Here is a 57,671-nt window from a genome sequence, read left to right on the forward strand (position 1 = left end):
TCGAGCCCTCTGCGTCGACGCGAATTGCGTCATCAGCACCAACGGCGAGCCCCTTACGAATCACACTGTCATTGTCGGCGGGGCCGACGTTGAGTAGTGTAACCGAGCCACTGCCGGCAGCTTCCTTCAGTTCGAGGGCCCGGACGAGGGCGTACCATTCGTCATAAGGGTTCATAATGTACTTCACGCCGGAGGTATCGACGTCGGAACCATCTCCGGTAAGTTGAATTTTGGTGGTCGTTTCGGGCGTCTTACTGACGCAAACAAGCAATTTCATAAGTTGACTTTAGCCGTTCGTTTGTGTGTGGGCGTGGTCCCGATCGGTATCGGGGTAGTGGAGTCCGTTAGGAATGGAAAATCCTAACGTAAGACCGGGCGTAAGTATAATCTACCCGGAACCATCCAGTGTTAAGGACAAATATGCCAAAACATTGTTGCATTGTGCCCCGTAGATGGCGACAAAGGTAGCAAGCTGACTTAGGACTCGGTGAGAATTAGCGAAAATTCGCTAAAGTTTGATGGCCGAGTAATCATGCGAAAGCACCCGTGCGTACACGGAATGAAACCGTCGCAATGGTGCTGAATAGCAAACTATATGGAAATTGGCGCGCCAGCACTTGGCCCTTTGGGGCGTTCTAGTTGGTATTCGTAACTCTTCAGGACCCGAGCGTGGTTTTCAACAACGGCGTTAAGCACCCGCAACTCTTCGTTGAGTTCTTCCAGGCCCGCCTCGTTGTCCTGAAAGAACCGTCGCTTGCGATTGATGTCGAGGATAGATTGCAGCGTTTGACCCAACGCCATTTTAGTTTTAAGGTAACGATATTTGATAATACGTCGTGTTGTCATTGTAGTAGGTTTGTAGGACAGCTGTGTTGTGTTTTAAAATAAAATATTCTGACGTTACAAAGTAAGAAATTATTACCGGCCCCGCAAGGCTTTTGCAAACTATTATCCGTAATCTCAAACCTCAGCCATCAGTACCTAAAAGAACCGTAGCCTAGGTCATTTAGTTGGGTGCCGTTAGTCAATAATCCGTCAGTTGGGTAAACTAAGGTTGTGGCCCCAGTTGGCTACTGAACTAACCGCCTACGCGGTCTAAAAAGTATGGGAGCCGTGCTTCGCCCATCAACTTATTCCCCTTTTCTAAAGGGTTGTCGCTCCACCCAATCCGAGCCTGCGTACACGGCGGGGGTAAACTTGGGGATTAGCCAGTTGGTGACCGGATTTTTGGCTTTCAACAGGCAAGCGTAGTTAGCACCCGTGGCACCGACGGAGCTTTTGATCTCCAGGGCGGTCCGTCCGTAGTCTATCTTTCGCTTACCACGTTCGATTGCGACGTTCAGGAGATCAAACAGGATGTTGTGATATAAGTGGTGGGAAGTCTTATAACTATCCGTCATGCCCAGAAAGTGAGCCTGTAGCACCGGGCCGCCGTCAACCGTGCTCGTAAAGGCGACAAGCTTTAGCCCGTCGAAGTAGCCGGTTACACCCGACCAACCGTTCGCTTTTTCCTGCACGTCCGCCAACCAGGGGAAATAGGTGACGGTAAGGCTAGTGGTATTGAAAGCCGCGCCCGTGCTCGTCTCTCGGTAAAGCTCGTGAATTTCCTGCCGCCGGTCACGAACCTCCAGCGCGGAAAGTGAGCGCCGGGTCAGCCCCGCGAATTTCCCCCGGGCGCGGCGGTAGCGGACGCGGTACTTACTCGTGATGTCGGCGAGATAATCGTCGATGGTTTTCCAGGCGGGAGACAAATTCAATTCCATCACCGGGTCTACTGGCAAGTCATAGTAGCCGTTCGCCCGTAAAGTTTGTGCTACCCGGGTGTCCGGAGCGGTTAGGTCTTTGAGCAGGATGGAGTCGAAATTGTCGGGTGCAGCCAGCAGGGTGTCCGCCAGTGCACTCAACAGCGTGGCCTGTTCCTCGGCCGAAAAGGAATCGAGGCCCACTAATCCATAAGGCCCGGAAGTCAAAAGCTGACCGACACAGACCGCCCGGAAAGTGACGTTCGACAGCAAGCGCCGCCGTAAGTCGTAGCGGGAGGTAGTGCCCTTAGCCGCCTCACTCACGTAACCCGCGGCGGAAAATTCGAATTGTTGGAGGGAAAACAAAACCCGCCGGCCGGAAGGCTCGTGCGTTACCAGTAAACCTTCCGTGCCGAAGCCCTGGGGTTCGTCGCCCAAGAACCGTAACGTTTCCTCCCGCAACCAAAAAGAATCAGTGAACTCCGGCCCGGCTGGCCAACACGCAGCGAATTCCGCTGCGGTGCGGCAGCGCGTCATGAACCAGTCTGCCCCCCTGACAAGTCGAACACTGTTCTGGGAAGGCATTGTGGAGGGGTTATTCTTCAGCAGGGTACAACTCACGGTGGATGGGATAAGTGGACGTGAAACCACGACTCTACGCTAATCTGACGGGGATGGGCTTCGTAACCTGACGACACTCGTCAGGCCCGCTGGCATAACGCGCTAGTCCGACTTTGGGTGTCGCCAGGGCACTTGAAAATTGAAATCAGCCGGACATTCTTCTTTATGCGGTTATCTTGCGCCACCAGTCCCCCCGAACGAATGATCAAAAAAATTTTAGTTCCGATTGATTTCAGTGTCGGTTCCGCCTCCGCCCTTCGCTACGCGGAGGCCATGGCCGCATCCATTCAGGCCGTTCACGTGAGGGCAATCCACGTCTTCACCCCCCAGACGGCCAGTGCGGACGCCATCACCGCGGCCCCCGTCGGCGAGTTGATGGACCTGGCCGACGAGGCAATGGTTAATTTCCTGGATGGGATTCCCGTCCCCGATGGCGTAAATCGGCAGCACGAACTACTGCTTGGTTTTTCCGCCGACAAGATCATTGAGGAAAGTAAGGCATACGATTTGATCGTCATGGGCTCCAGCGGGAGTAGCGATTTACTGGATGAAGTATTCGGGTCCGTTGCCTCGACCGTCGTTGACAAGGCAACCTGTCCCGTCATTCTCGTGCCGCGGGGTACGGTCTTCCAGAACTACAAGAACGTGCTTTACGCCAGTAATAACCTCTCACTCAGCCGCCGTGCGGTCTTGGAGTTTAGGGCATTCAACAAGCTATTTCACGCGCGCGTCCATTTCGTGCACGTTAAGGAGGAAGAGGATGACAAGGATCTCAACCGGCAGGCGATATTTGCCAAACTTTTTTCTACGCCCGACCCCAGTTTTTCTTTCGACATCCGTGAGATTGAAGCCGAATCCGTTCAGGAAGGTCTGCGTGAGTACCTCGAGCGTCACCCGATCGAGCTAGCCGTGATGGTGACCCGCCGCCGGGGTTTCTGGGGCCGGCTTTTCCACCACAGCGATACGCGGCAAATGATTCTTCATCCGCTGACGCCGGTTATGGTGCTGCACGTAGTGGACTAATTTGGTCGCTAAATTCTCTAGTCAGAGTACATTTAACTTAGTCCCTTGCCTTCCACCGATCGCATAACTGCCCCTTACGCAAGCAAAGCTTTTTTCACGCTGGTAACCGCGGTGCTACTGCTGTTGGTGACGGCGGTATTTTCGCTACTTGGGTTCGGCCCCAACGTAGGGCGGATCGTTATTTTGGTCGGGTTGCCCGCGGTAATTATGCTGCCGATCGGGGTCACACTGCTCGTCATCAGTTACGTAAGAAGAGAATCGTCCAATACTTATAAATTAGGCGCGACTGTGCTCTGTGGCCTGCTTTTACTTATGCTCGGGGTTGGGCTCTTCTCTGTTCTCTGAGTATTCGCCATAGTGCACACCAATATGCTGGATTAGATTACCTGCCGGCTAATGTTGTGGACTAGATGTTTAGAACGAACGGCGGGAAAGCGACTCGTAAGTATCAGGTGTTGGTGCGACTTTATTTAATTGTACATAATAATTCGCGCGGTTATGAAGATTAGAAATTGGGACCGAATGATCAAAGAAGTCGGGAAGTGGAAAGAAAACGAGTTGAAGGATGATTTGAAATATTTGCGCCGCCATGATCACGGCAGGGTTCATTTTCCACTCCAAAAATACCAGACGCACTGGCTGAATAAGTACACCAAAGTGGCCCGTGACGTCAACGTCAACAAAGTAATCGTCGAAGCTTGCCGAGAAATTATGCTTGATTGGCACGATAAGCTAGCCGGCGAGCACGACAAATTCTACCTGGCCACCTGGTTGTATCCCCTTCAGAACAGGGATTCTCAAATCGTTGTGGGTGTCCGGGAGCGGGTTGAGATTTATGAGAACTTATTCGTACCTGTGAATCATGATATAACGCCAAATCTTCGTGGTGCCTTATCGCGTATCGAACGATTGACGATCAACAGTAAGCAGTGCTCACCACAGGGTGATTTCCTCTATGAGCTAAAATTGGTGGAATAGACAACGCTCCAAAATGATCATCAGCGCAAAAGTTAACTCATAGAAGTGAACACAGAAGCCAAAAAACTAGAAAGCAAAGCACTTAAAGTTGGGCTGTTTGGTCCAAGATAAGTTTTGTGCTTTTGAGCTTTTTCTGTGGTAAAAAACAACTTCCGGTCCTTCACTCATCATCTATTGCCTCAGAACACGTCACAAATCAGGCAATTTGGCAAAGGCACAAAAAAGCTTTTTTGTACCTTTGTGTTTATGTGGCTAAACCGATCTGCCTAACATAACATCACTTAACATTTACGCTTCCGCCACCGCCAACTCTTCCACGTCCGGCACCCCGTTACCATCCAAATCCTCATCCTGCTCCTTCCGCAAGTTATCGATGATGAAGGTCTGGCGGGCGGGCGTGTTTTTGCCCATGTAGTAATTCAGTAACTGCTCGATGTCGGTCGCTTCCCCCAGCACGACGGGCTCCAGGCGAATGTTCTCCCCGATGAAGTCTTTAAACTCGTTCGGGCTAATCTCGCCGAGGCCCTTAAAACGGGTGATCTCCGCTTTGCCACGCAGTGCCTTAACGGCCTCCTGCCGCTCCTGCTCGCTGTAGCAATAGTACGTTTTTTGCTTGTCGCGCACGCGGAACAGGGGGGTATCCAGAATGTAGAGGTGGCCCGCGCCAACCATATCCGGGAAGAATTGCAGAAAAAAGGTGAGCAACAGCAGCCGGATGTGCATGCCGTCGACGTCGGCGTCGGTGGCGATCACGATACGATTATAGCGTAAGTATTCGAGCCCGTCCTCAATGTTGAGGGCGTGCTGTAGTAGGTTGAATTCTTCGTTTTCGTAAACGACTTTTTTCGTCTGCCCGAAGCAGTTCAGTGGCTTGCCCCGGAGCGAAAATACCGCCTGGCTCTGGACGTCCCGCGCCACGGTAATGGAACCACTCGCCGAATCGCCCTCCGTGATGAAAATGGTGGAAGCGAGCTTACCCTCTTCGGTGTGTTTTTTGTTGGACGAGTCGAAGTGGACACGACAGTCACGCAACTTCTTATTGTGCAGGTTGGCCTTTTTTGCCCGCTGGTTGGCCAGCTTTTTGATGCCGGCGATCTCTTTGCGCTCCCGCTCGGATTGCTTGATCCGCTTTTCCAGCGACTGGGTAACGGCCGGGTTCTTATGTAGGAAATTATCCAGGTGCTCCAGCATGAAGTTGCGGAGGAAGGTCTGGACGGTGGGGGAGCCCGGGCCCATCTCAGTGGAACCGAGCTTGGTTTTGGTCTGAGACTCAAAAATAGGTTCCTCCACCTTGATGGCCACGGCGGCGTTAATGCTCGCCAGGATGTCCTTGCGGTCGTAGCTCTTACCGAAGTGCTTCTGCACGGCCTCGACGACGGACTGCCGGAAAGCGATCAGGTGCGTACCGCCCTGGGTCGTGTGCTGGCCATTAACGAAGCTAAAGTAAGTTTCCCCGTACCCGTTACCGTGCGTCATCGCTACTTCGATGTCTTCTCCCTTCAGGTGGATGATGGGGTAGCGGCGTTGTTCCTGGCCGATCTTGCGCTCCAACAGGTCCCGCAGGCCGTTGCGACTAACCAGGGTTTTGCCGTTGAAGTTGAGTTTGAGCCCCGCGTTGAGGTAAGCGTAGTTCCAGAGCTGGTTCTCGATGTAGTCGGACCGGTACTTGTACTTCTTAAAAATACCGTGGTCGGCCCGAAAACTGATGAAAGTACCGTTGGGCTCCTTCGTCTTGCTAATCTTGTGGTCCTTGACCAACTCCCCGTAAGAAAAGTCAGCCTGTTTTTTTTGGCCCTCGCGGACGGCGTAAACCGTGAACTCTTCCGATAGTGCATTACTTGCCTTCAGACCGACACCGTTCAGCCCGACGGACTTTTTGAACGCCTTACTGTCGTACTTACCACCGGTGTTGATTTTGGACACCACGTCGATCACCTTGCCGAGCGGAATGCCCCGCCCGTAGTCCCGGACGGACACCACGCCTTCCTCCACTTTAACTTCTACTTCGCGGCCAAAGCCCATCACGTATTCGTCGATGGAGTTGTCGATCACTTCCTTGAGCAGGATGTAAATACCGTCGTCCGGGCTGGCTCCGTCGCCCAGTTTACCGATGTACATACCGGGGCGGATGCGGATGTGTTCTTTCCAATCGAGGGAACGGATGTTGTCTTCAGTATAAGTGCTTTCGGCCATGTGTTGCTGCTGTTGCTTGGTGGGGTGGTGCGGTAGGCAAACATACGAAACTTGCCGGAGGTTATCAAACAAATTGTTGGAGTATGTTTGTTTTGGGGTGTTTTGTGAGGTTGTGAGGTCTCGTTGCCCGATGGTTACGGTAAACCTTTTTTTAACCACACAGCGCACGGAGGTCACACAGCAGAGCTACCCTTTGTGACCTTTGTGCACTATGTGGTTCAATATCTTTCGCAAGATCAGGTAGCAATGTTTAAAAGATGCAAAGGGGGCACGGATGCGGGTGCAGGGTAAATATGTGCGCGCCGGTTTTTTGGGGTGAGGCCCGCGAAAGCTTAACAATTCACGAGCATCTTTCGCGTGCCGTTGGGTGTCCAGTTAGGGACTTCGTAACTTCATCGGCTTAACTACGTAATATTCACGCTTATGCGCGCGCTTCTTTTGCTCTTCTCCGTACTCACGTTGGCACTCGCCCCGATAGCTATCGGGGCGCAAAATGCGGGCGTAGCCTTCACCGAAAAACCTTTTGCGGAATTACTCGCCCAGGCGAAAGCGGAGGATAAATTGATCTTCATCGACGCGTACACGACCTGGTGCGGTCCGTGCAAGATGATGTCGGCCAAGGTCTTCCCGCAGGAGCGCGTGGGTGAGGTGTACAACGAGCGGTTCATCAACGCGAAGATCGACATGGAAAAAGGCGAAGGGCCCGGACTGGCGCAGCGCTATAACGTAGCCGCCTACCCGACCTACCTGTTCGTGGACGGCGACGGTGAGATTGCGCACAAGGGGGCGGGCTACATCCCCGCCGACGCCTTGATCGCCCTCGCCGACGATGCCACCGGCGACGAAAGCCTCGGTGCGCTCAACAAACGCTACGACGCCGGCGAACGGGACGCGGAATTTATCCAGGCCTACTTAGGTACGCTGACGAAGCTCTACGAACGAAACCGGGCCGGGGAAGTCATCGAAACCTACCTCGCCGAGACGGAAGACTGGTCGGACGCCGCGACGATGAAGTTGATCATCGCCAACCCCGGCGTCGTCGGTGGCGACCGGATGCACTACCTACTCAGTAACCCGGATGCAGCGATGCAAGCCGTTGGTTCGGGAACCTACATGATGGGCCTGCAGCAAGTCTTACTGACCCAGTACATGCGGATGGAGGGGAAACGAATGTTGCCGCCGACGGCCATGATTGTTCCGTTCTACAGCAAGTACGCCGCCCCGCTCAAAAACCGGCTCGTCGCGCACTACGAAATGTTCCAGGCCGAGCAGATGCGGGACATGAGTGTGTACCTGCCCGCCGCCAAGTCTTACTTCGCGGCGTATCCGAGCAATGATTTTGGCGAGTTGAACACGGTTGCTTGGAACTTTTACGAGCACGCGGAAACGGAAGCCGACCTGGAAAAAGCACTGGGGTGGGCGAAACAGTCCGTCGAACTCCGCGCTACCTACCCCAATCTCGATACCCTCGCCTGGTTGTACAAAAAGACCGGTGACGTGGATATGTCCAGAGAAACGGCTAAGCTCGCCATCGAAATGGCCATCGAGACGGATCAGGATTATACCGAAACGGCGGAGTTGCTGAACGACTGACTTGGTCGCAGCCAAAAATTTCACGGACGGACGGTCTTCACGGGAGGCCGTCCGTTCGTTTTTGCTGACCTTTAGCGCAAAGTATTCACCCATGCGCTTTTCCCTGCTTCTTACCAGTCTACTCTGCACCTGCGCCCTCGCCGCACAAACCGAAGAAAACGACGCGCTCGCGGCTTTCGCCACCGCCTGGCACCGCGCCGCCGCTACGGCCGACTCCGCTACCTTTTTCGACGCCATCGCCGCAGACGGTTACTACCTCGGTACGGACAAAGGTGAGCACTGGACGAAAGCTGAATTTCTCGGTTTCGCCGCACCCTACTTCGCGCGCGGTAAGGCCTGGGATTTTACCGCCGCTGAAAGACATATTTTCTACACGGAAGGTCAAACGATTGCCTGGTGGGACGAAGTGCTCGATACCTGGATGGGTCCCTGCCGGGGAACGGCCATCGTGGAACTTTCCGAGGAAGGACACTGGCGAATCAAGCACTATACCCTGAGTATGTTGGTGCCGAACGACAAGGTGCAGGACGTAATCAAGGCCATCGATTAGTAGCTCCTCAATAAGCCCAAAACTATGTATGTAGCTCTACTCCGCCAACTGATCAGCACGCCTTCCCTATCCCGGCAGGAAGACAAGACGGCCGACCTGCTGGAGTCCTTTTTGAAAGAACGAGGCCTGAAGCCGCGCCGGCACCTGAATAACGTCTGGCTAAAAGCCCGTAACTGGACGGCGGGCCGCCCCGTCATCCTCCTCAACAGCCACCACGACACCGTAAAGGTCGCCGCCGGCTACACCCGCGACCCCCACGCGGCGGACGTGGAAGACGGTAAGCTATACGGGCTCGGGAGTAACGACGCCGGTGGTGCGCTCGTCGCGCTCATCTCGGCGTTCGTGGCGCTGGAGAACGACCCCCGCTTAGCTTGTAACCTAATTTTGGCGGCTACGGCGGAGGAAGAGATCAGCGGTCCGAACGGCATTGCCGCCGTGCTTCCGTTACTCGGTCCGGTTGACGCCGCGATCGTCGGCGAACCTACTTTGCTGGACTACGCCATCGCCGAACGGGGGCTGGTCGTGATTGACGGTGAAACTTTTGGGAAGAGTGGCCACGCCGCGCGGAAGGAAGGGGTGAACGCGCTTTACCTGGCGCTTGACGCAATCCAAGCAATCCGAAGCCACGTGTTTACGCGGATCAGTACGGTGCTGGACCCCACGAACGCAACCGTAACCGTACTTAATTCCGGCACCCAGCACAACGTTGTCCCGGACCGGGCCACCTTCCAGATCGACTTACGCGTCAACGAGTTGTACACGAACGAAGAGGCGGTGGGTGAACTCCGTACGATCTGTGAGACGGCTACGCTCACGCCCCGGAGCCTGCGCTTGCAGTCGAGCCGGATCAGTGCGGACCACGCGCTCGTCCGGGCGGGTAGGGTGGCACGGCCGGAATCGGTGCTCTACGGCTCGCCTACGCTGAGTGACCAGGCGCTGATGCCATTTCCAACGTTGAAGCTCGGGCCCGGGGACAGCGCGCGGAGCCACACGGCGGATGAGTTTATTTATTTAGCGGAGATCGAGGCAGCACGGATGCTGTACGTGCGGTTGCTACTGGAGGCTTATGGTTGACTGGTGCGTCAGTTTGATAAAGCAGACCACTACTCAAAAAAGATTTCCTTCATTAGGCAGCGTCCGGCCCACCGCCACCGTTTCCCCAACAGTTTTGATGATGAAAGATTACACAGCCTCGTTTTACACTCACTAGTTTTTATTTTCGGCTGTACGAAAAAGGGGAAGTTGGACGATCGTCCAACTTCCCCTTTGTTTATTTTAGAACGCTACGTCCTGAGCTGAAATTCACTTAGTCGTCGCCCGAAAGAACGGACAGCAAACGGAGCAACTCCAGGTAAAGCCAAACGAGCGTTACGATGAGGCCCATGGAGACGAACCATTCCATGTACTTGGGTGCACTGACGGCTTCGATGCGCTCGAAGCTATCGAAATCCAGCAGGAGGTTAAGCGTCGCAACGATGATAATAACCACGCTGATGCCAATACCAATCATGCCGCCTTCGTGGAGGAAGGGAATGTTGATGCCGAACATACCGAGCACGATGTTAGCCATGTAAACGACGAAGATGGCACCGGTTGCCATGACCACGCCCGTGCGAAACTTCTCGGTCACCTTGATGATGCCCGTCTTGTAAATGAATAGCATCATGAAGAGTAGGGAGATGGTCAGTAGGATCGCCTGAAAGACCAGTCCGATGCCGAAAGAAGCGGCGTAAGTGGCCGAGATACTACCGACGAAGAGTCCTTCGACCAGCGCATAAATGGGCGCCAGCGTGGAGGACCACTTCGGCTTGTAGCACATGGCGATTACCAAGCCAAGACCACCGATCGCACCACCCCACACGAAAAGCGTGGAGGGGTTAGCAAAGGCGTAAAAAGAAGTGAGCAGCAGCAAAAAGCCCAGAATAAAAGACTTGTTTACCGCGCCGGACACCGTTGAGGTGCCGCCGTCGTAGTCGATGCTGGTAGAACCGCCGTCGGACCGGGAAGCACTCTGTAGGCGCTCCTCGCTCAGGACGGGGTTGCTCGATTTTTTGAAACGATCTGTGAAAGCCATGTAGGGGTATTTAGATTTTTTGTCTGTTGTGTAAACGCTTTTTGGGGTGCTTTGGTTGGTTTGAAAAAGCTATCCTACTGCGCACGTAATCGCTATTTGTGGGGGCTTGTTCTCAACACAAAAAACACGGAAGAAACAAAGAAAGCACAAAAAGAGGAATGTGCGTGTCGGGTAGTTTTATCGTGCGGCCCGCTTTCGGAAGGGAGGCAACTAGATGAAATATTCCACCGCTAGTTCGTAACCTTTGAGGCCAAAACCGATGATGATTCCTTCCGCTACGGAGCTGATGTAGGAGTGATGCCGAAAGGCTTCCCGCTTGTGGACGTTAGAGATGTGGACTTCCACCACCGGTGTTTTGATCGCGCTGATCGCGTCTGCTAGCGCTATCGAAGTGTGGGTGTAAGCGCCGGCGTTCAGGATAATGCCGTCGTAGTCGAAGCCGACTTCGTGGAGCTTGTCGAGCAGTTCGCCTTCGTGGTTACTCTGGTAATATTCCAGCGTCACGTCCGCGTCGATGAATTTTCCCTTCAGGTGGATCATGAAGTCGTCGAACGTATCCTCGCCGTAGATGTCCGGTTCGCGCTTACCGAGTAAGTTGAGGTTGGGGCCGTTGATGATTAGGATACTTAGGGGCATGGGAGGTCTGGGGTCTGTGGTCTGGAGTCTGAGGTCCGTAGTCTTTGGTCTGGTAAAAATAGCGTTCTTGCGGAGATTTTAGGCGGTAGGCGGGTAGGCGGTAGACTGTAGATACTGACGCGAGGGCCTACCGCCTACCAGCCTAATCTTTCTACCGCCTACCAGCCTAATCTTCCTACCCTCCTACCGCCTAATCTCCCTACCGCCTAAACATGACCAACGAATTCTTCCGCAACGCCGTCTTCCAGGTAAGCCTCAACCTCGCGGTGAAGGGCGTGTACCTCTTTGCGGTGGAGCGGGTCGTACAGAATACGCTGCCGGAGGGGGATTACGGCCTGTACTTCAGCTTACTAGGCCTGGGAATTTTGCTGCAGGTGGTGGCGGATTTTGGCTTGCAACTCTACAACAGCAAGGAGTTGAGTGGCGACCGGGAGCGGCTGGCGGTCTATTTTCCCTACTTCATTGGCCTGAAGATCATCCTCGGATCGGTCTTTTTTTTGCTGCTGTTGCTGGTGGGTAAGCTGATGGGGTACGGGCCGGAAGCCATGGCGCTGCTGGTGCTGGCCGGGGCGGTGCAGTTCTTTAACTCGGTGGTGCTTTATCTGCGGTCGAATTTGTCCGGCCTGGGGCGGTACGCGCTGGACGGCTGGTTCAGCGTGCTGGATAAGGTGTTGATGACGGTGTCAGTCGGTGGAATTCTGGTGTTTGCGCCGGAGCTGCTGACGATCGAGCGGTTCGCCGGGCTGCAGCTGGCTGCCTGGGGAATTACGGCGGTGGCGTTACTGGTGGCCGTCTGGAGTCGGTTACCGAATAAACTACCCCGGTTCGAGCGCCGGCGCTTCGCGGAACTACTGCGGGGCGGGGCGCCCTTCGTGATGGCCGTTTTTCTCACGGTCGCCTACTCCCGTATCGACGCGGTGATGATCGAGCGGCTGCTGCCGGACGGGGCCATCCAAGCAAATCACTACGCGGCGGCCTACCGCCTGCTGGACGCCATGAACATGGTGGGCTGGCTACTGGCCGGCCTGCTCATCCCGATGTACGCACGGATGCGGGCGACGGGGGAGGACATCAAACCGCTGTTGAAATTTAGCGTGCGTTTATTACTGGTGGGGTCGGTTTGCGTGGCCGTGCCGCTGTTTTTGACCGCGCAGCCGGTGGTGGAGTTGCTCTACGATTTTGCGGACCAGCGCACTGGGCTCATCCTGATGGCGCTCGCCCTGACCTTCGTGGCCCAGTGCGTAAACTACGCGTACGGCTCGCTGCTGAGCGCCACCGGCTTGATCGGTCGCATGAACTACGTTTATGCTTTTGGTCTGCTGATCAACGTCGGTGGCAACTGGCTTTTGCTGCCTGCCCACGGGGCGGTCGGGGCGGCGGTGATGACGCTCGCCACCCAGGGCCTCGTTTCCATTACGCAATTATTCCTGGCGCACCGCTGGCTCGAAATCCCCCTCGGCGCGGTCGGATTTCTACCCGCCCTGCTCTTCTCCAGCTTACTTGGCACCTGCGGCCTCGCCCTCTTTTTGCTCCAAACACCCTGGCTACTCTCCCTTTTCTTGCTTGGCGGCGGCGGTCTCCTCGTAGCGGTGTTGACGGGCCTAATCGATCTCCAAAAACTAAAAGCTCTCCCAAGCCAGCGGAAACTATAGGACCAAAGACCAAAGACCATAGACTTTAAATGGGCGTGGTCGCGGGTGCAAGGGAAGTCAGGAAAAGAGCAATGACACGGGCTTTACAACCAAGCACCCCCGGGCCGGTTTATGCACCTATGCACGTACAAGAACACTTCGGCAAAAAAGGCGTCCTGTTGGTTAATCTCGGTACCCCCGATGCCCCCACGCCCCGGGCCGTCAACCGTTACCTCGGCGAGTTTTTGACCGACCCACGCGTCATCGATAATCTCCCCGGCGCTGCCCAGCAAGTGCTCGTACGCGGCATCATCGCGCCGATCCGTTCCGGCATTGCCAACCCCTTCAAGACCGGCGGCTCCACCAAACTCTACCAGGAACTCTGGACCGAAAACGGTAGCCCACTGAAGTACTACGGTGAAATCCTCGCGAAAGAAGTCGCTAAATCGCTCGGTGACGAATACGAGGTCCGCCTCGCCATGCGCTACCAAAACCCCAGCATCGCCTCCGCCCTGAAGGAGCTACTGGACGCCGGCGTTAGTTCCGTCACCATCTTCCCCCTCTTCCCGCAGTACGCCAGCGCCACGACCGGCAGCGTCCACCAGGAAGTGATGCGTTTACTGAGTAAGGAACAGCTCATCCCCAACGTCAACCTCGTCAACAGCTACTACGAAAACCCCGCCCTGATCAAGGTCTTCGCCGACAACGCCCGCGATATGGGTGGCCTGGACGACTACGACCACATCATCTTTAGCTACCACGGTTTGCCACAACGGCAACTGAAGAAAGGTGATCCGTCCGATTGCTACTGTTACGCGGACGGCACGTCGAGCTGTTGTCACAGCATTCAAAAAGTGAACCAGTTCTGTTATTCCGCGCAGTGTTTTGCCACCACCCGCGCCATCGCCGCCGAGCTCGGTTTGGCGGAGGAGCGGTACACGACCTCTTTTCAATCCCGCCTCGGCTTTGACGACTGGGCGAAGCCTTACACAATTGACACCCTGGAAGATTTAGCCAAGGAAAAAGGCGCAAAACGCCTACTCTGTTTCAGCCCCGCCTTCGTCAGTGATTGTTTGGAGACGACGATTGAGATCGGGCTGGAGTACCAGGAAGAGTTCGAGGAGTGGGGTGGGGAGCACATTGATTTGGTGCCTTCTTTGAATGATGACCCGCGTTGGATTGCTGCTGTTGTTGAGATGATTCGGGTGGAATCTTGATTGCCTCCGGCGGTTTCCGGAGGACGAGAGAAGAAGGAAAAGGAGGGGGGAAGAAGAAGGGGTGTTATCCTGTTTTTTGAAGGTTAATCCGGTGGCGGTGGGAGTCGTAATTGTTGACTACTCGGTGAATGTTTTTCTTTAGTATGTCACAGTTGAAATTTACCAGTAGACCAACTTCTATACCAGTTAACTTTAGGTAGGATCTCAATTGAGTGAAAGCTATCGGGTGTAATTTTTCTACTGATTTGAGTTCAATAATGATTTGGTCTTCCACAATGAGGTCAGCGTAAAAAGCTATCTCTTCTCGGACGTATTGATTTGAGACAACAATCATCTTTTGGCGCTCGACGCGTAGACCTCTGTCTCGTAACCTTCCGGCCAAAGTAGCCTCATAGATTTTCTCAAATAGTCCCGGCCCGTAAGTAAAGTAAGTCTGATAAATTTCGTGTACCACGATCTGGCTGACCTCTTGGAGACTAAGCTTTTGTGTTTGTGTTATGTGCTTCATGTAATATCTGCTGTGTATTCAAAGCTAAGACAACTTCAATAAAAACACAAAATGTTTAGAACAAAAAATAAAAACATATTTCCTTAATTTACCTTTCTGTTTCCTCCTCTCTCCTCTTTTACCCTCCTCCCACCTCCTCCGGAAACCGCCGGAGGCACCCCGAAAAAGCACCAAACCCCAAACAGAAACCCAAACATCAAGGTTACACCCCCAATGCCAACACCCAACCCCGCCGAAGCAATCCTGACCCGCTACGCCGATAGCCCCCGGATCGCTGACCTAACAAAACACACCCGCGAAAACAAGGGCGCGCGCCTACAACTGAAGGGGCTAGCCGGTGCCCTCGAAAGCTTTTTAATCGCGGGAAGCTACCGCAAAGCGGGTGGCCACTACCTGATCGTAGCTACCGACAAGGAAGAAGCCGCCTACATCCAGAATACTATTTCCGCGCTGTTGCCCAAGAAGCAGATCCGGCTCATGCCCGATAGCTTCCGCCGGCCACTTTACTTCGAAGTGCTCGATCATACGAACGTGCTGCTGCGCACCGAGACGATCAACTACCTCACCCACTCCCGGTCCAAAGGGGAGATTGTCGTTACCTATCCGGAAGCCCTCTTCGAGCAAGTCGTTGCCCCGGCTGAGTTAACTAACGCGCGCATCGAGCTGACCAAAGGCGAGAACCTAGACGTAGATACCATCATCGAGATCCTCGTCGAATATGGTTTTAGCCGTCAGGAATTCGTCTACGAACCCGGCCAGTTTTCCATCCGCGGCGGTATCGTGGATATTTTCAGCTACGGCAACGAGTACCCCTACCGCATCGAGCTTTTCGATGAGGAGATCGAAAGCATCCGCACCTTCGACCCGATGGAGCAGCTCAGTCAGGATAATGTCGAATACGTCAGCATCGTCCCGAACATCAACACTAAGTTCGGGCGCGACCAGAAGACCTCCATCTTCGAAGTCCTCCCGGAAAACACGACCATCTGGATGAAGGACTTCCAACTCCTGATGGATAAGCTGAACGAAGCCTACGAAAAGGCCAATGCTTTCGCCAAAAACCTCACAATTGTCGACGACGAAGAGCTCAAGCAGCTGTTCAACGACCGCGCCTTTATCCGCCCAGGCGAAGTCCTCCAGGACGTGGAGGGCAAACCCATCGTCTTCTTTACCGACTACAAGCAGCCGATGAAGATGACCAAGACGATCGACTGCCGCGCCAAGCCCCAGCCGAGTTTTAACAAAAACATGGATTTGCTGATTCGTAAGCTGCTGGAAAATACCTCCGGCGGATTGACGAACTACCTCTTCGCCAGTAACCCCAAGCAGATCGAGCGTTTCTACTCTATCTTCAAAGACCTGGAAGCCAGCGTTCGCTTCGAACCGCTTAATTTGGCCATTCACGCCGGTTTTACCGATCCGGAAATGCAGGCGGCCTTTTACACCGATCACCAAATCTTCGAGCGGTACCACCGTTACCGTATTCGGAAGGGCTTTACCAAAGACCGTGCCCTTAACCTGCGGATGCTGCGTGACCTCAGCCCCGGCGACCTCGTCGTTCACCTCGACCACGGCGTCGGCCGTTTTTCCGGTCTTGAGAAACTGGAAGTTGCCGGTCGGACGCAGGAATCCGTCCGCCTGATCTACAAGAATAACGACGTGCTCTACGTCAGCATCAATACGCTCAACAAGCTTTCCAAATTCACCGGCAAGGAAGGTTCCCTGCCGCGCCTCGATAAGATCGGTGGCGACGCATGGAAGAACATGAAGGCGCGGACGAAGAAGAAAATGAAGGACATGGCCGGTGAGCTCATTAAGCTCTACGCCAAGCGCAAGGCCGCCCCGGGCCACGCCTTCCCGGCCGACGGTCATCTGCAAAATGAGATGGAGGCTAACTTCATGTACGAGGACACGCCCGATCAGCTAACTGCTACCAACGCCACTAAGGGGGACATGCAGAAAGATTACCCCATGGATCGGCTGATCTGTGGTGACGTAGGCTTCGGTAAAACGGAAATTGCGCTACGTGCTGCCTTTAAAGCTGCGGAGGACGGGAAGCAAGTGGCCATTCTCGTGCCCACGACAATTCTCGCCCTGCAGCACTACCGCACCTTCAAGGAGCGGCTCGAACCGTTTGGGATTGTTGTGGATTACGTCAACCGCTTCCGCTCGGCCAAAGAGAAAACGCAGATCTATAAAGATTTAAAGGAAGGTAAAATTGATTTAGTCATTGGTACCCACGCCATTCTCAGTAAACGGGTTGGCTTTAAGGACTTAGGTTTATTAGTCATTGACGAAGAACAGAAATTTGGCGTGAAGGCTAAAGAAAAACTGCGGTCGATTCAGGTTAACGTCGATACGCTTACGCTGACGGCTACGCCAATTCCCCGAACGCTTCAGTTCAGCCTCATGAACGCGCGGGATATGTCCGTTCTCCGGACTGCTCCACTGAATCGCCAACCGATTCACACCGAAGTCCGGCAATTTGATGAGGCGATTATTAAAGAAGCCATTGAAAACGAAGTATTTCGTGGCGGTCAGGCCTTTTTCGTTCATAACCGGGTGAAGTCACTGCAGGATATGGCCGTTATGCTACGGAAGCTTTGCCCTGATGTCCAGTTCGCCGTGGCGCACGGGCAGATGGACCCAAAGAACTTAGAAAAAACATTGATTGAATTTATCGATCGTAAGTTCGAAGTATTAATTTGTACGAATATCATTGAGACGGGTCTGGACATTTCTAACGCGAACACCATCATTATCAATAATTCCCATCAATTCGGCCTGTCCGATTTGCACCAATTGCGGGGTCGAGTGGGGCGGTCGAATAAAAAGGCTTATTGTTATTTAATTGCGCCACCGCTTTCCGTGCTCACCTCCGAGGCGCGTAAGCGTTTGCGGACCTTGGAGGAACACAGCGATTTGGGTTCCGGGTTCGATATCGCCATGAAGGATCTCGACATTCGGGGTGCGGGTAACCTGCTGGGTGGCGAGCAATCAGGCTTTATTTCCGATATGGGGTACGAGACGTACCAGCGTATTCTCGAGGAGGCCGTGCGCGAACTTAAACAGGGAGAATTCCGCGACGTTTTCGCCGAGCAGTTGCAGGAAGTTTCCAATTTCGTTACGGACGTGACCGTCGAGACGGATACGGAAATGCACATCCCGACGCTTTACGTGGAGAGTACGCAAGAACGGTTGCGGCTGTACCAGGAACTGGATAAATTAAGTACGGAAGAGGAACTTGCCAAGTTTGCTAGCGGACTGGCGGATCGCTTCGGTAAAATTCCCCGGGAAGTAGAGGAGCTTTTTGACGGTCTACGTCTGCGGTGGTTGTGTCGGGAGCTCGGTTTCGATCGCGTGGTGCTCAAGAATGACAAGCTCATCTGTATGTTCGTCGAGGATGCGCAGAGTCTTTACTACGAGTCACCCACCTTTGGGGCCCTGAACGATACACTGGCCAAAGATGGCGTGATGCGCGGTTTGAAGCTGAAGCAATCCACGCGTCGGCTATCCATGATTAAAAATAACGTCAAGTCGCTGGCCGCAGCGCAGGATGTGCTGGAAGGATTAGGAGCGAGAGTGCAAATGGTACTGAGTGAGGAGAAAGCTGAAGCGCTTTCTTAGGGTGGTAGGCGGTAGGAATTTAATCGATACTAAGACCTAGCTTTCTCCTGATTTCCTCGCTCTTGGTTTCCGATAGTTCGGTAAGCGTGGTTTGATTGATTTCTTTTAGCTCCGGTAACTCAATTAAGGGCCAGACGCCGGTCTGTTCGCCGATGATGCGGACGGTTTCGGGGCTGTCGCCGCCGGAGTAGATCAATCCCGCCAGTGGGATGTTTTGGCTCCGTAGGTACGCGATACTCAACATTGTGTGATTAATACTACCCAGGTAGTGACGGGATACGAGAATGACTTCGAGACCCAGGTATTTAATTAAATCCGCGACGGTTTCCCGGTCGTTGATTGGGACGAGTAAGCCACCGGCGCCTTCTACTAGTAAAGGTGCGCGGTCGTCCTGACTGAGTGCGGGGCCATCTAGCGCGTCGCCCCGATTGAGTGCGGGACTAGCTAGCGCGTCGCCCCGACTGAATGCGGGACTAGCTAGCGCGTTGCGCGTGGGGGAGGGAAGGGTGAAATCGGCCAGGTTTATTTGAACACCGTCGAGCGTAGCGGCGTAGTGGGGGCTGGCGGGGGTCCGCAGCGAATGGCGGACTGGGTGAAACCTTTCGGCGGGGCTGCCCGTCCAGGCCTTTACCCGGTCAGTATCCCCAAAATCCAGGTCGCCGGCCTGGATGGGTTTCCAGTAATCCGCGTCGAGGGCCAGTTGGAGAAAAGCGGAGGCTACCGTCTTACCGGCGTCGGTGTGAATACCGGAAATGAAGTAGGCTTTTTGCACGGGGCTTCTTTGTGTAGGGTTAAATTGTTACGCTGATCGGGGTTCAAATGACCTAATGGTAAAAAACCTTCGCGTAGTTTTGAAAGGCCCGGGCTGGTATATCTAAAAAACTTAGCACCCGCGCCCGCGCCCACTACGCAAAATTATCCCGAATGGTGTCGAGAATACGTGACAACTCGTCGTGGTCCCCCTCCGTCAGCCCACCCCAGGTTTGAATGCGGAGTTCCTTTACGAGCGGATTGAGGACCGAATGCGTTTCCTCTCCGTACGCCGTTAGCGCGATCTGGTAGCGGCGGCGGTCGTTCGGAAAGCGGGTGCGCGCAACGAACTCTTTCTTGGTGAGTTTATCGATGATGCGTGAAACGGTCGGGGCATCCTTGAAGGTTCCGTTCGCCAAATCCGTCTGGCTCGCCGGGCCGTTATTGGAAAGGTGGTCGATCAGCACCCACTGTTCCGGCGTGAGGTTGTAGCCGGCCTCACGGAACGCGCGCTGGTACATGGCTTTCATGAGCCGCGTGGTGCGGTCCAAAAGGGTGCCGACGTTTTCGTAGGCGAGGGGTTCTTGCACGGGGGGGCAGTGTTAGTTTCCCCGGCGAAGGTAATAGTCACGGAGCAATTGCTCCGGCAGCCAGTGGCTACCACTGTACGTCACCACGTTGACGGAGGGCAGCGGGCCGTAGAGCGCGGAAAGTCGGTTGAGGTCCAGCAGCGGGTCGCGGTCGCCCGTGAAGACGGTCGCGGTGATGCTTCTGTTGGTAAGCGTGTCCTCCAGTTCTTCCGGGCTCGGTGGGAAAAGTAGGACACTCCGCAAACTACCCGCCAGGCGGCGGCGGAAAGTGCCATCCTTTAGATTGTACTCAAGGTATTCCGCCGAATACTTGTTGATGACGCCCCGCTTACGCAGCCAGTTACTGAGCTTGACGACACCCCGGGGGCGTTCGGACAGCATGGCGAGCGGCTTGACGAGGGCCGAGGGCAGGGTGTCGATCCAGTTGGTGTAGCGACCGCCGGCGCCGTCCGGGGCGACGAGGGCCAGATCCATGATCTTCGTGTGGTCCAGAAAGGGAAGCACGTTACTCAGCACGCGCCCGCCGAGGCTGTGCCCCAGTAAGTACACCTCCCGGTTAGGGTATTCTTTGAGTAGCTGGTTGAACATCGTGCCGATCTGCCGGGGCCGGTACCGCTGGTCGACCCACTCCGACTTACCGTGAAAAGGTAGATCGGGGGCAAAGGTGGTGAAGTGGTCACCGAGCGCGAGAGCGAGCCGCTCCATGCGCCGCCCGTTGCGGCCGAACCCGTGAAGGGAAATCATGATCTTACCGCCCCGCCCGTACTGACGGACGAAGAGTCGGTTCTTGGTAATCGGAGCGTCCAGGGCTTCGCGGCCTTCGGTAGTAAGAAAAAAATCGATGGGGTAGTAGCTTATGTGGAAGAGTAAACGGCCGGGAACGGCCAGAGTTATCCACCGGCCGCAAAAATCATACCCACTTGCCCCGGATGGTCTCCTCTTCATTGATCATTCCTACCTGATTGAGAAATTCCGCACGGGAAATATTTTCTCCCCCCAGACTGGTCAGGTGTTTGGTGGCTTGCTGGCAGTCGATGAGGCGAAATCCGTCCGCCAGCAAGTCACGCACCAAGGTGATGAAACCAAACTTACTGGCGTTCGGCCGGTGGTGAAACATGCTTTCCCCGAAGAACATCTTGCCCATCGCCATGCCGTAGAGACCGCCAACGAGTTCTTCCCCTTCGTAAACTTCCACGCTGTGCGCGTAGCCGGCTTCGTGCAGCACGAGGAAACCCTCTACCAACTCATCCGTAATCCAGGAACCCAATTGTCCGGCGCGGTAAGTATCGCGGCAGTGCTGCATCACGTCCGCGAAGCGGGTATCGTACTTAACGGTGTACTTAGCCTGGTTAAAGTAAGGCCGCATACTCTTGCTGACCCGCAGTTTTTCCGGGTAGATAACAAAGCGTGGGTCGGGGTGCCACCAGAGGATGGGGTCGCCCTCGCTGAACCACGGGAAGTAGCCGAGTTGGTAGGCCGCCAGGAGGCGCTCCGGGCTCAGGTCGCCGCCGAAGCAAGCCGGGCCATTGCCGGAGGTGCGTAGGGGATCGGGGAAGAGTTCGGGGTGGCGGTTGTTTAGGCGGTAGAGCAAGGGGGAAGGTTGGTCTTTGGTCTGGGGTCTTTGGTCTGTAGGCTTGGTCTACAATTTATGGCTTGTTGATTTACAAACGCTCAAAGAAGACTTGGGGAATACGGTTGTATCACTGTGTAAATAATAAAACCAAAAGCAGCTCAAATACGATCTTCCCAGACCCCAGACCCCAGACCCCAGACCCCAGACCCCAGACCCCAGACCCCAGACCCCAGACCCCAGACCCCAGACCCCAGACCCCAGACCCCAGACCCCTTACCGATCCTCAATAACCGCCGAAAGCCCCCGGTCCACCAACGCCTCCTTCTTAGGGCGCAACTCAGACTTAGGTGCGGACTTAACCGTAGCCTTCCCTTTCAGGTGAATTAGCAACGCGAGCTGTTCGCTCTGGGCGTTGGTGTGGCCCAGGATCTCCTCGAATGATTTCATCACCCAATTGAACGTATTGTGGTCGTCGTTATAAACGATCAGGTCGGCGGGGGTGCCGGAGTCAACGTCGATATCCTCTTCGAGGAGAACTTCGGTATCGGTGTCAGTGGAACTAGCGTACAACATGCTGTGGATTACCTTTTTATACGGTGATTCAAACGACTAGCAAGCCGCTAAGGTTTCCCGAATCGCCCTGAAATTAGGCTGGTCGCCGGCGTTTTCCAGTACTTCGGCGTACCGCACCACGCCTTCCTTGTCGATCACGAATGCGGACCGTTTGGAGACGCCCTCCATCCCGAAGGCGAAAGTGTCGTAAAGGGAGCCGTACTGGCGGCTGACTTCCTTGTTAAAGTCGCTCAACAGGGGGAAGTTGAGTTTCTCCAGTTCCTTGAATTTTGCCAACGTGAAAGGGCTATCGACGCTGATGGCCAGCACGTCGGATTCCATTTTGTTGAAGTCCGCCAGCGCGTCGCGCATCGTGCAGAGTTCTTCGGTGCAAACACCCGTAAAGGCAAGGGGGAAGAACAGGAGCGTGACGTTGCGCCCGGCGTAATCGGACAGGGAAACTTCCTTGGTGTCGGAGGCGTGGAGGGTGAAGAGGGGGGCTTTGTCGCCGGTTTTTAAGCTCATAATGAAAGGGGTTTGGCGCAAGGTACGCTGGATTTTAATGCAACTCTCCGTACCGTTTCCCCATTTGACCCCGTGACCTGCGGAAAGGTGGGTTACTTTTGCGGTCGCCTTGCACGGATGTTTAGTCTTCACTTTAGTATTTCAGCTCAAACAACATGTTAAAAACCATCTTCACCAGCCTGGTGCTTACCGTGCTATTCGTGAACGGACATGTTTCCGCGCAGAACGCACCGACGGTACAAGTATGCTCCGGGAGGCAAGTCGTCTGCCTGAGTAAAACGGATACGTTCTACACGCTCTGCGCCCGGGTAATTATCGACCCGTTGTACACCGAGACAATTGAAAGGATCGAACTGGCCTGGGGCAACGGTGAGACGGGAATGGTGGCCAATACGACCACCACCTCCGAGCAATTTCACGAGTACGATTTTCGCGACATACTGACCACCTGCGTGGCCAGCGATCGAAGACGAATAACGATTAAGACGTTTATCGTGGGTAGTACCGTGCCGGAGGAAAATGAGATCCCGGTCACGTTTCTCAGCCCCCCGCGCGCTGAATTTCGAGATTTCCCCCCCACGGTATGTGTCGGGCAAGAAACCTTTTTCGCCGATAAAGTATGCCCCACCGGGGTGAACCGCACCTATGATTTTGGCGAGGGGTTTACCAGCGTCCCGAGCTACACGTTCACGGAACTCGGTACTTTTCCGATAACTATTCGGGCGGAAAATGAATGTGCCGCGGATTCGATTACGCGCACCGTAACCGTAATTGACGCACCAGTGGCCGTCGCGCGGCCGGATTCAGGCCTGGTGGCGGACACCGCACCCTTCAACGTCTGTCGCAACGGCGATGCCACCGTCCGGCTGACCAGTGGTGGATCCATCGGCATCGACACCTACCGTTGGACGGTGAGTGGAGTCGGCGGAGTAATTGAAAATAGCCGCCGTAGAAACACCCGGGTCACTTTCAGTCGGGACGGAATCTACACGGTAACGCTGCGCGGCGTCAACGAAAGCTGTAACGAGACGGTAGACTCTTCTTTTCAAATCGAAGTACGCTCCGGCGTCATCAATCGGTTAACCCCCCAGCCCGATGCTTGCGAAAGTCTCGCCTACACCCCCGATCCCTTCCTTCCCGCACTGGAATACACGGTGGACGGCGCGCTGGTCACCAATTTCCCCGTCAACCTCGGCCTCGGTCAGTACACCGTCACCGCCCGGTTACGCGACCCCGATCCATTCTGTGGAGATCAGGAGCCGGCGGTGGACGTTTTTCGGGTCAACCCCGCCACGACCGCCGTTATTAACGCGACCGACTCCACGCTCTGCGATCAGGACGTCGCCTACCGGCTGACCGCTAATTTACCCGGCGACTTCTGGCGCATTGACGGAACCCCCTTCGACGGAACGATCGACCCCGGAAGCCTGGCGCCGGGTACTTACCGCGTCAGTTTCGGGGACCCGCCCTGCGTGGTGGCGGATGAGATCACCGTCGTCATCGTCGGGTCCGCGATCACGGGGGCTACCGACCGGGAGCTCTGTGCGGACGATGGCGTAATTCAATTTAACGTGCAGCCACCGGGCGGTACTTATTCGGACGCGGCGGGGCTGGTGAGTGCCGGCGGTAGTTTCGACCCCGGCGCGGCGGGCATCGGCGAGTACGTCGTCACGTACCGGGTCGACGGGCTGGCTAACCTGGCGCGTTGCTCCAACGAGGCCTTCTTTACCGTCCGGGTAGCGGAGTTAGTTGCTTCCTTTGCGGTGGACGACTGCGACGGTAACGAGGTCAGTTTTAGCGTACCAGACGGCCTCACGTTCGACCGGGCGGAATGGGATTTTGCCGGGCTCGGTACCGCACGGGGGGAGAACCCAACCTTTACCTTTCCGGCGGCCGGTACTTACGACGTCACGCTCACCGTCATGCGCGGTCCGTGCGTCGCCGAGTCCGTCCAACAAATCACCATTGCACCCGCGCCCGCGCCCGCCTTTTCCCTGACTTTTGCCCCGGATAGCTGTACGGTGCTGGACGTAGCGATCAACAACCAATCCGCCGCCGGGGCTAGTCTGACGTACAACTGGCGGCTGGACGGCGTAACTTTTTCCACCGACCCCAACCCCGGTCCACTACAACTAACGGCGGTCGCTACGCCGGAAATTTACGAGATCGAATTGGTGCTGAACAACGGCTGCGCGGAGCGGACCATCAGCGAGGCCGTGACCGTTTTGCCCACGCCGGTCGCCAGTTTCACGACCAACGGCGCGCCCTACTGCTCGGGCGATACGGTAGCAATATCCAACTCCAGATTTGCCGGCGCGAGTAGTTACGAATGGACGCTGAACGGTGCCACGGTGGGTACGGAGCTGGCGGCACCGGTGATCGTGTACGACACGGACGTGGTCGATTCCATCAACGTCTGCCTCGTCGTCAGCAGCAAGTGCGCCAGCGATACCACGTGCGAGCGCCTGGAAATATCGCCCACGGAAGTCCAGGCGTTCTTCGGCCTTCCCGGCACGGTCTGCGCGGGTGATTCCTTTGACATCAGAAGTGGCGCGAGCGCGGGTGCCGGGTTTTTGTACGTGATCGATGGCGATACCATCACGGGGGCGGAAAACCAGCGTTGGGCTTTTGGCGGGCCCGGACAATACCGTATTGAGCAAAAAGTGTTTGGCAAGTGCGGAGTGGATAGTTACGTGGACTCGATCGTGGTCGTCCCGAGCCCGCAGGCAGCGTTCGCGGGGCCCGTATTTGGCTGCCCCGGCGAAGAAATTACGTTTCAAAGCCAAGGCTCCGGAAACGTCGATTACCGTTGGGACTTTGGGGACGACAGTTCTCCACAGAACAGCGCCGCCGTCGGCCACGTCTTCGACAGTTCGGGTACTTACCAAGTATGCCTGACGGTAACTTCCCTGCTACCGGACGGCTGTTCCGGCCAACAGTGTTCCACCATCACCATTAACGCCGCCCCCGTTGCCGACTTCACCGTAGCGGATAGTACCTGCCTCGGCGACCCAACCACCTTTGCTTCGGTCGCCGGTGTGGGGTTAGCCTGCACGTTCGTCTTTGACGGTGGGGAAACTCAGGACAACTGCGCGGGTACTTATACTTACCCAACCAGCGGCCCGCAAACCATCACGCAGGTCGTGACCGATAACCAAACCGGCTGCCGGGATACCCTGTCACAACCGCTCTTCATTCGTCCGCTCCCGACACCCTCCTTCGACGTAGTAACGGCGAATGCTTGTAACCCCGATAGTGTCCTGTTTGCCAACACCACGCCGGACGCAACCGGTTACCGCTGGGAATTCGGCGATGGAGAAATGTCCTCACTTACCAGCCCGGTCCATTCCTACGGTGCGCCAGGAGTGTACGAAGTGCAGCTAACCGCTTCGATCGGTGGGCTCTGCACCCAAACCGTCTCTCGCTCGCTAACCATTAACGAGACGCCGGTGGCGGACTTCACCCCGTCCGCGACGGAAGTTTGCCTGGGCGAAACGATCACCTTTACCGGCGCGAGCGGCGTGGCCATCACGGATTACGCCTGGTCTTTCGGGGACGGCAGCGTCGGTGTCGGTACCGCGATCGACTACAAATACCCCGCCGCCGGAGAGTACCGCGCGCAACTCGTGGTGGGTAACGGTGAACTGTGCTCCGACACGCTAACCGTCCCGATCACGGTCAACCCCGCCGTTACCGGGCAAATCGTTCAGACCGGAGAAATCTCTTGCTTCGACGACGCGGTCGCTTCCCTCACGGCGACGGCGGAGGGCGGAAGCCCGGACTTCGCCTATACCTGGTCGACCGGGGATAATTCCGCGACGGTCACGGACTTGCCCGCGGGCGATTATTCCCTGACGGTCGTAGACGCCAAAGGCTGCCAAACGGAACTGACGAGCGCGGTCGCACAGCCGGCGCGTCTGGAGGCAGGGGCAGTTATCGGGCGCGTCACCTGCTCCGGCGGGTCGGACGGCCGGATCGAAGTGAACGTGACCGGTGGGGTAGCCCCCTACGGGATCACGACTGATAGCGTCGCGGTAGCCGGCCCACTCGAAAACTTAACGGCCGGCGACTACGAATTTCAAATTAGCGACGGAAATGGCTGCCTGGTCGATCGGGTAGTCACCGTTCCGGAGCCCGCTCCGCTCGTGGTGGTGGATTCGCTGGAACAGATCAGTTGTTTTGGGGAGAACGACGCCGTGCTCGGTGTTTCCACGCTTGCCGGAGGGACGGCCCCGTACGTGCTTTCGCTAACTGGGCCGGACTACGCCGAATCCGGCGTAGGGAGAAGCCGGTTCAGTAATCTTCGGCCGGGTTTATACGCTTTTGAGGTCACTGATTCCGCCGGTTGTTTCGAGATCTTCGATCTGGCGGTGATCGAGCCCGATTCCGTGGGGGTGGACATCGTGGAAGACAGCGTGATGATCGACCTGGGGCAATCCGTCGTGTTGGAAACCCGCTTTACGGCAAACGCCTCGGTGTTCGAGTGGCAACCGCCGTTCGGCCTGGACTGTACGGACTGCCCGGTACCGGTCGCCTCCCCGCTGATCAGCCGGAATTACTTCGTAGAGATCACGAACGAGTTTGGCTGTACCGGCCGGGACAGCGTTTACGTTGACGTACTCATCGACCGGGAAATATTCTTACCGAGCGGTTTTACGCCGAATGGAGACGGCCGGAATGACGTCTTCCGGGTGCGCACGAAGTTTCCGGACGGTATTTTACAAATCAACCACTTTCGGGTGTTCGACCGCTGGGGTGGGCTGATTTTTGAGCGGCGGGAGCTGCCGCCCAATGAGGAAACCTTTGGTTGGGACGGGACGAAGGGCGGCGTGGCGGCCGGCCTGGGGGCTTATACCTACCAGTTGGAGGTTATTTACGTCGACGGGGAACGGAAGACGATCACGGGTACCGTTAATTTGATTCGCTGATGAAGTACCTTAATAATAATCCACCCGCAGCATCCTTTCTTTTACCACAAAGGACACAAAGGACACAAAGATCACAGAGGAGAAACGCCCTTTGTGTTCTCCGTGCCCTTTGTGGTCGAAAACCCGACGAGAGGTTCGATCATAAATGCTGGGTGTTTCTTGTGGCAGTGATGTTCTCGTTATCTGTTTCAGGGCAGGAGGAGCACTTTTCCGACTACACGAACGCGCCGCTGGTGCTGAATTCCGCCTACACCGGTTTCATCCCCGGAGAGCACAATTTGCGGGTCAGCACCATCCTCCGCGATCAGTGGAGCAGCTCGCTGGAGGGCAATGCATTTCGGACGGTTGCCGCCGCCGTGGATGGCCGAATCTGTGGAACGGAGCCGGGGGATTATTTCGGTCTGGGCGCTCGAATACTGGCCGACTGGCAGGGTGAACCGACCATCAAAACCACGGCCGCTTACCTGAGCGGGGCCTACACCAAATCGCTGGGTGGCCGGGGCAACAAGCCGACGATGCTGCTGGGGCTGGGGGCGGAGATCGGGGTGATCGGGTACAGCCTGGAACTGGCCGACCTTACGTTCGACGACCAGTTTGACGACCCCAATATCCCCGACGAGGTATTCAGCCGGAGTGCCCCGCTGGTGCTCGACTACGGCGTTGGCGGTCACTTTTACTACGACGACAAGAACAGTTCGCTGCGGCAGTGGCGGGTAGCGGTGGCGGTTAAGCACCTGAGTGAGCCGGAACGGGGCTTTTTGCAGAACGAGCTAACTAGTTTGACGTCAAGCGATTCTTCTTCCGTGCTGAAGCAGCGGTACAACGTGCAGGGCGGAACCACGCTGATGCTGCGGGGCCGGAAGTCGCTGACGTTTCAGGGGGTTTACAGTTGGCAGCGGCCGCACAACGAGTTGCGCGTCCAGGTGGAGTTTAACTTCATCAAGCGCGGGCAGCTTGACCCCGATAATAAATTCTTTACGGTCGGGGCGGGCTACCGACTCAACGACGGGGTTAACGGACTGAGTTCCGAGTCGGTCGTGCTGCTCACGCGGTTTTACCACGAGAACTTCGTGGCCTCCCTCACGGCGGACGTTAACGTTAGCAAATACAGCTCGATTACCCGCGGTCTGGGTGGGCTGGAACTCGGGGTGAGTTATTTCTTCGGTACCGGTGGCGGCGGATGTTTCTATTGTCCAAGAATATAGAGTCGCGCCCAACCTCCCGTGCCTTTATAAAACAACTCTGCACCTGCGTCCGCGCCAGCTGGTCCCGCACCCGCGACCGCGCCTAACCAAAAAACGTTCTGAGGCGTTGGGGAGGGAAAGCAAACTAATGCCCCGCATTCTGGCCATTGATTACGGCTCCAAAAAGTGTGGCCTCGCCGCTACCGACCCGTTGCGCATCGTCGCCAACGGCCTGGAAACCGTCCCGACCTGGCGGCTACTCGACTGGCTGGAGAAATACCTGGCTACGGAAGAAGTCACGGACTTAGTAATTGGCGAAAGCCTGCACAAAGACGGCACCCCCAACAAGATCAACGATGAAGTCATCGGTTTCGAACGCAAATTTGCCAAGCTATACCCGGCAATTACGCTGCACCGTCAGGACGAATACCGCAGCTCCAAACGCGCCGTGGAGGCGATGATCGCCATGGGCGTGCCCAAAATGAAGCGCCGGCAAAAAGAGCGCGTCGATAAGTTGGCCGCAACTATCATCCTGCAAGATTTTATGGAAAGCTTGCGCTAATTATCTTTGCGGCGAATACTGAACTCTCTCTACATGATTCTTCCCGTTTACGCCTACGGGCAACCCGTTTTGAAAAAAGTTGCCAAACCCATTACCCCCGAGTACGCCGGCTTCGAGACCCTCCTCGCCAACATGTGGGAAACCATGGAAGCCGCCCACGGCGTCGGCCTGGCTGCCCCCCAAATTGGTAAAAGCATCCGCATGTTCCTCATCGACGCCGGGCCGATGTACGACGAAGCCGAAGCGCACCTCGGTAAGAAGGGCGTATTTATCAACGCCGAAATCCTCGAAGAAGCCGGTGACGACTGCTCCTACACCGAAGGCTGCCTCAGCATCCCCGACATCACCGGCGACGTCGCCCGCGCCGAAGAAATTACCATCCGCTATCAGGACGAGAACTTCGTCGAGCACACTGAAACCTTTGACGGCATGAACGCCCGCGTCATCCAGCACGAATACGACCACATCGAGGGCATCCTGTTCACCGAGCACCTCAAACCCCTCAAGCGGCGGATGATTAACCGGAAGCTAGAGCGGATTCGCAAGGGGGAGACGGATGCGGCTTACCGGATGAAGTTTGTTCGATAGTATGACAGTAGGTGCTTTGGACTAGTTTGATAGTATGGTAGTAGCTACCGCGAGCGGGACTACCATACTGCGCGTAGCGCTACTACCATACTATTTTCGGCCAAAATCCGCCGGAATCTCCCCCCAACCCCGCGTATTCCACTTATAAATAGGGTTCGTCACCGGGTTCGCCTTCAGCCATTCTTCCGCCTTGACGATGTATTCGTAGAGGTTTTCCGTCTTTTTTCCCCGCTTCAGCGTCGTTTTGCACTTCTTTTTCTTGACCCAGCCGATCGCGATTTGCGAGTCGCTGTAGATGGGGAGCTCAGGTTGTTCCTGCGCCTTCAGGAAGGCGAGGGCGTGGACGAGGGCGAGAAATTCGCCGATGTTGTTCGTTCCCAGGGGGAAGGCGCGGTGGAAAAGTTGCTTTTTACCGGTGGTCGTGACGCCCTGGTACTCCATTTTGCCCGGGTTGCCGGAGCAGGCGGCGTCGACGGAAATACTGTGGCTCAGGATCGTGGGCGTCGTGGGCGCGTTGCTCTTGCGGGTAGAGGGTTTGCGCGGCCGTCCCGACTGAGTGCGGGACTCGCTATGGCTTCGCGGGTGCAGGGTAGACTCGCTATCGCTGCGCGGGTGCGGGGTGGAGTTGCTAGCAACGGCTGCGTTCATGTACCGCTGGAAACCACCATCGTACGCGGCTTCGGCTTGCGCCCGGCCGGGGAATGATTTATACTTTGCACCTTTGTATCCGTCCACTTGCTGTTTTGCTTGTGGCCAGGTCGTGTAGACGCCCGGCACGTGCCCGAGCCAGACTACGTAGAACTTTTTTTGTTTCGCCATGCGGCAAAGGTAAAACGGCGGCGGGCTTTCGTCCGCCAATACACTCTGCTTCCGCATCTCCCCCAGACCAAATGTTGATCGATACCCACACCCACCTCTACAGTAGCAAATTCGCGCCCGACCGCGCCGCGATGATGGCCCGCATCCCCGCCGCCGGCGTCGCGCTTTCCATCATGCCCGCCATCGACTCCACCAGCCACCGGGCGATGCTAGACTTGGAAGCGGACTATCCGGAAAGTACGCTGTCCATGATGGGCCTCCACCCGGTAAGCGTGAAGGATAACTACGAGGAAGAGCTAGCCATCGTGCGCGGCTATCTGGATTCCGGCCGTACTTGGGTCGCCATTGGTGAGATCGGGATGGACCTTTACTGGGACAAAACCTACCAAAAACAGCAGGAAGCCGCCTTTTTGACCCAGTGCGCCTGGGCGATCGAGTTCGACTTGCCCATCTGTATTCACGCCCGGGATTCGATTGACGAGCTGTTGGTATTGATCGAAAGGGTAGGGGACGAAAAGCTCCGTGGCGTCTTCCACTGCTGGACGGGCAGTACCGAACAGGCGAACCGCGCCGTCAGCCTTGGCTTTTATTTGGGCATTGGCGGCGTGGCCACTTTTAAAAACGGTGGGATCGGGCCGAGTATCGAACAAGTCGCACACGATCGGCTTTTGCTTGAGACGGACGCGCCCTATCTTGCCCCCACCCCTTACCGGGGAAAACGCAACGAGACGGCCTACCTGCCAAAAGTAGCCGATAAGGTTGCGGAACTCTGGAAAACTTCCGTTGCGGAAGTCGCCCGGCAAACGACCACCAATGCGTGGCAACTGTTTGACTTAGACCGTTTTGCGCACCCGGATTTACCCTGGGTGAAGTAAAACGACCGAAGAGAATAACTATTTATATCGCTCATTACCGATATAAATTTTGTTTTGTTGATGCTTTTTGCAATTTTTGCGACTACTGCGCAGCTACGACCGACAAACGTAGCTTGTACATCGACCAGGCACGAATGCGTGTCGGTCACGTAATAACATAACGGCTGGTTTGCCCACATTCAGCCAGGATTTAGAGAACGGCAAGCCAGGCTTAGTTAAAAGGATACGGAACGTAATTTTTCCGTACCACATCAGGAGGGGTGCTCGAGTGGCTGAAGAGGTGCGCTTGGAAAGCGTATAGGCGGGCAACCGTCTCGAGGGTTCGAATCCCTCTCTCTCCGCACTGATGAACGGGGGCTGACTTTGGTTGGCCTCCGTTTAATTACTAATTTGTTGGCCCACGGCTTTGATCGGCCAGCAATGTTTCTTTACTTCACACACAAATTTTTACCGTCAACCCAAATTATGGCTATGCGAAACCTTAACAAGATACTGGCTGCTTTCGCGCTGGTGCTCATTTCCGCCGGCAACCTGCTGGCTCAAGACGAAGTCGCCGAAGCTAGCGGCTACCAGATCCTCAAGAAGTACTTCATCGACGGTGACTGGCGCTTCATGGCGATCGTGCTCGTCTGTTTGATCCTCGGCCTGGCCTTCTGTATCGAGCGCATCATTACGCTCAACCTCGCATCCACGAACACGGATAAGTTGCTTTCCCGCATCGGTGAGCGCCTCGAAGCAGGTGACGTCGCTGGTGCCCAGGAAGTAGCTAAGTCCACCGCCGGCCCCACCGCCAGCGTCCTTTACGAAGGACTTCGCCACGCCGACGAAGGCCCCGACGCAGTCGAAAAAGCCATCGTTTCCTACGGTTCCGTTCAGATGGGCTTACTCGAACGCGGCCTCGTTTGGATCTCGCTCTTCATCGCCATCGCACCGATGCTCGGTTTCATGGGTACGGTAATTGGTATGATCCAGGCCTTTAACAAGATCGAGACGGTTGGTGACCTTTCCCCCGCGGTTGTTGCCGGTGGTATTAAGGTAGCCCTCCTGACCACGGTATTCGGTCTCGTTGTCGCCATTATCCTCCAGATTCTTTACAACTACATCGTCAACAAGATCGACGGCATCGTAAACCGGATGGAAGATGCTTCCATCGCCCTGGTGGACACCATGGCTACGACCAACGTTTTCCGCCCGACTACCGTAGTCGCCGGTACGACGCGCCCCGGCACGACCGGCCCGACGACCGTCATCAAATAACCAAATCCTTTATCTATTCCCACGGTGTCGAATAATTAAATAGTTCTTCACGCACCAAAATGGGCTTAGTTTCAATCTTACGTTTGTGGGGTTATCAGTCTTCACGGCCGGTTACCGCTCAGGCGTAAGATTGGCTGAGGTCCATCGCTTCGGTGCTTACTATTTCACCCCCGACCCCCTGGGATAATTTCCAATGCTAATTCTATGTACGATTTTCTAAATAAGTACGGTCAGGCGCTGGCTTTTGGACTTGGGCTTTTGGTAGTTGTCATCTTTATGGTCAGCATCTTCGGTGCACCCGCCGCAGAGATCGACGTACTGACAAACGATCAGGTTAAGGGCGCGGAGAAATACGCGACCAGCGCATTTGACTTCGGTATCTACGCCTCCATCGGTCTCATCATCGTTGCCTTCATCGCCGCGATCGTTTTCGGACTCGCGCAGGTAGCTTCTGATCCATCGGGTTCTCTTAAAGGAATCATCGGTGCGGTACTGCTGCTCGTCATCTGTTTTATTTGCTACTCCGTAGCTAATAACGACGTCACTCAGGAATCCGCAGCGATTCAGAACTCCATCAATAAGTTCAATACGGACCAGCAAGCTGATTTTGACGGAGGCACGCTGAAGTTTGTCAGCGGATCCATTATTTCCGCCGTTGTTCTCGTCGGGCTGTCCATTCTTGCCCTGATCGGCTTCGGCATCCGGGGTATTTTCAAATAATCAACTTAAACGTCCCCCACTACCATGGCCAAGACCAAGACTAGAGACCGGATGAATAATGAGATCAACGCAGGCTCAATGGCGGATATCGCCTTCTTGCTGTTGATCTTCTTCCTGGTCACCACCACCATTGCGGAGGATAAAGGCATCCTCGTAAAATTGCCGCCGTGGTCTGACGAGGAGCCGGATATCACGAAGCTCAAAGAGCGGAACGTATTCTCCGTTCTCGTGAATGCGCAGAACGATTTGTTGGTACGCGATGAGCCGATGAAGATCGGTCGTCTTCGTGAAGCTGCCAAAGAATTCATCCGTAACCCACAAAGGCTGGAGAATATGTCCGAGGCACCCAATAAGGCTATCATCTCCCTAAAGAATGACCGTGGCACGGAGTACGATACGTACCTCGCCGTCTACAATGAACTCAAAGGAGCTTATGATGAACTTTGGGAAACGGAGGCACAGAAACGGTATGGTACTCCTTACTCGGAAGACATGCCATTTGCGCAACGCAAGGCCATCAAGACGGAAATTCCGATGGTACTTTCCGAAGCCGAGCCCACTAACTTCGGCGAGGAAGATAATTAAGTGAAGTAAAAAGTTTACGGGGGAAGCCGTACCGAACACGGCTGCGTGCTTCCCTTTTTTTGCTTTTCTCTATTTCCACCAAAACGGATGCTCCGTGCATCTAAGAATTGTATTCAAAGACAGTTCACCAAAACATAAGCAACACCATGGCTAAGTTCTCTAAAAAACGCGGCAAGGCGAGCCCAAAAGTCTCTACGGCATCTCTGCCGGACATCATTTTCATGTTGCTGTTCTTCTTCATGATGGTAACTGTCCTGCGAGATTCTACGCTTAAGGTAGCCGTCAACACGCCAGAAGCTACCCAGCTGACGAAGCTTGAAGAAAAGTCCCTCGTCAACTACATTTATATTGGTCGGCCAACAATTCAGTATCGAGATTTATACGGTACTGCTCCTCGTATCCAGTTGGGCGACAAAATTTCTATTGTAGATGATATTCCACTGTTTTTGGAGCAGCACAAGGTAAAGCTACCGGAAGCCAAACGTACTCAAATCACCTCTTCCCTCCGCGTTGACGGCGAAGTAACGATGGGTATTGTTCAGGACGTAAAGACCAAACTGCGTAAGTCCAATCAATTGAAAATCAACTACTCCGCCGGTTCCCGGTCGGGTAAATTGGAGAACTAAGTTCGTTTTCCATCAAGCATGAAAGGAAAGGCCACGCTCAGTATTGAGCGTGGCCTTTTTAGCTTTATGGCCTGCTTTCTTGTACTTTAATAACGGCCGCGAGAATAACCCCGTAACTATCAACTGCGTACTCTCCCGGTCGCTGTACCGTCGCGGCGCGAAATATGGTAATGATCCACGATAAATTCTCGCACCGGAACGGCGCGGAAACCGGACATGCCGTACGGAGTACGGCCGCTACCCTAGCCGTAGTTTTAAGTGAAATAAAGAATCGATTCTTCCCCAAAACGATTCCCGACTTCCCGGTACATCCATTTTTTCAACGCCCCGAGTTGGTTTTTTTCGTAGACGAATTTGTGACCGCCGAATTTATTGAACTTCTTTCGCCGTCCTTCTTCTTCGAGATCGAGCTTTGTATTAGGGTACCAGTCCAGCAACACCTGTTTGGAGCCCGGGGTAAAGCGGTGGGTGATCAGTTCGAACGTGATGTCAGCGTCTGTACCGACGGCGGTTGCTACCCGGTCCAGCACGTCCGCGTAGCTCTCTTCCCAGCCGGGGAAGGGCATGATCGGGGCGAGCACCACGCCGACGGGGTAACCCGCTTCACGAAGTTTGCGGAGCGCTTCGATGCGTGCGGTTAGGTCGGCCGTGCCGCCTTCGAGCTTTTTCGTCACCCAATCTGCATTAAGACTAATGCGGCAGCGGGTGCGTCCCTGGTGGTCGAGGTTTAGCAGTGGGGTAACGTCGTCGTACTTCGTCACCCAGCGGAGACTCGCACCGGGGGAGTTCGTGCTCGGGTCGGGGCCTAGCTGACCAAATTTTTCGATCGTGTGGCTGATGCTTCCGGTCAGGTGCTCCAAACCCAGGGGGTCGGTGTAACAGCTGGCTTCGAAACTAGTAGCGCGTTCCTCGCCCGGTTGGATGTAGTTATCGACGTTACCGAGAATGGTATTTAGGTTAGCGTAAACCCGGGTAATTGGCGCGCCGGACAAACTGCCCGCCAGGTAACAGTACTGACAGTGGGCCGGGCAGCCCTTGGCGAGGTGGAACTGCCAGTCGGCTGACGGAGGAATGGGCGTAAGTTTCATTTGCCCCGGCGGAGCGTTGACCACGGCAAGGGTGTTTTTTGCTTTTTTATAGGTTTCCCGGGTGGTACTACCACCAAGTCGGGGGAGGCGGTTGCCTTTCAGTCTTTCGTAAACTACGCCTAGTTCGTCCAGTCTTGCGGCGATACGCCGGCCGTGCTCTTCCTCCCAGGCAGCGGCGGTGAAATAGACGTGCTTGGGCTTCCACAGCTTAGCGGAACGGCCCTTACCGGTCTTTTTTCTCCGAAAGGTATCCACCGGAGGGGCGACGGACTGGCTGATGGGTTCTTCGGCGTGATCGGCTGGTAGGCGGCCGCTGATGTGGGGGGCTTCTCTGAGAGGTTTCAAGGGATGTAATTTTATTCAATACGGAAGCTCCACCACCAGTGTTGCGGCAGCACCCTGTTGAATAGCCCGTCCGTACCTTCGCCGCCATGACGACGCTTAGTTTTGGTACGATCCTCTTTTATCTCGAAGACAGAAACCACGGTTACGTTCGGCTTCAAGACACTAGGGAAGAATTTCACTTCCGAGTCAAAAATCTGCGCTACCCAGACCCCAAAGCGGGCGACTTGGTGAAGTTTCGTATCAAACGGACGGGGCAAGGTTACGTCGCGGATCGAATCGAAAAAGCTGGCTTAGCGTAATGCGCTGGCGCGGGTACCGGGTATTTCGGTAAAGGGCAGGGTACCCTGGCACGTATCTACCCCGCTATTCCCCAATTTCCTTCGCACCCGCTACCGAGCCACCATGAACTGCTTTCTACCGATGATTTGGCCATTACTTTCAACCACCAAAACGTAAGGACCAGTGGGTAACGCACTGACATTAATCGGCTGATTGCGACCAGGATAGGCGTACGTCCCCACCGTGCGGCCAAACACGTCGACGGTGCGCAAACTAACGTTGGCATTCACTTTCAACTCAGGCAGCTCAACCCGAAGTTCAGCGCCTACGGGGTTGGGGAACAGCTCGATTTTTATCGCAGCATCGCGCAAGTCATCAGTCAGCGAACTGAACAGGGAAGGCAAGGGCTCGATACGCGTACGCGCGTATTCCGTGATCACGGGATCGTTGAAATCAAAATAAATACCCGCCCGGTTCCGGAATTGGTCACCTCGCTCCAGGGTCGTGACGTGGTTGATCTTGTATTTTACGACGCCCATACTACCGGTGACGTTCGTGAAGCTATCTACCAGTAAAATATTGTCAAAAGTGAAAATCAGCACCCGCCCGCTGTCGATTCTCACCCTGTAATCATGACTCGAAGTACCAAAATCGATGGTCGCGATGTCCAGCTCAACGGGTAAGGTGTCGCGAATAACGACGGTGAAGGCAGTGTCGGTGCCGGTGTTCTGATAGTGAAGCTCATAAGTTAACCGCGTGCCCGGCGGAACGTCGCCCATTTCACCGAGCCCGACGGGGAATACGAGCTTTTCGTTGGGGTCGAAGCTGCCGGTGTTCGTCCGGCAGTAAATGCTACGCCCCGCGAATCCATTGTCGGAGCTAATCTGAACGCCCGATCCGGTCATTACTCCACCACAACCCTCCACGATTGCGGAAGGATAAGCCGAGCCAACACCCGCCGCGGTGGCTTGTCTGGCCACGACCTGTACCGTCGAGCCCGTGGCCGGGAAACTCAGCGTCAGCGTCTCACCTGCTTCCAGGCCAGCTACTCTTTTAGATCTGCTTTCGTCCAGTTCCGTATTCACGTAAACGAAGTATTCCAGGGCGTTGGCCATCGCTTCCGTACCGATATTGGTAATGTTGAAGCGGGTGCTATCTCCGTCGCACGGGTCGGCCGTTACGTCGACCAGCGCGCGCTCGTCGCCCGGGTTGCAGGCGTTATCGCTCGAAATCTCGGCTTTGATGCAGTGCAGTTGCCCGCGGATGGCATCACAATTCACTTTAAAGTCGATGCGCAGTTGACCCCGCCCGAGTGCGGGCAAATCGGCTAGATCAAACGTCAGTACGTCGCCGGAACGGGTGAATGTTTCCGTAGCCGTCACTTCATCGAATAGTGAATCTACGGTCACTTCCAGTACGGTATTCTCCGCTACCTCACCGCCCCGGTTAGCGTAGCTTACGTAAGCCCGGTTGTCGAAGCAAACTCGGAAACGCGGGCTGGTGACGTCGACGTTGAGGCTAGCGCAATCCGCCACTTCGGCCATTGCCAGGTTTATTTTAGTTTCGAAGTCAGGGTTGACGGTGTAGGATGGCAGCGGAGACGGGCAGGGGAGGAGTGATCCATCCTGGGGCTTCGCTGCGCTGGCGCGGTAAGTATCCGGCGGGATGCGTCCTTCCCAGTAACCCGTATCGTCCGTTTGGAAGAGGTAGGCGCGGGTGCCGTCGTCGTTGGTAAGATTCACGTTGACGCGGGGTATGCTCGGGCCCGCGTCGTCCAACGAGCCATTGCACGAGCCATCCTCGTTCAGACTGACTACGCCACTTACGTTCGGGATTAATTTACAGGTGTCGGCGGTCGCTACGATGGTGGACAGGGTGGTATCGCCACATTCGGAGGTGACATCGACGGAGTAGGTGCCCGGTTGCGCACCGTAGAGATCGGCGAACCAACTTGTTGATCGGTCCGGTACGATCGAATCGGCCGGGCCACGAAAGCTAAATTCGTGACTGTCGAAAAAATCGGGTGTGGTCGGGTGGTCAACGAACAGGTAGTTGGCGTCGAGCAAACAGGGGTCGATCCTTTCTTCGCGTAGGGACAGACCGGCGAGTCGACCGTCCACGACCTGCAGGCCACCAGAAACCGCGCACGAGCTACCGGGGGCAGGACGTACCGCGTAATTAGCGTGACGATCGACGATGAATTCGTTGGCGGAAGCGCCCCAGTCGGAACCGGGCTCGCGTAGTTGGAACTCAACTAATTTGTAAAAGCTTTCCGGTAGCGTAATGGTGTCGAGGCCGGTCGCGCAGTCCAGTCTAAAAATGCTTGGTTGCGGGAAGACGTATTTGGTGGGCTTAGCTACGTATTTACCGAAGGCGTCGCAACCGTTGTCCAGGGATACGGTCACGTCGTAGCGCTGCCCGACAACCGGTTGGCGCAGGATGGAATCGGTCGAGCCGTCACTCCACTGGTAGCTCACGGCGCTAGCGAAATCAATGGCTTCAATGGCTAGGTGCACCTGCGTAGAGTCCGTGCAGTGCGAGCCGGTTTGCGTCAGCTTGAGTGGGGGCGTGGCCGGGGGGACCACGAAACTAAAGCTGGCCGAGTTGCCCGCGAAGGATACCGTGAATTCGTTATTGCCCGAAACCAGTTCGTCCAGGATCAGGGTGTCGCCCGGCGTGGGGACGGATTCGCCGTTGATGGTGAGCTCCGCGCTGCTCAGGCTGGTACTGACCACTTCGTAATCCCCGCTCGGGTTAGCGCAACTGGGCTCCCGGAGCGTACGTACGAAAACGTCTAGTAACAACCAGCCAATGTCCGCGTCCGAAGTGACGTCCTGGTTTGCTGCCAAATCAATCTCCACCTCAAAGCTTCCGGCGTTGACGTCACTATCACGCGTCGGGTCGTCGCCCTGCTTACGGGATGTTGCGAACACGATTGGCGTCGGGGGGAGAAACTCAATAATGTAGGTGCCGGCGGCTAAGTCGTTGAAAGCATAAGTGCCGTCTTCTTCGATGTCGATTTCGAGTGGCTGTGCCGTCCTGTCCTGAAATAACGCCACCCGGCCGGGGACCGGTAATTCTTTCTCCTGACGGATGCCGTCGCGGTTCATGTCGAACCAACTACGTCCGCTAATGGACCCACAATTTTCGGTACAATTTTGTGCAAAGAGAGGTGTACTGGCTAGGGCCAGGAGCAAAAACAAAAAACGCATGTGAAGTAGGTTTATAAACTGAGAGGCCCCAAAGATATACAAATTTGCAAATCGATAATACGTGGGGCCGACAAATGGCACGTTTGAGCGCGGCTCCATCAGTTATCTGGATGGGCGCGCGGAGATCCGTAGAATGGAGCGCAAAACGGCCAACACTCACTCAAGGAATACAAATCACCATAAAACCGAAACTCGCACCCTAAATTCGACGAAACCGGACGTTCGTGAGCATCTAGCGCACGTGCGCCCACGTCGGTGCGCTGCTATTTTTAATAAACCCAGCACCCGCTACCGAGCAACTACGAATTGCTTTCTACCGATGACGTGGCCCCCGCTTTGTGCCACCAGAACGTAAGTGCCAACGGGTAGCGCACTAACGTCAATCGGATCACCCTGCTTGAAATAAGGGTACGTTCCTGCCGTCTGACCAAATACGTTTATGACTCGTAAACTAACGTCAACGGGCCCGTTCAAATCCGGCAATTCAACCTGGAGTTCATTGCCGACGGGGTTAGGAAACAACTCGATGCGGACGGGGAAATTTCTAAATTCCGGAACCAAAGAATTAATTAACGAGGGTAATGGCACAATGCGCGTACGCACGAATTCCGTAATGACGGGCTCGTTGAAATCAAAATAAATACCCGCACGATTTTGGAATTCATCACCTCTCTCCAGTGTCTCAACGTGGTCGATCGAGAAACTCACCACCCCCATACTGCCGGCTACGTTAGTAAAGCTGTCCACCAGCAAGATATCGTTGAAAGTAAAAGTGAGCACCCGTCCGTCATCAATCATCACGTCGTAATCGTGACTGGAGGCGCCGAATTCAATCGTCGCTACGTCCAGCTCAGCGGGAAGAACATCGCGGATGACGACCGTAAAGGCAGTATCGGTGCCGGTGTTTTGAAAGTGGAGTTCGTAGGTCAGGCGCGTCCCCGGCGGAACGTCCCCCAGATCGCCGAGGCCGGTCGGGAACACGCGTTTCTCATTCGGATCGAAACTGCCGGTGTTAATCCGGCAGTAAATACTGCGCCCCGCAAATCCGTTATCGGAGCTGATCTGAACGCCCGCCCCGATCATGATCCCACCGCAGCCTTCCACGATCGCGGACGGATAAGCTGAGCCTATCCCGCCCATAGTGGCCTGCCTGGCCACGACCTGCACCGTTGCACCCGTAGCGGGGAAGGTTAAGCCCAGGTTTTGCCCCGCCGCTAGTCCGGCTACTCTTTTGGATTCGTTTTCGTCCAGTTCCGCATCCACGTAAACGAAGTATTCCAAGTCGCTACTCATGGCTACCGTACCGACGTTGGTAATGTTGAAGCGGAGACTATCTCCGTCGCAGGGGGCAGCCGTTACGTCAAGCAGTGCCCGGCCGGTACCGGGGTTGCAATCATTATCGCTCGAAATCTCGGCCTTCAGGCAGTGTAACTGTCCGCGGATAGACTCGCAACTTACTTTAAAGCCGAGCTGAAGCTGGCCCCGCCCGAGCGCCGGGAGATCGGACAAATCAAAAGTCAGTACGTCGCCGGAGCGGGTAAAATTTTGCGTAGCGGTCACTTCCTCGAAAAGCGGATCTACGGTTACCCTGAGCAGGGCGTTCTCTGCCATCTGACCACCCCGGTTAGCGTAGCTGACGTAAGCCTTATTTTCGAAGCAAACCCGGAAACGCGGGCTGACCACGTCGACCGACAGGCTTGCGCAGTCCGTCACTTCGATCATCGCCAAAGGGATGAATGCTACGAGGCCGGGGGGAAAGGTGTAGAATGACCGTGAAGACGGACAGGCTACGAGCGAGCTATCCCGCGGCGTGAGGACGGTGATGCGGTAGGTATCCGGTACGATGCGTCCTTCCCAGTAACCATCATCGTCCGTTTGGAACAGGTAGTTTCTGGTGCCACCGTCGTTGGTCAGGCTAACGTTGGCGCGGGGTATGGCCGTGCTTGCCGAGTTCGAGGAGTCGTCGCACAATCCGTCATTATTCAGGTAGACTAAGCCGCTCACGTTCGATATGAACTCACAGGTGTCGGCGGCTACTACGAGCGTGGAAAGGGTGGTATCGCCGCATTCGGAGGTGACGTCGACGAAATAAAGCCCCGGCAGCGCGCCGTAGAGATCCGCGAACCAAGTTTTTTGTGGATCGGGAACAATCGAGTCCGCCGGACCGCGGAAGTTGAACGTGTGGGTTTTGGAGAAATCAGTGGTGGTTGGGTGGGATACGAACAAGTTATTTGCGTCGAGCAGACACGAGTCGATCCTCTCCTGACGTAGCACCATGCCGGTGAGCCGATCATCCAGGACTTCAAACTCGCCAGACACCGCGCAAGAACTGCCGGGGCCCGGACTGAGCGAATAAAAACCAGGCTTATCGACGGTGAATTCGCTGGCGGGGTCGCCCCGCCCGGCATCGGGGGGGCGTAATCTGAATTCAACGGCTTGAGAAATACTTTCTGGCAATGCAATTGTCGCTAAGCCAGTTACACAGTCCAGGCGGATAATACTGTCCTGGGGGAAGGTGTAAGGAGTAGCCCTAACCCGGTAGGGAAATTCGCTGGTCGCCTGGCAGCCATCGTCCAGTGTAACGGTAACGCTGTAGCTTTCACCAACCACTGGCTGCCGCACTACTGAGTCGGTCGAGCCATCACTCCATTCGTAGCTGGCAAAACTTGAAGAGTCAATTGGCGCTACGGCTAGCCGTACGAGAGTGGGGTCGATGCATTCCGACCCAGCTTTTATCACTTCAACGGGGAAGGGTTCTGAAACAAAAATATTCTGTACAGATTGAGCTTCGTAGATTAAAGTTCCGTTACTGAGTCTTCTGGATTTACCAAGAGATATTTCGAGATAGTGTCCACCGGGCGTCAAGCTATCCAGCAGCGTAGCCTCACCGGTCCGGGGTACTGGCTGACCATCCACAAAAATAATTGCGGGAGCGCGTCCTTTAATTATGACCTCCACCGCCCCCGTTGGATTTGCACAGGTGGCCTCCCGAACCGTGCGCACGGAAGGGCTCTCTGTTACTATCCAGCCTACGTCGGCGTCCGTATTTATTTCCTGGCCCGCCCCTAAGGTGATCTGCACGTTGTATTCACCCTCGTTCACGTCGGTTGCGTCACTGTCACGTGCTGGATCGCTACCTTGTTTGCTGAGTGTTGAGTAGAAAGCAAACCCGCCGGGTGGTTCGAACTCGAGGGTGTAATCTCCGGGGGGTAAATCCGTAAAAGTATATTCCCCGCTAAATTCACTTTTCTCACTAATCAACGTGGATCCATCATTCCCGTATAGTTTCACTTCGGTAATGGTGAGACTTTCGCTATCCTGGCGTATGCCATCGCGGTTCTCATCCAGCCAATTTAATCCACTGATGGAGCCGCAGTCATCACCACAATTTTGTGCAAGGAGAGGCGTACCGGCTAGAGCCAGGAGCAAAAACAAAAAACGCATAAGAAATAGGTTTATAATCGAGAGGCCCTAAAGATATAAAAATGACTCGTAGTGCCGATAAATACGTGATGGGCGCGGTCGCGGGTGCCGAGGAGAAGCGTAAGGAGCAAAGAGGCTTGGCCATTGTCGATCCGGGAAATACGTACCGTAACAAAACCTAAACCCAAGCCCCGAGGTTGGTAAAAAGGACGTCCACAAGCGCCCGACCCCCGTATGCCAATATCCCCCGCTCCTATCCAACAAGACCCCGCACCCGCGACCACGCAAGAAACCAAAAAGCGTAAGAAAGCCAAGAAAAACGAACTCCCGCACTCCGAACGCTTCCTGACCGTCATCGGCGCCAAGGAGCATAACCTGAAGGACATCAGCGTGGAACTCCCGCGCAACGAACTCGTCGTGATTACTGGCCTTTCCGGGTCGGGTAAATCCAGCCTGGCCTTCGACACGATCTACGCCGAAGGGCAGCGGCGCTACATGGAGACCTTTTCCAGCTACGCCCGCCAGTTCATGGGCACGATGGAGCGGCCCGACGTCGAGCAGATCACCGGCCTTAGTCCCGTTATTTCGATCGAGCAGAAAACGACCAACCGCAGCCCGCGCTCCACAGTGGGGACGGTGACCGAGATATACGACTTCCTCCGCCTCCTCTACGCCCGCGCCGGCACCGCCTATTCCTACGTGACGGGCGAGCCCATGCTCCGCTACACCGAGGAGCAGATGAAGCAACAGATCGCGGAACGCTACGCCGGCAAGAAAATCATTGTTCTCGCACCGCTGATTCGGGGCCGGAAGGGGCATTATCGGGAGCTGTTCGAGCAAGTCCGTAAGCAAGGCTACACGAAGGTGCGCGTGGATGGTGAGATTCAGGACCTCAAGGAAGGCATGCAGGTCAGCCGCTACAAAGTCCACGACATCGAGCTCGTCGTCGACCGTATCAAGATGAGCCCCGAACGCGCGGAGCGACTCAGCCAGAGCCTCCAGACTTCTCTCAAAATGGGCGACGGACTACTGTTTATCCAGAACGACGACACCGGAGAAGTAAGCACCTTTTCCAAGAACCTGATGGATCCGGAAAACAACATCAGTTACGAAGAGCCGAGCCCGAATACCTTCAGTTTTAACTCCCCCTACGGCTACTGTAAAACTTGCCGTGGATTAGGAAATCTGAATAGCCCGGACATTGAAAAGATCATCCCGGACCGCAAAAAAAGTATCAACAAGGGTGGTCTCGTCCCCCTCGGTGAAAACCGGGAGAATACTACTTTTAAGCAGGTAAAAGCCATCGCCAAGACCTACAAATTCAAGCTTTCTGACCCGATCGAAAAGATCCCGGCGGAGGGACTGAACGTAATCCTTTACGGCGCGAAAAAGAAGGCCGGCCGCCAGAAGAAAAGCAAGTACGACCGCACGGCCCACGACATGGTTTGGGACGTCGAAAAGAATGGCCTCGTCGCCATGATCGGCCGCTGGTACGAAGAAACGACCAGCGAGCGCATCCGCACCTGGGCCGAGGACTTCATGACCATCGACACCTGCCCGACTTGCGATGGCGACCGCCTCCGCCGCGAAGCCCGGCACTACAAGATCAAGGACAAAACAATCAGCGACCTAGCCCGCATGGACCTCGGCGAATTAGGCGTATGGATGGACACGGCCGAGGTTGGCCTCGACGAGCGCACGACGCTAATCGCCACGGACATCCTTAAGGAAATCCGCTTCCGTCTACGCTTCTTGCTACACGTGGGCCTCGGCTACCTGAGCCTGGACCGCCCCGGCCGCTCGCTTTCCGGCGGCGAAGCTCAACGTATTCGACTGGCGACGCAGATCGGTAGTCAGTTGACGGGCATTACCTACATCCTGGATGAGCCGAGTATCGGGTTGCACCAACGGGATAACCAGCGCTTGATCCAGGCGCTAAGGGATTTGACGGACATCGGTAACACCGTCCTCGTCGTCGAGCACGACAAGGACATCATGATGGCGAGTGATTACTTATTGGATCTCGGTCCCGGTGCCGGCATCAAGGGCGGTAAAGTCGTGACGGCCGGTAAACCGAAAGAGTTTTTGTTGCAAAAAAATGCCGGGAGTATTACGAGCGACTACCTGGCCGGGCGTAAGAAGATTGAGATCCCGGAGAAGCGCCGCAAAGGCCACCCTAAACAGTATCTGGAACTGAAAGGTGCCAAGGGTAATAACCTAAAGAACGTCAATATCAAGATTCCGCTCGGGACTTTTACCTGCGTAGCGGGCGTGAGTGGTTCGGGGAAATCAACGCTGATCAACGAGACGCTTTACCCCATTCTCCGCCAGCACTTCTACAACTCGGTCAAGCGGCCGCTGGAGTACAAAACCATCAAGGGCTTGGATCACATCGACAAAGTGATCGACATCGACCAGTCACCAATCGGGCGGACGCCGCGGTCGAATCCGGCTACTTATACCGGTGTGTTTACGGACATCCGTGCGTTGTTTACGAAGTTGCCGGAGTCGATGATCCGTGGTTACAAACCTGGCCGGTTCAGTTTCAACGTCAAGGGCGGCCGCTGCGAAACCTGCAAGGGCAGCGGGATGCGGACGATCGAGATGAACTTCTTGCCGGACGTGGAGGTCCAGTGCGAAACCTGCCAGGGTAAACGCTTCAACCGGGAGACGCTGGAGATTCTGTACAAGGGCAAGAGCATCAACGACGTGCTGAACATGTCCGTCGCGGAAGCGTCGGATTTCTTCGAGGCCATTCCGAAGATCTACCGGCGGATGAAGACGCTGAAGGACGTCGGTCTCGGTTACATTACCCTCGGCCAGCGGGCGACGACGCTTTCGGGTGGTGAGGCGCAGCGGGTCAAACTCGCCGAAGAACTCAGTAAGCGGGCTACCGGGCAGACGGTTTATATTCTGGACGAACCTACCACGGGCCTACACTTTGAGGATATTCAGTACTTACTGCGCGTTCTCCAGGGCTTGGTCGACAAGGGAAATACCGTCATCGTGATTGAGCACAGCATGGACGTGATCAAGGTTGCGGACTACCTGATCGACATGGGGCCGGAAGGTGGCCGGGGCGGGGGCACGCTGGTGGCTAAGGGGACGCCGGAGCAGGTGGCTAAGGTCGAGGAAAGCTATACCGGGCAGTTTTTGATTCCGGAGTTGGCTTAAGACGTGATCGCCCTAGCTGAGTAGTAGTGAATTTACCGGTGACCCCCCGGACGCTCGGAGGACAATTTCAGGAGTTTCGCTTTGCTACCTTCCTGAAATCGACGCTCCGAGGACCTAATCTTGTCAGAAATAGCTGAGCTTAGAGATCCTCGGAGCGTCTCCCGTAGCGCAGCGCCGGGAGTCCTCCGAGCGTCTGGATGAAGGGTTCTCTAAGCAAACTATTTAGCAACGGCCTTCCGCCCCAGCCGCTCGTGCGCCGAAGAAAAGTGACCGGCCGATAGTGCGGCGAGAATTGAAAGTTCCCCCGCCAGGCAAACGCCCGCCGTGATTTCAGCGAATTTATTAGCTTTCCCCGCACCGAAGCAGTCCATAATTTCTAAGCATTCTCTTTGGGTGGGCAGGCCGGTGCCACCACCCACCGTTCCCACGATCAGGTTGGGAAGCGTGATGGAAGCGTACAAATCTCCCGCCTGGGTCAACTCCATTTTTACCGTACCAACGGCCGCTTCGGCAACGCAGGCAGCATCTTGCCCACAGGCGATGAACAGCGCGGCCAGACCATTTGCGAGGTGAGCGTGGACCCCGATCGTACCCGTCTGAAGGGCACCGTAGCAGGCGGCGCGGCCGAAGTGGTCGATCTTTTCGGGCGTGGTTTTCAGAACGTCAACAACGATTTTTCTCGGCAGAACGAGCTCCGCGCAGACCCGCTTACCACGGACGGACTGGAAACTGGCGTAATTAGCCTTTTTATCACCGGAAGCATTGACTTCCAAGTACCAGTTAGTGACCTCCCCCGGGAAATGCTTGGCGATGTAGTGGCAAATCCGGTCGGTACAGATGGTGACCATGTTCTGTCCGGCGGCATCCCCGGTAGTGAAGGAAATGCGGAGAGTAACGGCGTTGCCCTCCAGGGTGGGGGAGATGGTGGTTAGCTTAGCGTAGCGGCTGTGTTCGCCGGTGATACGCTCGAAATCAGCGTGGTGCTGCTGCACCCAGGTAAGGAAGCTAACGGCGGTGGTCAGGTCGACGAGTTCGAAGTAAGGAGCGCGTTGAACACCTTCGGTAATGACCTTTACGGTAGCGCCACCGGCGACGGTGATGGCTTTCATGCCGCGGGAAAAGGAGGCGACCAAAGCCCCTTCGGTCGTTGCCAGAGGAATATTGAACTCACCCTTTGCGTGGTCGCCGTTCATCAGAATCGGACCGGCCAGGCCGACCGGCACGCGGGCCATGCCGAGGAAATTCTCGATGTTGCCGCGGAGGTCTTTTGCCGTTGGGTTGGGCAATGTTCCCGCCAGATGGGGCCGCTTATTTTGATCCTCGATGGTTGATGGTTTTATGCTTTGGTGGGACGCTTTTTCGGGGGGGATTGTTTGACGGTGACTGTTTTGGTTGGTAAACGAAAACGTGGGGCTGCACCCCACGCTACGAGAGACGACCCTCCGGGCCTAGCTGGTACCAAGCGGAACTTCGAGGACGATCCAGGAATAGATTGGTGGGATACATAAGCTTGCGCAGGTGAGTAGAGTGTACGGTCTTGTTTCTTTGCTCTTTGCTCTTTGCTCTTTGCTCTTTTACCGAATTACCCTGCACCTGCGACCGCGCCCAAACGTCAAATCTCCCGTGAACCCCACTTTTTAATAACTTTACCCCGTTACCGTTCGTCGATTTCCCGCGGACGTTCATCGGCATCTACCCGGGCTTATCGTAAATACGAAGCTATGATTGGCGTGGTGCGGGCCGGGTAACTATCTTCGGATCGTTAACGGCGGCGTATCCATTACAGATTACCGTGGCAGCCGGCCCGGACAACTACACAACAAACACCATTCGTCATGAAACTCACTACCCTCTCTAAGCTACTCATCACCTTTCTCATCGTCGGTGTCGTGGGCTTTCTACTCTGGCAGTTTTCGCCGGACGTGCAGATCGAAGAATCGCAACAGCTCGACGGGATTAACGTCGACGGGAGTGACGTCAATAACATCACCAACGCGGATAAACTACCGCTCGCGGGCACCCAACGCTCGAGCAAAGTCCGTGACCTACCGCTGACGAGAATGGCCGCTTACGCCTGGAACGCGCAGTCCGGCATCATCGGCGCGAACGGCGGGCCATTCACGACGGAAGGCTCGATGATGGAAGCCAATAACGTGAACCTGGAGATCATTCGCCAGGACTGGCTCTCGGAACTGCGGAACTTACAAATGAAATTCGTACAGGAATTCGACGCCGGCGAAGCCAACCCCGACCAGGGCGTGTTCGCCATCATGATGATGGGCGACGGCGCGCCTTATTACATCTCGTCCGTCCAGCAGGCCCTGAACGACAAGTACGGCGAGGACAAATACCACGTGCAGGTGGTCGGTGCGGTCGGCCTCAGCTACGGCGAGGACAAACTGATCGGCCCACCGAAGTGGAAGATGGACCCGCAATCCATGCGCGGCGCACTCATCTCTACGGTAATTGGTGACGGTGACTGGGTGACGACGGTGAATTATGCTTTCGCAAACGGCATCCCCGTCAACCCCGACCCGACTACCTACGACCCCGAAGCCGTCAACTTCTACGCCTCGGCGAACGACGACTACATCGAATCCGCGAAGGAACTGATTAAGTCCGTCAACGAAGGCTGGACGATCCCCCTCAAGGAAATCAAGGACGGTAAACTCACCGGCCGCACGGTCAACAAAACCATCGACGGTTGCGCCACCTGGACGCCGGGCGATAAGATGGTCTTTGACGCGATCGATGGTTACACCGACATCGTTTCTACCAAGGAATTCAATAACCAAATGGCTACGACCGTCATCGCGGTCAAGGAATGGTGTGAAGAGAACCCGGAAATCGTGAGTAACATTCTTAAGGCCAGCTATACGAGCTCGAACCAAATGAAGTTGTTCGACGACTGGCGCCGCCGCGCGGCCGAAGCCGTCACGACCACCTACGAAATGGAGGATGCCGACTACTGGTACGACATGTTCCAGGGGCAAAAAGGCGAAAAAGGCGGCATCAGCTACAACATGGGCGGCTCCCGCGTTTTCAACCTGGCCGATGCGCGCCAGTACTACGGCATGGAAGACGGCGTGAATCGCTACAAGGCAGTGTACGACCAAGTGTCTTATTACCTCAAGGAGCTGAACCCCGCCGGTTTTAACCAGAACGTGAAGCGGATCATCCCCTACGACGAAGCAGTGAACCTGGATTACGTCAAGGCCGTCCGCGACATTGAAGCTGGTGAAGCTTACACGACGGATTACAGTGGAAAAGCCCGTTCCGTCCTCGCCGAAGGGGAGTGGAACATTAATTTCGGTAGTGGACGCGCGACCCTCGGCCCCGGCGCGTCTGACGTGCTCGACCAGATCTTCAACCTACTCATCCAGGCCGAAGACGCCAAGCTCGAAATGGTCGGTTTCACGGACAACGTCGGTAACCCGGATAATAACTTCATCCTCAGCCAGAACCGGGCGCAGGCGGTGCAGACTTATATGATCCAGAAGGGTATTCCCGCTAGTCGTTTCCAGAAGGTGGAAGGCAAGGGGGAGGCTAGTCCGGTAGCGGATAATAGTACTTCTCAGGGGCGGGCAAAGAATCGCCGGGTGGTGGTTACGTTGCTTAATTAGGCTGGTAGTCTGTTAGGCGGTAGGAAATTAGGCGGTAGGCTGGTAGGCGGTAGTGTGACGAATCTAATTGCAAAATTGGTTCAAGATTTTAGCGCTGGAATGAGGCACACGTAGGATAGAAATTTTACTTGCCTACCGCCTACCGCCTACCGCCTACCGCCTACCGCCTACCGCCTACCGCCTAAAATTTCCCCAAAATCTATTCCCACACAAATGGCCAATCTAAACATCGCCTCCTGGTTCAAGCCCTTCGAGCGGATCGCGAAAGAGCATACGGCCCTAATCTCCGGCGTCTGGATCGTGCTGGTGCTGGCGCTCTGGTTCATCGGCACGTCGGGGGCGACGAAGCTTTTTCCACCGCCTTCGCTGGTGTGGGCTGGGTTCGTCGATCTGTTCAACGAGGGGTTGGTGCGGCACGTCGGGTCGAGCCTCTGGCTGTGCGCGCAGGCTACGGTGATCTCGATCGTGGTGAGTTTGGTGGTGGCTTACTTGGCGCCCATCCCGGCGTTCCGTCCGGTAGCGGTGATGCTTTCGCGGATGCGGTACTTGCCTTTGACGGGCATCACTTTCTACATGGCGATGGTGGTGAACGACGCGCGGGATATGCAGGTGTTGGTTTTGGTCGTCTTTATGAGCCTTTACTTCATTACGTCTCTACTCGGGGTAGTAGCCGCCATCCCTCAGGAAGAACTGGACCACGCCCGCTCGCTCCAGTGCTCCCGCTGGGAAGTGCTCTGGGAGGTCGTCATCAAAGGTCGCTTGGATTACGTCATCGAAGTCCTCCGCCAGAACCTGGCCATCACCTGGATGATGCTGGTGACGGTAGAATCCATCCTCATCGCCGCCGGTGGCCTGGGAGTCCTCATTAAAAACTCAGACCGCTTTGCCAACCACGGCCGGATCGTCGCACTCCAAATCGTCATCTTGTTGGTCGGTCTCGGCATTGACGTTTTCCTGAATTTTCTCCGCCGCCTTCTCTTCCGCTACTCAAAAATCTAGTAAGAAATAAAATAGCACCCTAACTACCGGACCAAAGACCCCAGACCAAAGACCCTAGACCAGAGACCCCAGATCAAAGACCAAAGACCAAAGACCAAAAATGCCAACCTACAACCAAGCCGAAGCCATCCTCCAGGTCCAAGACGTCGGCGTAGCCTACGGGGATAAGCAGATCATCCAAAACATCAACTTTACGGAGAAGGACGTTCTTCGCCCGGACCAAGTGCAGGGGCAAACGATCGCTTTCGTAGGCCGCTCCGGACGGGGGAAATCAACACTCTTTCGTTCGCTTGCCGGCCTTGAAAAACCAACCCAGGGTACGATTCTCATTTCCGATTTGGATGCTCAGGAGCAGGAGGGCCACCCACCTTTGCGCGGCGTGCGGGAGGGCGACGTTGGCTTCGTCAGTCAAAACTACGTGCTGTTCCGCCACAAGACGATCGAGCAGGCTATGGAGTTCGCCATGCGGAAGCGGGAGGATGTTTCCGAGACGGAGAAGGGGAAAATGATCACGCAGCACCTGAAGGATTGGGGGCTCTACCAGGTCAAAGACCAGTACCCTAACGAGCTCTCCGGTGGCCAGCGGCAGCGAACGGCTATTCTGGAGCAGGTCCTGAGTTCTACGAACTACATCATCATGGACGAGCCTTTCTCCGGTCTGGACGTAGGTAATATTCAGAACGTCATCAACGCCTTCAAGCTAATTAACCTCAGCCACGAATTAGCTACGATCATTTTTTGTACTCACGATATTGAGTTAGCCGTGGAGTTAGCGGACTCGCTCTACGTCATCGGCTACCCCACCAAACCGGGAGGTGGCCTCGATAACGTCGGCACGCTGGTCAAGCATTTTGACCTGAAAGCGCGCGGAATCGCCTGGTCCGATCAGTTTAGCCGGGAGCACCAACTGCTGGTGGAAGAAGTCAAGCAAGCTATTCTGGACAGCTGAACCAGGCCCACCGTTAAAATTCGTCGGCGTCGACTTTTAGGTAGCTGCAATTCAAAAATAACCGGCACCTTTGCCTTCCTTTTGGAAAAAAGAGAGACCGGTGGGAAACGCTCAATATCCCCGCTTCCCCACGACGTTCACTCAGCAACTACTCCTCCGCTCAGCAGCCGCCGCCCGTGACCAACACTCCCCCGATTCTCATCCGCCCCGGCAACTTCAAAGCCGAGGACCACTGGTACCCCAAAGCGCTCAACGCGACCATACACCCCATGGTGGCCTTTTTCCTCAATTTGGACAAAGAGCGCATCGTCAACCGCTACTGCCACCTCAACCCCCAGGTCGACAAGGAAAAGCTACGCGAATTGCTCAGCTACCAGTGCAAGCACTTCCTGTGGGGTGGGGCCGACCTGATCAACGCGACCACCGCCGACGGTCGCCGCCGCATGGTGGTCATCGAAAATAACTCCTGCCCTTCCGGTCAGAAATCCATGCCGCTACTGGACGACCACCAGGAGGAGGGCAGCTACCAGAAGTTGATCGAGCGGACCTTCCTACCACTCGTCAACAAGAAAGGTAGAAGGGGGGAAGGTAAGCTCGCCGTCGTCTACGATAAAAACCCGATGGAAGCCAGCGGGTACGCCGAGACCATTGCCGACGTTTTCGATGAGGAAGTGCTCTACGTAACGGACTACCGCGGCGCGGACTCCCGCAACCTCAAGTTTGAAGACGATCAACTCCACGCGTTGCACGAAGGTGAGTGGGTTCCGCTTCGCGCCGTGTTCCGCTACCTGACCCAGCGTCCCTGGTCGCGCTTGCCGATCACCTGCAAAAAGACCAGGATTCTGAACCCCATCATCGCCTGCCTTGCGGGCGGTCGAAACAAAATGATGGCGGCCAAAGCCTACGATCTGTTCAACGCGGAACTACGCGAACACGGGCTGCACATCCACACGCCGGAGACGATCTGGGACGTGACGAAGGCGCAAATCCCGCTCTGGGTGGACAAACTCGGCGGGCACGCCGTCGTCAAGGTTCCGTACAGCAACGCCGGCCAGGGCGTCTTTACGATCACCAGCCCCGCCGAGCTCGACGCCTTCATGGCCACCGAAATCGACTATGAACGCTTCATCGTCCAGAGCCTGATCGGTAATTCGGAGTGGAGCTCGGGGACGGAGAAAGGCAAATTTTTTCACGTCGGCACCATCCCCGATAAGAAAAATCGCACTTACGTAACCGACGTCCGGTTGATGGTATCCAGCACTGAGTCCGGCATCCGTCCGCTTTGTTGCTACTCGCGGCGGGCGGCGGAACCGCTGACGGAACACCTCGAGAACGGCGCCGATTCGTGGGCGATGCTCGGGACGAATCTATCCCAGAAAGTCGGTGAAGAACAGTGGTCGAGCGACGCCACGCGGCTAATGCTCATGGACCGGCGCGACTTCAATAAACTCGGTATTGGGCTGGACGATCTCATCGAGGGCTACCTCCAGACGGTCCTTTCCACCATCGCCATCGACCAAATGGCCGAGCGGCTGTTCACCAAAAAAGGCCAGTTCAGTATGCGCCTCTTTGCCTCCCTTAACGAAGACCCGACGCTGCTCGGGGAAATCCTCCGCTGAAGATGCGTACCCTCATTTTAACCGACCATTCCGGGCATTCCGACCAGAATTCCGTCTACGCCCTGGCCCGGTGCCTGGCCAACGACCCCCGCTCTTCCCGCGTCGACGTGGCATCTCGCGGCAGCGCCCAAAATACCGCTTTGTTTCAGGAAGGGGCGCTGGCGCGGGTGCAAGGAATAACCGTGAGGGAGCAATTTGAATTCGATCCGACCGGCCGACAATTCGCCGAGCAACTAACTATGCTCCACCCGAAAGACTACGACCTGATCTGGCTAAGGCTGCCCCACCCAATCGCCCCCGCCCTGGCCAGAGCGATGAACTACCTCGACCAAAATACGAACACCGTAGTCATCAACCGCCCCAGCGGCATGCTGGAGACGGGCGATAAAGCTTGGTTACTCAACTGGGAAAAATACTCCGCCCCGATGGCGCTCGTCAAATCCGACGAAGAGGTTTTAGCCTTTACGGATCAGCGCAAAACGGTTCTTAAACCCCTCCGGGCGCACGGCGGCAAGGGCATCGCGAAGGTGCACAACGGCGAAGTGGAAGTGGACGGCATAACCCAATCACTCCAAGCCTGGTTAACTGCTCATCAACAAGAATTAGAAACCGACGGCTATCTCGCCGTGAAATTTCTGGAGAACGTCAGCAAGGGGGACAAACGGATTTTAGTCGTCAACGGTAAGGTGCTCGGTGCCTCTCTGCGGGTACCGGCCGCGGGCGAATGGCTCTGCAACGTCGCCCAGGGCGGCACTTCCGTCGGTTCCGAAATAACGCCGGAAGAAGCCGAGATGGTCGCCGCCATCTCTCCCGCGCTACTTGAAAAAGGCGTTGTTTTCTACGGCATGGATACGCTGGAAGACGACGACGGCAAACGCCTTCTTTCCGAACTCAACACCATGAGCATCGGTGGCTTCCCCCAGGCGGAGGCGCAATCCGGCCAGCCGGTCGTTCAGCGAGCGATCGACGAAATATTTACTTATTACCGCAAGCAGCAGCTTGCTAACTCAGCATTACGCGAATGATCAGCGACAACGATTTTATCCCCATCATCGAGGACCTTAGTGAAGCGAAAGTGGAGCCCGGCACGACCCAGCGGTTCTGGCTTAAGATTATTTCCGACGGACTCGGTGAGCCCGTAAAAATTCCGATTTTGTACGCACGGGGTCTGACGGACGGCCCGGTGCTGGGCCTGACGGCTGCCGTCCACGGTGACGAACTAAACGGTATCCGTGTCATCCAGCGCCTGTTTGATGATTTACCGGTCAAGGAGATCAGGGGGACGGTCATCGGCGTACTCGTCGTGAACGTACCCGGGTTTTTCCGCCAGCAGCGGTTCTTTTCCGACGGAGTGGACCTTAACCACATGATGCCCGGCCGGGAGGGCGGCAACGCGAGCCAACTCTACGCGCACCGCGTCCTGGAGCGGATCGTGAAGCACTTCGACTACATTCTCGACCTGCACACGGCCAGCCGTGGGCGAACCAATAGTTATTACATCCGTGCGGACATGTCGGCGGAATCGACGCGGCAGTTAGCGATGTTGCAAAACCCGCAGCTGATCGTGCACAATCCACCGAGTGACGGAACGCTGCGCGGCGCGGCGGCGGAAGCTGAAATCCCCGCAATTACCCTGGAAGTAGGTAACCCGGGCGTCTATCAAAAACGACTGATTCGGAGTGGACTGGCCGGGATTCACAACGTGCTTTCTCATCTTGGGATCACCGACGACGAGATCGAGCCGGCGGAGACGCCACCGATCCTTTGCCGCAAAAGTTACTGGCTGTATACGGACGCCGGCGGGCTGCTGACGGTGGAGGTTGAGTTGCTGCAAGTAGTCAAAGCCGGTGAAGTTGTCGCGGTATTGCGGGACGTGTTCGGGCGGGTCAAGAAAAAATTCCAAGCGCCCGAGAATGGAGTCGTTATCGGTAAGAGCACAATGCCAGTGAATTCTTCCGGCGGGCGGATTCTACATTTAGGAATCGTTTGATCGCTCACCGTTAATCTTAATCCTCGCTGCTATGGATCCGGCGACTAAAACACGGCTGCAGTACCTGGCGGCCGTACACAATAATGCAGATAGGCTTGAGTTGGAGATGATTAAATGAATGAAAGCGGGAATCAAGCAAACAATTGTTACATTCACCAGTCCATCCTCTCAGCCGTTAAAACCAGTTTCTCTTGTTAAAGATCGCGCAAATTACCGACGCCCACCTCCTACCCCGGGGGCAACGCTTGATGGACCTCGACGTCATGGAACGTTTTGAACGAGTCCTGGCGGATGCCAAGAAATTTGACCCGGACGCTTACTTTTTTACCGGTGACTTTTGTGCCTCCGAGCCGAAAGAGTGGGTGTTCGAATGGCTTGCCCCCAGGCTTGCGCAACTCGGCAAGCCGTACTACCTCATCCCCGGTAACCACGACGACCGCAGCATGATGCGCCGCCACCTCGACCTGCCCGGGAAGGGGGACGAGCCCATCCTGCAAGCAATGGAGCTAAAGGGTGAATCGTTTTTGTTCCTCGACACGCGCTACGGGGAATTTGACCAAGCACAACTGGTCTGGCTGGAGCATCACCTCAACACCAAACCCGGCAGCCACGTCATCATGCACCACCCGCCGATCAAGCTCGGTCAGCCGTTCATGGACAACAACTTTTTCCTAAAGAATCCAGAACGACTACAAAGCATCCTCCGGGAGGCCCATAGCCCCGTCCACGTTTTCTGTGGGCATTACCATTCCGCCCGCACCGTGCACGACGACAATATCTTTGTCCACCTCTGCCCCCCGACGAGCTTTTACATCAAGCCGAACGCGGAAGTGTTCGAGCAAGATTTTCTACCGCCCGGCTACCACCAAATTACCTGGACGAAGAACTACCGTGTCCGCGTTACCCCCGTTTATTTAGCCGAAAGCCCGCTGGTAGCGGCGGAGTAACCACCCGTTCGAAGCGCCCGCCCGGTAAGCCAGGTAGAGAAATACGTACATACTTTGCGTGAAGGCCACCCCGTGTTGCCGGTAACGCCGCGGAGAAGTAGTGACGTGACCGTCGAGTAAGCTTAACCGGCCCGAGGATTTTCCCAGGCGGCGGACCAGATCATTGTCCTCCAGCAAACTCATGCCCTCGTCGTATCCCCCGACCGACCGGAAATTTTGGGCGGTAACGAAAAGGGATTGATCCCCAAAACGAAAAGCCTCCACGTCGAAATCACTCAGCCAACCATAGACGTGCAAGAGGGAGAACCGCCGTTTAGTCGCGAAGCGTAGCGGGAACGTGGCAGTCGCTCCGGTGGTTGCCGCTTTCCTGAGTTGTCTTACCCAGTCGGCGGGTGGGGTCGTGTCCGCGTGTAGGAACCATAAATATGGCGCGGTGGCCTGACTTGCCCCGTGGTTCATCTGCCGCCCCCGCCCCCGGGGAGACTGCACGGTAACGCAACCCAGTGCGCGGGCGATGGAAACCGTCCCGTCCGTGCTGCCGCCGTCCGCCACGATCACCTCGATGCCGCCACTTCTCATTTCCGCCGCCAGGTGGCCGATGGTGACCGGCAGGGTGCTTGCTTCGTTTAGGGTGGGGATGATGACGGAACACCAGCGGGTAATACTCGCATTAGTCTTGCGTCGCGGATGCCGCTCGGTGAAATCCATTGCCACGGAGAAAATTTAGGTTGCCTGCTGATCTTACTTGGAGAATATCCTTCACTGTAGAACCAGCTAAAAAGGGGGGACACAAAACGCACAAAAGGAAAACCGAGACTCATAAAAATGCGAATAGGTGATTCAACGCCAGGCTTCCTTCAGTGCCTTTTTGCTTCTTCTGTGTTTTGTGTGTTAAAAAATCCAACTTTGTGCATTCCGTCATGATGGTAAGCGCGGAAGGTCAGCTACTCGAACCGGTAAACAGTAGTCGTCCGGTAAGTTTCACCGACTTTCAGCCGGGGCGTGGTGAAATTTTCCTGGTTGGGGGAGTCGGGGAAATGCTGGGTTTCTAGGCAGATCGCCCGGTGGGTCGTTAGCGGTCTGCCACCCCGCTCGGTGTAGTCTCCCGAGCCGAAATTGGTCGTAAAGACCTGTACGCCCGGCTCGGTGGTCGAGCAAAATAGTTTACGGCCGGAAGCGGGGTCGGACAGCACGGCGAACGGACGTAAAGAGCCGTCGTAATCATTGATCGCCCACGTGTTGTCGTAACCGTTGGCGCTTTGGATCTGCGGGTGGTCGGCGTCAATGTCCTGGCCAACCGGCTTGGCAGACGTGAAATCGAAGGGAGTACCCACTACGGGCTCGGTTTCCCCAAAAGGTATCCCCGCCTCGTTTACCGGGACGTAGCGGTCGGCACTCACCACTAGTTCCAAACCGTGCACGGTATCGGCCGTACCGATGTTGAAGTAGGTGTGGTTGGTGAGGTTAACGATGGTGTCCTTCGTGCTGGTCGCTTC

General features: G+C 55.6%; 47 protein-coding genes and 1 tRNA gene (2 of these 48 running past the window's edge). 28 read left to right on the plus strand and 20 right to left on the minus strand.

What is annotated here, in order from left to right:
• The 3 genes from GGR27_RS06035 to GGR27_RS06045 all read right to left on the minus strand — a co-directional run.
• Positions 1–277, minus strand: partial view of an electron transfer flavoprotein subunit beta/FixA family protein gene (locus GGR27_RS06035; protein ID WP_168036523.1) — the 5' portion only. It extends 467 nt beyond the left edge of the window; the window shows 277 of its 744 coding nt (coding positions 1–277); it begins with the start codon at positions 275–277; its stop codon lies off the left edge, out of view.
• 314 nt (positions 278–591) lie between these two features.
• Positions 592–801 (minus strand): hypothetical protein, encoded by a 210-nt coding sequence (locus tag GGR27_RS06040; protein ID WP_168036524.1) that lies wholly within the window; start codon positions 799–801, stop codon positions 592–594.
• Positions 802–1,130: 329 nt separating this feature from the next.
• Positions 1,131–2,327: a GNAT family N-acetyltransferase gene (locus tag GGR27_RS06045; protein WP_168036525.1), complete on the minus strand. Its 1,197-nt coding sequence runs from the start codon at positions 2,325–2,327 to the stop codon at positions 1,131–1,133.
• 237 nt (positions 2,328–2,564) lie between these two features.
• On the opposite strand from GGR27_RS06045, the gene GGR27_RS06050 reads away from it, so the two are divergent.
• The 3 genes from GGR27_RS06050 (at position 2,565) to GGR27_RS06060 (ending at position 4,364) form a co-directional block, all read left to right on the plus strand.
• Entirely contained in the window at positions 2,565–3,386 is an 822-nt protein-coding gene (locus GGR27_RS06050; protein WP_168036526.1) for a universal stress protein, read from the plus strand.
• Between the two features lie 45 nt (positions 3,387–3,431).
• Positions 3,432–3,731, plus strand: coding sequence for a hypothetical protein (locus GGR27_RS06055; protein ID WP_168036527.1), 300 nt, complete (start codon positions 3,432–3,434; stop codon positions 3,729–3,731).
• A 153-nt stretch (positions 3,732–3,884) separates the two neighbouring features.
• Entirely contained in the window at positions 3,885–4,364 is a 480-nt protein-coding gene (locus tag GGR27_RS06060; RefSeq protein WP_168036528.1) for a hypothetical protein, read from the plus strand.
• Between the two features lie 288 nt (positions 4,365–4,652).
• Here the strand turns inward: GGR27_RS06060 and GGR27_RS06065 are convergent, their stop codons facing one another.
• Positions 4,653–6,557 (minus strand): toprim domain-containing protein, encoded by a 1,905-nt coding sequence (locus GGR27_RS06065; protein WP_168037270.1) that lies wholly within the window; start codon positions 6,555–6,557, stop codon positions 4,653–4,655.
• Between the two features lie 423 nt (positions 6,558–6,980).
• On the opposite strand from GGR27_RS06065, the gene GGR27_RS06070 reads away from it, so the two are divergent.
• The 3 genes from GGR27_RS06070 (at position 6,981) to GGR27_RS06080 (ending at position 9,774) form a co-directional block, all read left to right on the plus strand.
• The gene (locus tag GGR27_RS06070) at positions 6,981–8,150 is read left to right on the plus strand and encodes a thioredoxin family protein (protein WP_168036529.1); all 1,170 of its coding nucleotides are present in this window, start codon (positions 6,981–6,983) and stop codon (positions 8,148–8,150) included.
• Between the two features lie 91 nt (positions 8,151–8,241).
• The gene (locus GGR27_RS06075; protein ID WP_168036530.1) at positions 8,242–8,700 is read left to right on the plus strand and encodes a nuclear transport factor 2 family protein; all 459 of its coding nucleotides are present in this window, start codon (positions 8,242–8,244) and stop codon (positions 8,698–8,700) included.
• Between the two features lie 24 nt (positions 8,701–8,724).
• Positions 8,725–9,774 (plus strand): M20/M25/M40 family metallo-hydrolase, encoded by a 1,050-nt coding sequence (locus GGR27_RS06080; RefSeq protein ID WP_168036531.1) that lies wholly within the window; start codon positions 8,725–8,727, stop codon positions 9,772–9,774.
• A gap of 232 nt (positions 9,775–10,006) precedes the next feature.
• Here GGR27_RS06080 and GGR27_RS06085 read toward each other — a convergent pair whose 3' ends face one another.
• Positions 10,007–10,774, minus strand: coding sequence for a Bax inhibitor-1/YccA family protein (locus GGR27_RS06085; RefSeq protein WP_168036532.1), 768 nt, complete (start codon positions 10,772–10,774; stop codon positions 10,007–10,009).
• A gap of 210 nt (positions 10,775–10,984) precedes the next feature.
• Positions 10,985–11,410 (minus strand): type II 3-dehydroquinate dehydratase, encoded by a 426-nt coding sequence (aroQ, locus tag GGR27_RS06090; protein ID WP_168036533.1) that lies wholly within the window; start codon positions 11,408–11,410, stop codon positions 10,985–10,987.
• Between the two features lie 212 nt (positions 11,411–11,622).
• Between aroQ and GGR27_RS06095 the strand changes: the two genes are divergently transcribed.
• Both GGR27_RS06095 and hemH read left to right on the plus strand, forming a co-directional pair.
• Positions 11,623–13,062: an oligosaccharide flippase family protein gene (locus GGR27_RS06095; RefSeq protein WP_168036534.1), complete on the plus strand. Its 1,440-nt coding sequence runs from the start codon at positions 11,623–11,625 to the stop codon at positions 13,060–13,062.
• 119 nt (positions 13,063–13,181) lie between these two features.
• A complete protein-coding gene (gene hemH, locus GGR27_RS06100) occupies positions 13,182–14,258 on the plus strand; it encodes a ferrochelatase (RefSeq protein WP_168036535.1) in 1,077 nt (358 codons plus the stop codon).
• Positions 14,259–14,322: 64 nt separating this feature from the next.
• Here hemH and GGR27_RS20540 read toward each other — a convergent pair whose 3' ends face one another.
• The gene (locus GGR27_RS20540) at positions 14,323–14,766 is read right to left on the minus strand and encodes a GxxExxY protein (protein ID WP_168036536.1); all 444 of its coding nucleotides are present in this window, start codon (positions 14,764–14,766) and stop codon (positions 14,323–14,325) included.
• 213 nt (positions 14,767–14,979) lie between these two features.
• Between GGR27_RS20540 and mfd the strand changes: the two genes are divergently transcribed.
• The gene (mfd, locus tag GGR27_RS06110) at positions 14,980–18,393 is read left to right on the plus strand and encodes a transcription-repair coupling factor (RefSeq protein WP_168036537.1); all 3,414 of its coding nucleotides are present in this window, start codon (positions 14,980–14,982) and stop codon (positions 18,391–18,393) included.
• Between the two features lie 19 nt (positions 18,394–18,412).
• Here mfd and bioD read toward each other — a convergent pair whose 3' ends face one another.
• The 6 genes from bioD to GGR27_RS06140 form a co-directional block, all read right to left on the minus strand.
• Positions 18,413–19,165 carry an ATP-dependent dethiobiotin synthetase BioD gene (bioD, locus tag GGR27_RS06115; protein WP_168036538.1) on the minus strand — a complete coding sequence of 251 codons (753 nt, stop codon included), beginning with the start codon at positions 19,163–19,165 and terminating at the stop codon, positions 18,413–18,415.
• Between the two features lie 133 nt (positions 19,166–19,298).
• Positions 19,299–19,733: a MarR family winged helix-turn-helix transcriptional regulator gene (locus GGR27_RS06120; protein WP_168036539.1), complete on the minus strand. Its 435-nt coding sequence runs from the start codon at positions 19,731–19,733 to the stop codon at positions 19,299–19,301.
• Between the two features lie 12 nt (positions 19,734–19,745).
• Positions 19,746–20,678, minus strand: coding sequence for an alpha/beta fold hydrolase (locus tag GGR27_RS06125; RefSeq protein WP_168036540.1), 933 nt, complete (start codon positions 20,676–20,678; stop codon positions 19,746–19,748).
• Positions 20,644–21,324: a leucyl/phenylalanyl-tRNA--protein transferase gene (gene aat / locus GGR27_RS06130; protein WP_168036541.1), complete on the minus strand. Its 681-nt coding sequence runs from the start codon at positions 21,322–21,324 to the stop codon at positions 20,644–20,646. The genes GGR27_RS06125 and aat overlap by 35 nt, the downstream gene beginning before the upstream one ends.
• Before the next feature lie 255 nt (positions 21,325–21,579).
• Positions 21,580–21,879: an ATP-dependent Clp protease adaptor ClpS gene (locus tag GGR27_RS06135; RefSeq protein WP_168036542.1), complete on the minus strand. Its 300-nt coding sequence runs from the start codon at positions 21,877–21,879 to the stop codon at positions 21,580–21,582.
• 36 nt (positions 21,880–21,915) lie between these two features.
• Complete coding sequence (locus GGR27_RS06140; protein WP_168036543.1) at positions 21,916–22,383, minus strand: redoxin domain-containing protein; 468 nt, start codon at positions 22,381–22,383, stop codon at positions 21,916–21,918.
• A gap of 155 nt (positions 22,384–22,538) precedes the next feature.
• Here GGR27_RS06140 and GGR27_RS06145 point away from each other — a divergent pair, with 155 nt between their 5' ends.
• The 4 genes from GGR27_RS06145 to def all read left to right on the plus strand — a co-directional run bounded on the left by GGR27_RS06145 (position 22,539) and on the right by def (position 29,645).
• A complete protein-coding gene (locus tag GGR27_RS06145) occupies positions 22,539–27,311 on the plus strand; it encodes a PKD domain-containing protein (protein ID WP_168036544.1) in 4,773 nt (1,590 codons plus the stop codon).
• On the plus strand, positions 27,311–28,516 hold the full coding sequence (locus GGR27_RS06150) for a PorP/SprF family type IX secretion system membrane protein (protein WP_262887710.1): 1,206 nt from the start codon (positions 27,311–27,313) through the stop codon (positions 28,514–28,516). Before GGR27_RS06145 ends, GGR27_RS06150 begins: the two co-directional genes overlap by 1 nt.
• Positions 28,517–28,643: 127 nt before the next feature.
• Entirely contained in the window at positions 28,644–29,057 is a 414-nt protein-coding gene (gene ruvX, locus GGR27_RS06155; protein WP_168036546.1) for a Holliday junction resolvase RuvX, read from the plus strand.
• 33 nt (positions 29,058–29,090) lie between these two features.
• Complete coding sequence (gene def / locus GGR27_RS06160) at positions 29,091–29,645, plus strand: peptide deformylase (protein ID WP_168036547.1); 555 nt, start codon at positions 29,091–29,093, stop codon at positions 29,643–29,645.
• 90 nt (positions 29,646–29,735) lie between these two features.
• Here def and GGR27_RS06165 read toward each other — a convergent pair whose 3' ends face one another.
• A complete protein-coding gene (locus GGR27_RS06165) occupies positions 29,736–30,464 on the minus strand; it encodes a ribonuclease H1 domain-containing protein (RefSeq protein ID WP_168036548.1) in 729 nt (242 codons plus the stop codon).
• A 71-nt stretch (positions 30,465–30,535) separates the two neighbouring features.
• Here GGR27_RS06165 and GGR27_RS06170 point away from each other — a divergent pair, with 71 nt between their 5' ends.
• From GGR27_RS06170 to GGR27_RS06195, 6 genes are all read left to right on the plus strand, one after another.
• Positions 30,536–31,339 carry a TatD family hydrolase gene (locus GGR27_RS06170; RefSeq protein ID WP_168036549.1) on the plus strand — a complete coding sequence of 268 codons (804 nt, stop codon included), beginning with the start codon at positions 30,536–30,538 and terminating at the stop codon, positions 31,337–31,339.
• A gap of 254 nt (positions 31,340–31,593) precedes the next feature.
• Positions 31,594–31,680 (plus strand) — tRNA-Ser (locus tag GGR27_RS06175).
• A gap of 130 nt (positions 31,681–31,810) precedes the next feature.
• Positions 31,811–32,596 carry a MotA/TolQ/ExbB proton channel family protein gene (locus tag GGR27_RS06180; RefSeq protein WP_168036550.1) on the plus strand — a complete coding sequence of 262 codons (786 nt, stop codon included), beginning with the start codon at positions 31,811–31,813 and terminating at the stop codon, positions 32,594–32,596.
• 204 nt (positions 32,597–32,800) lie between these two features.
• A complete protein-coding gene (locus GGR27_RS06185; protein WP_168036551.1) occupies positions 32,801–33,316 on the plus strand; it encodes a hypothetical protein in 516 nt (171 codons plus the stop codon).
• A gap of 24 nt (positions 33,317–33,340) precedes the next feature.
• Positions 33,341–33,901, plus strand: a complete 561-nt coding sequence (locus tag GGR27_RS06190) for an ExbD/TolR family protein (protein ID WP_168036552.1) — start codon at positions 33,341–33,343, stop codon at positions 33,899–33,901.
• Positions 33,902–34,047: 146 nt separating this feature from the next.
• Positions 34,048–34,527 (plus strand): ExbD/TolR family protein, encoded by a 480-nt coding sequence (locus GGR27_RS06195; protein ID WP_168036553.1) that lies wholly within the window; start codon positions 34,048–34,050, stop codon positions 34,525–34,527.
• A 254-nt stretch (positions 34,528–34,781) separates the two neighbouring features.
• On the opposite strand, the gene GGR27_RS06200 is transcribed toward GGR27_RS06195, so the two are convergent.
• Complete coding sequence (locus tag GGR27_RS06200) at positions 34,782–35,960, minus strand: SPL family radical SAM protein (RefSeq protein ID WP_209037892.1); 1,179 nt, start codon at positions 35,958–35,960, stop codon at positions 34,782–34,784.
• A gap of 86 nt (positions 35,961–36,046) precedes the next feature.
• Here GGR27_RS06200 and GGR27_RS06205 point away from each other — a divergent pair, with 86 nt between their 5' ends.
• Positions 36,047–36,259: a hypothetical protein gene (locus GGR27_RS06205; protein ID WP_168036554.1), complete on the plus strand. Its 213-nt coding sequence runs from the start codon at positions 36,047–36,049 to the stop codon at positions 36,257–36,259.
• A gap of 90 nt (positions 36,260–36,349) precedes the next feature.
• Here GGR27_RS06205 and GGR27_RS06210 read toward each other — a convergent pair whose 3' ends face one another.
• The gene (locus GGR27_RS06210; protein ID WP_168036555.1) at positions 36,350–39,451 is read right to left on the minus strand and encodes a DUF7619 domain-containing protein; all 3,102 of its coding nucleotides are present in this window, start codon (positions 39,449–39,451) and stop codon (positions 36,350–36,352) included.
• Between the two features lie 288 nt (positions 39,452–39,739).
• Positions 39,740–42,895, minus strand: a complete 3,156-nt coding sequence (locus GGR27_RS06215) for a DUF7619 domain-containing protein (RefSeq protein ID WP_168036556.1) — start codon at positions 42,893–42,895, stop codon at positions 39,740–39,742.
• 213 nt (positions 42,896–43,108) lie between these two features.
• On the opposite strand from GGR27_RS06215, the gene uvrA reads away from it, so the two are divergent.
• Complete coding sequence (gene uvrA, locus GGR27_RS06220) at positions 43,109–46,048, plus strand: excinuclease ABC subunit UvrA (protein ID WP_168036557.1); 2,940 nt, start codon at positions 43,109–43,111, stop codon at positions 46,046–46,048.
• 218 nt (positions 46,049–46,266) lie between these two features.
• Here uvrA and GGR27_RS06225 read toward each other — a convergent pair whose 3' ends face one another.
• Positions 46,267–47,334 carry a hydroxymethylglutaryl-CoA reductase gene (locus tag GGR27_RS06225; protein WP_245184468.1) on the minus strand — a complete coding sequence of 356 codons (1,068 nt, stop codon included), beginning with the start codon at positions 47,332–47,334 and terminating at the stop codon, positions 46,267–46,269.
• Positions 47,335–47,883: 549 nt separating this feature from the next.
• On the opposite strand from GGR27_RS06225, the gene GGR27_RS06230 reads away from it, so the two are divergent.
• The 7 genes from GGR27_RS06230 (at position 47,884) to GGR27_RS06260 (ending at position 56,175) form a co-directional block, all read left to right on the plus strand.
• On the plus strand, positions 47,884–49,671 hold the full coding sequence (locus tag GGR27_RS06230; RefSeq protein ID WP_168036558.1) for an OmpA family protein: 1,788 nt from the start codon (positions 47,884–47,886) through the stop codon (positions 49,669–49,671).
• 213 nt (positions 49,672–49,884) lie between these two features.
• Complete coding sequence (locus GGR27_RS06235) at positions 49,885–50,670, plus strand: ABC transporter permease (RefSeq protein WP_168036559.1); 786 nt, start codon at positions 49,885–49,887, stop codon at positions 50,668–50,670.
• Between the two features lie 100 nt (positions 50,671–50,770).
• Positions 50,771–51,619, plus strand: a complete 849-nt coding sequence (locus tag GGR27_RS06240) for an ATP-binding cassette domain-containing protein (protein WP_168036560.1) — start codon at positions 50,771–50,773, stop codon at positions 51,617–51,619.
• A 176-nt stretch (positions 51,620–51,795) separates the two neighbouring features.
• Positions 51,796–53,238 (plus strand): ATP-grasp domain-containing protein, encoded by a 1,443-nt coding sequence (locus tag GGR27_RS06245; protein WP_168036561.1) that lies wholly within the window; start codon positions 51,796–51,798, stop codon positions 53,236–53,238.
• Positions 53,239–53,240: 2 nt separating this feature from the next.
• Positions 53,241–54,263, plus strand: coding sequence for an ATP-grasp domain-containing protein (locus GGR27_RS06250; protein ID WP_168036562.1), 1,023 nt, complete (start codon positions 53,241–53,243; stop codon positions 54,261–54,263).
• A complete protein-coding gene (locus GGR27_RS06255; protein WP_168036563.1) occupies positions 54,260–55,228 on the plus strand; it encodes a succinylglutamate desuccinylase/aspartoacylase family protein in 969 nt (322 codons plus the stop codon). The genes GGR27_RS06250 and GGR27_RS06255 overlap by 4 nt, the downstream gene beginning before the upstream one ends.
• Before the next feature lie 191 nt (positions 55,229–55,419).
• Complete coding sequence (locus GGR27_RS06260) at positions 55,420–56,175, plus strand: metallophosphoesterase (protein WP_168036564.1); 756 nt, start codon at positions 55,420–55,422, stop codon at positions 56,173–56,175.
• Here the strand turns inward: GGR27_RS06260 and GGR27_RS06265 are convergent.
• Together GGR27_RS06265 and GGR27_RS06270 are read right to left on the minus strand one after the other, a co-directional pair.
• Positions 56,143–56,883: a TIGR04283 family arsenosugar biosynthesis glycosyltransferase gene (locus GGR27_RS06265; RefSeq protein ID WP_245184533.1), complete on the minus strand. Its 741-nt coding sequence runs from the start codon at positions 56,881–56,883 to the stop codon at positions 56,143–56,145. The genes GGR27_RS06260 and GGR27_RS06265 overlap by 33 nt on opposite strands.
• A gap of 236 nt (positions 56,884–57,119) precedes the next feature.
• Positions 57,120–57,671 carry the 3' portion of an aldose epimerase family protein gene (locus tag GGR27_RS06270; RefSeq protein WP_168036566.1) on the minus strand. 483 nt of this gene lie beyond the right edge of the window, so only the last 552 of its 1,035 coding nucleotides appear in the window; its start codon lies beyond the right edge, outside the window — the gene reads right to left on this strand; the stop codon is at positions 57,120–57,122.

The organism is Neolewinella antarctica, assembly GCF_011927835.1.
Classification (GTDB): domain Bacteria; phylum Bacteroidota; class Bacteroidia; order Chitinophagales; family Saprospiraceae; genus Neolewinella; species Neolewinella antarctica.

Coding starts and splice junctions, on each gene's coding strand:
- GGR27_RS06165 (WP_168036548.1), bottom strand. CDS start 30,464: ATGGCGAAACAAAAAAAGTTCTACGTAGTCTGGCTCGGGCACGTGCCG.
- GGR27_RS06065 (WP_168037270.1), bottom strand. CDS start 6,557: ATGGCCGAAAGCACTTATACTGAAGACAACATCCGTTCCCTCGATTGG.
- def (WP_168036547.1), top strand. CDS start 29,091: ATGATTCTTCCCGTTTACGCCTACGGGCAACCCGTTTTGAAAAAAGTT.
- GGR27_RS06125 (WP_168036540.1), bottom strand. CDS start 20,678: ATGAAGAGGAGACCATCCGGGGCAAGTGGGTATGATTTTTGCGGCCGG.
- GGR27_RS06250 (WP_168036562.1), top strand. CDS start 53,241: ATGCGTACCCTCATTTTAACCGACCATTCCGGGCATTCCGACCAGAAT.
- GGR27_RS06210 (WP_168036555.1), bottom strand. CDS start 39,451: ATGCGTTTTTTGTTTTTGCTCCTGGCCCTAGCCAGTACACCTCTCTTT.
- GGR27_RS06190 (WP_168036552.1), top strand. CDS start 33,341: ATGGCCAAGACCAAGACTAGAGACCGGATGAATAATGAGATCAACGCA.
- GGR27_RS06235 (WP_168036559.1), top strand. CDS start 49,885: ATGGCCAATCTAAACATCGCCTCCTGGTTCAAGCCCTTCGAGCGGATC.
- GGR27_RS06085 (WP_168036532.1), bottom strand. CDS start 10,774: ATGGCTTTCACAGATCGTTTCAAAAAATCGAGCAACCCCGTCCTGAGC.
- GGR27_RS06180 (WP_168036550.1), top strand. CDS start 31,811: ATGCGAAACCTTAACAAGATACTGGCTGCTTTCGCGCTGGTGCTCATT.
- ruvX (WP_168036546.1), top strand. CDS start 28,644: ATGCCCCGCATTCTGGCCATTGATTACGGCTCCAAAAAGTGTGGCCTC.
- GGR27_RS06195 (WP_168036553.1), top strand. CDS start 34,048: ATGGCTAAGTTCTCTAAAAAACGCGGCAAGGCGAGCCCAAAAGTCTCT.
- GGR27_RS06095 (WP_168036534.1), top strand. CDS start 11,623: ATGACCAACGAATTCTTCCGCAACGCCGTCTTCCAGGTAAGCCTCAAC.
- GGR27_RS06170 (WP_168036549.1), top strand. CDS start 30,536: ATGTTGATCGATACCCACACCCACCTCTACAGTAGCAAATTCGCGCCC.
- GGR27_RS06080 (WP_168036531.1), top strand. CDS start 8,725: ATGTATGTAGCTCTACTCCGCCAACTGATCAGCACGCCTTCCCTATCC.
- GGR27_RS06145 (WP_168036544.1), top strand. CDS start 22,539: ATGTTAAAAACCATCTTCACCAGCCTGGTGCTTACCGTGCTATTCGTG.
- GGR27_RS06205 (WP_168036554.1), top strand. CDS start 36,047: ATGACGACGCTTAGTTTTGGTACGATCCTCTTTTATCTCGAAGACAGA.
- hemH (WP_168036535.1), top strand. CDS start 13,182: ATGCACGTACAAGAACACTTCGGCAAAAAAGGCGTCCTGTTGGTTAAT.
- GGR27_RS06050 (WP_168036526.1), top strand. CDS start 2,565: ATGATCAAAAAAATTTTAGTTCCGATTGATTTCAGTGTCGGTTCCGCC.
- GGR27_RS06215 (WP_168036556.1), bottom strand. CDS start 42,895: ATGCGTTTTTTGTTTTTGCTCCTGGCTCTAGCCGGTACGCCTCTCCTT.
- GGR27_RS06070 (WP_168036529.1), top strand. CDS start 6,981: ATGCGCGCGCTTCTTTTGCTCTTCTCCGTACTCACGTTGGCACTCGCC.
- GGR27_RS06265 (WP_245184533.1), bottom strand. CDS start 56,883: ATGGATTTCACCGAGCGGCATCCGCGACGCAAGACTAATGCGAGTATT.
- GGR27_RS06135 (WP_168036542.1), bottom strand. CDS start 21,879: ATGTTGTACGCTAGTTCCACTGACACCGATACCGAAGTTCTCCTCGAA.
- GGR27_RS06150 (WP_262887710.1), top strand. CDS start 27,311: ATGAAGTACCTTAATAATAATCCACCCGCAGCATCCTTTCTTTTACCA.
- GGR27_RS06045 (WP_168036525.1), bottom strand. CDS start 2,327: ATGCCTTCCCAGAACAGTGTTCGACTTGTCAGGGGGGCAGACTGGTTC.
- GGR27_RS06240 (WP_168036560.1), top strand. CDS start 50,771: ATGCCAACCTACAACCAAGCCGAAGCCATCCTCCAGGTCCAAGACGTC.
- GGR27_RS06230 (WP_168036558.1), top strand. CDS start 47,884: ATGAAACTCACTACCCTCTCTAAGCTACTCATCACCTTTCTCATCGTC.
- uvrA (WP_168036557.1), top strand. CDS start 43,109: ATGCCAATATCCCCCGCTCCTATCCAACAAGACCCCGCACCCGCGACC.
- GGR27_RS06060 (WP_168036528.1), top strand. CDS start 3,885: ATGAAGATTAGAAATTGGGACCGAATGATCAAAGAAGTCGGGAAGTGG.
- aroQ (WP_168036533.1), bottom strand. CDS start 11,410: ATGCCCCTAAGTATCCTAATCATCAACGGCCCCAACCTCAACTTACTC.
- GGR27_RS06140 (WP_168036543.1), bottom strand. CDS start 22,383: ATGAGCTTAAAAACCGGCGACAAAGCCCCCCTCTTCACCCTCCACGCC.
- GGR27_RS06040 (WP_168036524.1), bottom strand. CDS start 801: ATGGCGTTGGGTCAAACGCTGCAATCTATCCTCGACATCAATCGCAAG.
- GGR27_RS06185 (WP_168036551.1), top strand. CDS start 32,801: ATGTACGATTTTCTAAATAAGTACGGTCAGGCGCTGGCTTTTGGACTT.
- GGR27_RS06075 (WP_168036530.1), top strand. CDS start 8,242: ATGCGCTTTTCCCTGCTTCTTACCAGTCTACTCTGCACCTGCGCCCTC.
- GGR27_RS20540 (WP_168036536.1), bottom strand. CDS start 14,766: ATGAAGCACATAACACAAACACAAAAGCTTAGTCTCCAAGAGGTCAGC.
- GGR27_RS06255 (WP_168036563.1), top strand. CDS start 54,260: ATGATCAGCGACAACGATTTTATCCCCATCATCGAGGACCTTAGTGAA.
- mfd (WP_168036537.1), top strand. CDS start 14,980: ATGCCAACACCCAACCCCGCCGAAGCAATCCTGACCCGCTACGCCGAT.